The 54157-nt window shown below is 65.0% G+C and carries 58 protein-coding genes, 2 tRNA genes and 3 pseudogenes (1 of these 63 cut by a window edge); 19 read left to right on the top strand and 44 right to left on the bottom strand.

Annotated features, from left to right (window positions below; translation table 11 throughout):
• Nucleotides 1-233 precede the first annotated feature (233 nt).
• From IVA92_RS11620 to IVA92_RS11635, 4 genes are all read right to left on the bottom strand, one after another.
• Entirely contained in the window at nucleotides 234-500 is a 267-nt protein-coding gene (locus IVA92_RS11620) for a hypothetical protein (protein WP_211411683.1), read from the bottom strand.
• A 124-nt stretch (nucleotides 501-624) separates the two neighbouring features.
• Complete coding sequence (locus tag IVA92_RS11625) at nucleotides 625-2535, bottom strand: propionyl-CoA synthetase (protein WP_247281438.1); 1911 nt, start codon at nucleotides 2533-2535, stop codon at nucleotides 625-627.
• A gap of 375 nt (nucleotides 2536-2910) precedes the next feature.
• Nucleotides 2911-3330, bottom strand: coding sequence for a lysozyme inhibitor LprI family protein (locus IVA92_RS11630; protein ID WP_247281439.1), 420 nt, complete (start codon nucleotides 3328-3330; stop codon nucleotides 2911-2913).
• Between the two features lie 216 nt (nucleotides 3331-3546).
• On the bottom strand, nucleotides 3547-4308 hold the full coding sequence (locus tag IVA92_RS11635; RefSeq protein ID WP_247281440.1) for a tetratricopeptide repeat protein: 762 nt from the start codon (nucleotides 4306-4308) through the stop codon (nucleotides 3547-3549).
• A gap of 83 nt (nucleotides 4309-4391) precedes the next feature.
• Here IVA92_RS11635 and IVA92_RS11640 point away from each other — a divergent pair, with 83 nt between their 5' ends.
• Nucleotides 4392-5969, top strand: a complete 1578-nt coding sequence (locus tag IVA92_RS11640) for a sodium:proton antiporter (RefSeq protein WP_247281441.1) — start codon at nucleotides 4392-4394, stop codon at nucleotides 5967-5969.
• 123 nt (nucleotides 5970-6092) lie between these two features.
• The gene (locus IVA92_RS11645; protein WP_247281442.1) at nucleotides 6093-6863 is read left to right on the top strand and encodes a hypothetical protein; all 771 of its coding nucleotides are present in this window, start codon (nucleotides 6093-6095) and stop codon (nucleotides 6861-6863) included.
• A 63-nt stretch (nucleotides 6864-6926) separates the two neighbouring features.
• Here the strand turns inward: IVA92_RS11645 and IVA92_RS11650 are convergent, their stop codons facing one another.
• From IVA92_RS11650 to IVA92_RS11670, 5 genes are all read right to left on the bottom strand, one after another.
• A complete protein-coding gene (locus tag IVA92_RS11650; RefSeq protein WP_247281443.1) occupies nucleotides 6927-7733 on the bottom strand; it encodes a glucose 1-dehydrogenase in 807 nt (268 codons plus the stop codon).
• An 11-nt stretch (nucleotides 7734-7744) separates the two neighbouring features.
• Entirely contained in the window at nucleotides 7745-8164 is a 420-nt protein-coding gene (locus IVA92_RS11655) for a DUF1850 domain-containing protein (RefSeq protein ID WP_247281444.1), read from the bottom strand.
• On the bottom strand, nucleotides 8125-10236 hold the full coding sequence (locus tag IVA92_RS11660) for a TRAP transporter permease (RefSeq protein ID WP_247281445.1): 2112 nt from the start codon (nucleotides 10234-10236) through the stop codon (nucleotides 8125-8127). The genes IVA92_RS11655 and IVA92_RS11660 overlap by 40 nt, the downstream gene beginning before the upstream one ends.
• A gap of 112 nt (nucleotides 10237-10348) precedes the next feature.
• Nucleotides 10349-11296 carry a TAXI family TRAP transporter solute-binding subunit gene (locus IVA92_RS11665; protein ID WP_247281446.1) on the bottom strand — a complete coding sequence of 316 codons (948 nt, stop codon included), beginning with the start codon at nucleotides 11294-11296 and terminating at the stop codon, nucleotides 10349-10351.
• A gap of 261 nt (nucleotides 11297-11557) precedes the next feature.
• A complete protein-coding gene (locus IVA92_RS11670; protein WP_247281447.1) occupies nucleotides 11558-12037 on the bottom strand; it encodes a hypothetical protein in 480 nt (159 codons plus the stop codon).
• 193 nt (nucleotides 12038-12230) lie between these two features.
• On the opposite strand from IVA92_RS11670, the gene IVA92_RS11675 reads away from it, so the two are divergent.
• Entirely contained in the window at nucleotides 12231-12536 is a 306-nt protein-coding gene (locus tag IVA92_RS11675) for a hypothetical protein (RefSeq protein WP_247281448.1), read from the top strand.
• Between the two features lie 265 nt (nucleotides 12537-12801).
• On the opposite strand, the gene IVA92_RS11680 is transcribed toward IVA92_RS11675, so the two are convergent.
• Nucleotides 12802-14013, bottom strand: coding sequence for a hypothetical protein (locus IVA92_RS11680; protein ID WP_247281449.1), 1212 nt, complete (start codon nucleotides 14011-14013; stop codon nucleotides 12802-12804).
• A gap of 57 nt (nucleotides 14014-14070) precedes the next feature.
• Complete coding sequence (locus tag IVA92_RS11685) at nucleotides 14071-14697, bottom strand: CoA pyrophosphatase (protein WP_247281450.1); 627 nt, start codon at nucleotides 14695-14697, stop codon at nucleotides 14071-14073.
• Between the two features lie 71 nt (nucleotides 14698-14768).
• Here IVA92_RS11685 and IVA92_RS11690 point away from each other — a divergent pair, with 71 nt between their 5' ends.
• From IVA92_RS11690 to IVA92_RS11715, 6 genes are all read left to right on the top strand, one after another.
• Nucleotides 14769-15194, top strand: a complete 426-nt coding sequence (locus IVA92_RS11690; RefSeq protein WP_247281451.1) for a PaaI family thioesterase — start codon at nucleotides 14769-14771, stop codon at nucleotides 15192-15194.
• 269 nt (nucleotides 15195-15463) lie between these two features.
• Nucleotides 15464-16486 (top strand): aldo/keto reductase, encoded by a 1023-nt coding sequence (locus tag IVA92_RS11695; protein ID WP_247281452.1) that lies wholly within the window; start codon nucleotides 15464-15466, stop codon nucleotides 16484-16486.
• Nucleotides 16487-16501: 15 nt separating this feature from the next.
• Nucleotides 16502-17815 carry a tetratricopeptide repeat protein gene (locus IVA92_RS11700; protein ID WP_247281453.1) on the top strand — a complete coding sequence of 438 codons (1314 nt, stop codon included), beginning with the start codon at nucleotides 16502-16504 and terminating at the stop codon, nucleotides 17813-17815.
• A 196-nt stretch (nucleotides 17816-18011) separates the two neighbouring features.
• Nucleotides 18012-18590 (top strand): hypothetical protein, encoded by a 579-nt coding sequence (locus IVA92_RS11705; RefSeq protein WP_247281454.1) that lies wholly within the window; start codon nucleotides 18012-18014, stop codon nucleotides 18588-18590.
• Between the two features lie 53 nt (nucleotides 18591-18643).
• Nucleotides 18644-18991: a DUF3088 domain-containing protein gene (locus IVA92_RS11710; RefSeq protein ID WP_247281455.1), complete on the top strand. Its 348-nt coding sequence runs from the start codon at nucleotides 18644-18646 to the stop codon at nucleotides 18989-18991.
• A gap of 200 nt (nucleotides 18992-19191) precedes the next feature.
• Nucleotides 19192-19512 (top strand): hypothetical protein, encoded by a 321-nt coding sequence (locus IVA92_RS11715; protein WP_247281456.1) that lies wholly within the window; start codon nucleotides 19192-19194, stop codon nucleotides 19510-19512.
• A 34-nt stretch (nucleotides 19513-19546) separates the two neighbouring features.
• On the opposite strand, the gene IVA92_RS11720 is transcribed toward IVA92_RS11715, so the two are convergent.
• The 17 genes and pseudogenes from IVA92_RS11720 to IVA92_RS11800 all read right to left on the bottom strand — a co-directional run bounded on the left by IVA92_RS11720 (nucleotide 19547) and on the right by IVA92_RS11800 (nucleotide 32614).
• Nucleotides 19547-20818, bottom strand: a complete 1272-nt coding sequence (locus IVA92_RS11720) for an NAD(P)/FAD-dependent oxidoreductase (protein ID WP_247281457.1) — start codon at nucleotides 20816-20818, stop codon at nucleotides 19547-19549.
• Between the two features lie 8 nt (nucleotides 20819-20826).
• A complete protein-coding gene (locus IVA92_RS11725) occupies nucleotides 20827-21537 on the bottom strand; it encodes a dihydrofolate reductase family protein (protein WP_247281458.1) in 711 nt (236 codons plus the stop codon).
• Nucleotides 21538-21578: 41 nt separating this feature from the next.
• Nucleotides 21579-21731: pseudogene (locus IVA92_RS11730) on the bottom strand (FABP family protein); the annotation flags it as partial.
• A gap of 260 nt (nucleotides 21732-21991) precedes the next feature.
• Complete coding sequence (locus IVA92_RS11735; RefSeq protein WP_247281459.1) at nucleotides 21992-22771, bottom strand: DUF2182 domain-containing protein; 780 nt, start codon at nucleotides 22769-22771, stop codon at nucleotides 21992-21994.
• 63 nt (nucleotides 22772-22834) lie between these two features.
• Nucleotides 22835-23467: a DUF1326 domain-containing protein gene (locus tag IVA92_RS11740; protein ID WP_247281460.1), complete on the bottom strand. Its 633-nt coding sequence runs from the start codon at nucleotides 23465-23467 to the stop codon at nucleotides 22835-22837.
• A gap of 645 nt (nucleotides 23468-24112) precedes the next feature.
• Nucleotides 24113-24188 (bottom strand) — tRNA-Phe (locus IVA92_RS11745).
• A 184-nt stretch (nucleotides 24189-24372) separates the two neighbouring features.
• The gene (yacG, locus tag IVA92_RS11750) at nucleotides 24373-24555 is read right to left on the bottom strand and encodes a DNA gyrase inhibitor YacG (protein WP_247281461.1); all 183 of its coding nucleotides are present in this window, start codon (nucleotides 24553-24555) and stop codon (nucleotides 24373-24375) included.
• 154 nt (nucleotides 24556-24709) lie between these two features.
• The gene (locus IVA92_RS11755; protein ID WP_247281462.1) at nucleotides 24710-25339 is read right to left on the bottom strand and encodes a Maf-like protein; all 630 of its coding nucleotides are present in this window, start codon (nucleotides 25337-25339) and stop codon (nucleotides 24710-24712) included.
• 154 nt (nucleotides 25340-25493) lie between these two features.
• Nucleotides 25494-25961 carry a low molecular weight phosphatase family protein gene (locus tag IVA92_RS11760; RefSeq protein ID WP_247281463.1) on the bottom strand — a complete coding sequence of 156 codons (468 nt, stop codon included), beginning with the start codon at nucleotides 25959-25961 and terminating at the stop codon, nucleotides 25494-25496.
• Between the two features lie 5 nt (nucleotides 25962-25966).
• Nucleotides 25967-26464: a UPF0262 family protein gene (locus IVA92_RS11765; RefSeq protein WP_247281464.1), complete on the bottom strand. Its 498-nt coding sequence runs from the start codon at nucleotides 26462-26464 to the stop codon at nucleotides 25967-25969.
• On the bottom strand, nucleotides 26461-27756 hold the full coding sequence (gene hisD / locus IVA92_RS11770; RefSeq protein WP_247281465.1) for a histidinol dehydrogenase: 1296 nt from the start codon (nucleotides 27754-27756) through the stop codon (nucleotides 26461-26463). Before hisD ends, IVA92_RS11765 begins: the two co-directional genes overlap by 4 nt.
• 166 nt (nucleotides 27757-27922) lie before the next feature.
• Nucleotides 27923-28366, bottom strand: coding sequence for a DUF2948 family protein (locus IVA92_RS11775; protein WP_247281466.1), 444 nt, complete (start codon nucleotides 28364-28366; stop codon nucleotides 27923-27925).
• A gap of 218 nt (nucleotides 28367-28584) precedes the next feature.
• Nucleotides 28585-29409 (bottom strand): alpha/beta hydrolase, encoded by an 825-nt coding sequence (locus IVA92_RS11780; RefSeq protein ID WP_247281467.1) that lies wholly within the window; start codon nucleotides 29407-29409, stop codon nucleotides 28585-28587.
• Between the two features lie 19 nt (nucleotides 29410-29428).
• Nucleotides 29429-29938 (bottom strand): hypothetical protein, encoded by a 510-nt coding sequence (locus IVA92_RS11785; protein ID WP_247281468.1) that lies wholly within the window; start codon nucleotides 29936-29938, stop codon nucleotides 29429-29431.
• A 236-nt stretch (nucleotides 29939-30174) separates the two neighbouring features.
• Nucleotides 30175-30483 carry an EthD family reductase gene (locus tag IVA92_RS11790; protein WP_247281469.1) on the bottom strand — a complete coding sequence of 103 codons (309 nt, stop codon included), beginning with the start codon at nucleotides 30481-30483 and terminating at the stop codon, nucleotides 30175-30177.
• A gap of 202 nt (nucleotides 30484-30685) precedes the next feature.
• Nucleotides 30686-32392: a cyclic nucleotide-binding domain-containing thioredoxin-disulfide reductase gene (locus IVA92_RS11795; protein WP_247281527.1), complete on the bottom strand. Its 1707-nt coding sequence runs from the start codon at nucleotides 32390-32392 to the stop codon at nucleotides 30686-30688.
• A gap of 39 nt (nucleotides 32393-32431) precedes the next feature.
• Entirely contained in the window at nucleotides 32432-32614 is a 183-nt protein-coding gene (locus IVA92_RS11800; protein ID WP_247281470.1) for a hypothetical protein, read from the bottom strand.
• A 316-nt stretch (nucleotides 32615-32930) separates the two neighbouring features.
• Here IVA92_RS11800 and IVA92_RS11805 point away from each other — a divergent pair.
• Nucleotides 32931-33005: transfer RNA gene (locus IVA92_RS11805), tRNA-Thr, on the top strand.
• An 804-nt stretch (nucleotides 33006-33809) separates the two neighbouring features.
• Here the strand turns inward: IVA92_RS11805 and IVA92_RS11810 are convergent.
• The 3 genes and pseudogenes from IVA92_RS11810 to IVA92_RS11820 all read right to left on the bottom strand — a co-directional run bounded on the left by IVA92_RS11810 (nucleotide 33810) and on the right by IVA92_RS11820 (nucleotide 36161).
• Nucleotides 33810-34286 (bottom strand): cyclic nucleotide-binding domain-containing protein, encoded by a 477-nt coding sequence (locus IVA92_RS11810; RefSeq protein WP_247281528.1) that lies wholly within the window; start codon nucleotides 34284-34286, stop codon nucleotides 33810-33812.
• Nucleotides 34287-35011: 725 nt separating this feature from the next.
• Nucleotides 35012-35643: pseudogene (locus IVA92_RS11815) on the bottom strand (ferric reductase-like transmembrane domain-containing protein).
• Between the two features lie 14 nt (nucleotides 35644-35657).
• Nucleotides 35658-36161 (bottom strand): Twin-arginine translocation pathway signal, encoded by a 504-nt coding sequence (locus tag IVA92_RS11820; RefSeq protein ID WP_247281471.1) that lies wholly within the window; start codon nucleotides 36159-36161, stop codon nucleotides 35658-35660.
• Between the two features lie 245 nt (nucleotides 36162-36406).
• On the opposite strand from IVA92_RS11820, the gene IVA92_RS11825 reads away from it, so the two are divergent.
• From IVA92_RS11825 to IVA92_RS11845, 6 genes and pseudogenes are all read left to right on the top strand, one after another.
• Complete coding sequence (locus IVA92_RS11825) at nucleotides 36407-37414, top strand: LLM class flavin-dependent oxidoreductase (RefSeq protein WP_247281472.1); 1008 nt, start codon at nucleotides 36407-36409, stop codon at nucleotides 37412-37414.
• A gap of 60 nt (nucleotides 37415-37474) precedes the next feature.
• Nucleotides 37475-37558 (top strand): annotated as a pseudogene (locus tag IVA92_RS35985) (IclR family transcriptional regulator); the annotation flags it as partial.
• A 130-nt stretch (nucleotides 37559-37688) separates the two neighbouring features.
• The gene (locus tag IVA92_RS11830; RefSeq protein ID WP_247281473.1) at nucleotides 37689-38984 is read left to right on the top strand and encodes an O-acetylhomoserine aminocarboxypropyltransferase; all 1296 of its coding nucleotides are present in this window, start codon (nucleotides 37689-37691) and stop codon (nucleotides 38982-38984) included.
• Nucleotides 38985-38988: 4 nt separating this feature from the next.
• Nucleotides 38989-39771, top strand: coding sequence for an alpha/beta hydrolase (locus IVA92_RS11835; RefSeq protein ID WP_247281474.1), 783 nt, complete (start codon nucleotides 38989-38991; stop codon nucleotides 39769-39771).
• A gap of 68 nt (nucleotides 39772-39839) precedes the next feature.
• Nucleotides 39840-40343, top strand: a complete 504-nt coding sequence (locus IVA92_RS11840; RefSeq protein ID WP_247281475.1) for a DUF6496 domain-containing protein — start codon at nucleotides 39840-39842, stop codon at nucleotides 40341-40343.
• Between the two features lie 78 nt (nucleotides 40344-40421).
• Nucleotides 40422-41153 (top strand): 3-oxoacyl-ACP reductase family protein, encoded by a 732-nt coding sequence (locus IVA92_RS11845; protein WP_247281476.1) that lies wholly within the window; start codon nucleotides 40422-40424, stop codon nucleotides 41151-41153.
• 240 nt (nucleotides 41154-41393) lie between these two features.
• Here the strand turns inward: IVA92_RS11845 and IVA92_RS11850 are convergent, their stop codons facing one another.
• Genes IVA92_RS11850 through phnG form a run of 9 tightly spaced genes read right to left on the bottom strand, consistent with a single transcriptional unit; the run spans nucleotide 41394 to nucleotide 48328 of the window.
• On the bottom strand, nucleotides 41394-42005 hold the full coding sequence (locus IVA92_RS11850) for a pyridoxamine 5'-phosphate oxidase family protein (RefSeq protein WP_247281477.1): 612 nt from the start codon (nucleotides 42003-42005) through the stop codon (nucleotides 41394-41396).
• 28 nt (nucleotides 42006-42033) lie between these two features.
• Entirely contained in the window at nucleotides 42034-42630 is a 597-nt protein-coding gene (gene phnN, locus IVA92_RS11855; RefSeq protein WP_247281478.1) for a phosphonate metabolism protein/1,5-bisphosphokinase (PRPP-forming) PhnN, read from the bottom strand.
• Nucleotides 42627-43784 carry an alpha-D-ribose 1-methylphosphonate 5-triphosphate diphosphatase gene (locus IVA92_RS11860; RefSeq protein ID WP_247281479.1) on the bottom strand — a complete coding sequence of 386 codons (1158 nt, stop codon included), beginning with the start codon at nucleotides 43782-43784 and terminating at the stop codon, nucleotides 42627-42629. Before IVA92_RS11860 ends, phnN begins: the two co-directional genes overlap by 4 nt.
• A gap of 11 nt (nucleotides 43785-43795) precedes the next feature.
• Entirely contained in the window at nucleotides 43796-44494 is a 699-nt protein-coding gene (gene phnL, locus IVA92_RS11865; protein ID WP_247281480.1) for a phosphonate C-P lyase system protein PhnL, read from the bottom strand.
• Nucleotides 44495-44516: 22 nt separating this feature from the next.
• On the bottom strand, nucleotides 44517-45314 hold the full coding sequence (phnK, locus tag IVA92_RS11870) for a phosphonate C-P lyase system protein PhnK (RefSeq protein ID WP_247281481.1): 798 nt from the start codon (nucleotides 45312-45314) through the stop codon (nucleotides 44517-44519).
• Nucleotides 45307-46197, bottom strand: coding sequence for an alpha-D-ribose 1-methylphosphonate 5-phosphate C-P-lyase PhnJ (locus IVA92_RS11875; RefSeq protein WP_247281482.1), 891 nt, complete (start codon nucleotides 46195-46197; stop codon nucleotides 45307-45309). The genes phnK and IVA92_RS11875 overlap by 8 nt, the downstream gene beginning before the upstream one ends.
• Complete coding sequence (locus IVA92_RS11880) at nucleotides 46194-47297, bottom strand: carbon-phosphorus lyase complex subunit PhnI (protein WP_247281483.1); 1104 nt, start codon at nucleotides 47295-47297, stop codon at nucleotides 46194-46196. The genes IVA92_RS11875 and IVA92_RS11880 overlap by 4 nt, the downstream gene beginning before the upstream one ends.
• A 4-nt stretch (nucleotides 47298-47301) precedes the next feature.
• Entirely contained in the window at nucleotides 47302-47910 is a 609-nt protein-coding gene (phnH, locus tag IVA92_RS11885) for a phosphonate C-P lyase system protein PhnH (RefSeq protein WP_247281484.1), read from the bottom strand.
• Nucleotides 47911-47914: 4 nt separating this feature from the next.
• A complete protein-coding gene (gene phnG, locus IVA92_RS11890; RefSeq protein WP_247448914.1) occupies nucleotides 47915-48328 on the bottom strand; it encodes a phosphonate C-P lyase system protein PhnG in 414 nt (137 codons plus the stop codon).
• A 158-nt stretch (nucleotides 48329-48486) separates the two neighbouring features.
• Here phnG and phnF point away from each other — a divergent pair, with 158 nt between their 5' ends.
• Nucleotides 48487-49218 carry a phosphonate metabolism transcriptional regulator PhnF gene (gene phnF / locus IVA92_RS11895; protein WP_247281486.1) on the top strand — a complete coding sequence of 244 codons (732 nt, stop codon included), beginning with the start codon at nucleotides 48487-48489 and terminating at the stop codon, nucleotides 49216-49218.
• A gap of 177 nt (nucleotides 49219-49395) precedes the next feature.
• Here phnF and phnE (IVA92_RS11900) read toward each other — a convergent pair whose 3' ends face one another.
• The 4 genes from phnE (IVA92_RS11900) to phnC form a co-directional block, all read right to left on the bottom strand.
• Nucleotides 49396-50244, bottom strand: a complete 849-nt coding sequence (phnE, locus tag IVA92_RS11900; RefSeq protein ID WP_247281487.1) for a phosphonate ABC transporter, permease protein PhnE — start codon at nucleotides 50242-50244, stop codon at nucleotides 49396-49398.
• On the bottom strand, nucleotides 50241-51125 hold the full coding sequence (gene phnE / locus IVA92_RS11905) for a phosphonate ABC transporter, permease protein PhnE (protein WP_247281488.1): 885 nt from the start codon (nucleotides 51123-51125) through the stop codon (nucleotides 50241-50243). The genes phnE (IVA92_RS11900) and phnE (IVA92_RS11905) overlap by 4 nt, the downstream gene beginning before the upstream one ends.
• 76 nt (nucleotides 51126-51201) lie before the next feature.
• Nucleotides 51202-52137 (bottom strand): phosphonate ABC transporter substrate-binding protein, encoded by a 936-nt coding sequence (gene phnD, locus IVA92_RS11910; protein ID WP_247281489.1) that lies wholly within the window; start codon nucleotides 52135-52137, stop codon nucleotides 51202-51204.
• A 61-nt stretch (nucleotides 52138-52198) separates the two neighbouring features.
• Nucleotides 52199-53008, bottom strand: coding sequence for a phosphonate ABC transporter ATP-binding protein (gene phnC / locus IVA92_RS11915; RefSeq protein WP_247281490.1), 810 nt, complete (start codon nucleotides 53006-53008; stop codon nucleotides 52199-52201).
• Nucleotides 53009-53195: 187 nt separating this feature from the next.
• Between phnC and IVA92_RS11920 the strand changes: the two genes are divergently transcribed.
• Nucleotides 53196-53867, top strand: coding sequence for a chloramphenicol acetyltransferase (locus tag IVA92_RS11920; protein ID WP_247281491.1), 672 nt, complete (start codon nucleotides 53196-53198; stop codon nucleotides 53865-53867).
• A protein-coding gene (locus IVA92_RS11925) for an alpha-D-ribose 1-methylphosphonate 5-triphosphate diphosphatase (RefSeq protein WP_247281492.1) crosses the window boundary here: on the top strand, nucleotides 53864-54157 show its beginning. The gene runs 903 nt beyond the window's last position; only the first 294 of its 1197 coding nucleotides appear in the window; the start codon lies at nucleotides 53864-53866; the stop codon falls past the right edge of the window. Before IVA92_RS11920 ends, IVA92_RS11925 begins: the two co-directional genes overlap by 4 nt.

Genomic DNA, 54157 nt, shown 5'->3' on the forward strand with positions numbered 1-54157 from the left:
AAGGCTTGCCCATCCATGCTGGCCTCCCGCCCAGCCAGCATGGTGAATCAGAAACGAACTGATTTGGGAATCCCAAATCGATTCAACCAAACCCCATCCCGCTTTAGCGCGTTGTTGCGCGAGTCAGCGTCAGAGCAGAGAGCGGACAAGGATTTCGACTGCTGCGTTGCAGGCGGATCACGGGAGACGTGAATGCGAGCAAGCGCCGCGGCACCATAATTTCGGATCGGCACTCACGGCCGTTCGGGATGGTTCAGCATGTATTCGCCGAGATCACGCTGACGGCGATCGGCACGCGCGGTGGCTGCATTGCGCTGGACATCACGGTCCTTGCGGCAGGCCACGTATTCCGGCGAGCCCTGCGCATAACCGCGGCTCTGGCAAACCGCGTCGTCATCGTCGCCGCCGACCGCTACGGGCGTCTGGTAACGCGCGGAGCAGGCGGAGAGTGCGATGGCGAGCAGGGAGATGGCGCCATACTGCGCGAGCTTGGCTGACATTGATCGGTCCTGTCTCATTCGTCATGCCCGGGCTTGACCCGGCAATCCATCGAAATCAAGGCAATTGCCTGATCATTGATGGATGCCTGGGTCAAGCCCGGGCATGACGACCGGAGAGCACAATTCACATCCGCCCCTTCAGCGCCGCGCCGATCTCGTCGAGCACCTTGGGGTCCTCGATCGTCGCCGGCATGGTCCAGGCTTCGCCGTCGGCGATCTTCTTGATGGTGCCGCGCAGGATCTTTCCGGAGCGCGTCTTGGGCAGGCGGCCGACGGTGATCGCAAGCTTGAAGGCGGCGACCGGGCCGAGCTTGTCGCGCACCAGCGCGACGATCTCCTTCTCGATCTCGGCGGGCGCACGCGTCACGCCGGCTTTCAGCACTAGGAAGCCGCAGGGCACCTCGCCCTTGATCGCATCCTTGACGCCGAGCACGGCGCATTCGGCCACGTCCGGATGCGAGGCCAGGATCTCCTCCATGCCGCCGGTGGAGAGGCGGTGGCCGGCGACGTTGATGATGTCGTCGGTACGGCCCATGACGAAGACATAGCAGTCCTCGTCCTTGTAGCCGGCGTCCGAGGTTTTGTAATAGCCGGGGAATTCGCTGAGGTAGGCTTCCTTGAAGCGCGCGTCCTGATTCCACAGCGTCGGCAGGCACCCCGGCGGCATCGGCAGCTTGATGACGATCGAGCCCATGGTGTTGGGCCCGACCGGCTTTGCGGCTTCATCGACGATCTCGACCTGATACCCCGGCATCGGCACCGTCGGCGAGCCGTGCTTCACCGGCAGCATGCCGAGGCCGACCGGATTGCCGGCGATGCACCAGCCGGTCTCGGTCTGCCACCAATGATCGATCACCGGCACCTTCAACTGCTGCTCCGCCCATTCCACCGTCGGCGGATCGGCGCGCTCGCCGGCAAGGAACAGCGTGCGGAATTTCGAGAGATCATATTGCCGGATGAATTTGCCTTCCGGATCCTCCTTGCGGATGGCGCGGAAAGCGGTCGGCGCCGTGAAGAAGGCGACCGCCTTGTGCTCGCTGATGACGCGCCAGAACGCGCCGGCATCGGGCGTGCCGACCGGCTTGCCCTCATACATGATCGAGGTCGCGCCATGCAGCAGCGGGCCGTAGACGATATAGCTGTGACCAACCACCCAGCCGATGTCCGAGCCGCACCACCAGACCTCGCCCGGCTTGACGCCATAGAGGTTGAACATCGACCATTTCACCGCGACGAGGTGGCCGCCATTGTCGCGCACCACACCCTTGGGGATGCCCGTCGTGCCCGAGGTGTAGAGGATGTAGAGCGGATCGGTCGCGGCAACAGGCATGCAGGGCGCCTTCTTGCCGTCGTTCAGCGCCTTGCGCCGCAGGCTCGCCCAATCATAGTCGCGTCCCGGGGTCAGGTCGCAGGTGTGCGGCGGACGTTGCAGCACGATGCAGGCCTTCAGCTTCGCGCTCGCGAGCTTGATCGCCTCGTCGAGCAGCGGTTTGTACTGCACAATACGGCCAGGCTCGATACCGCAGCTCGCGGAGAGAATGAGCTTTGGCTGCGCATCGTCGATGCGCGTGGCGAGCTCCTTGGCAGCAAAGCCGCCGAACACCACGGAATGCACCGCGCCGATGCGCGCGCACGCGAGCATCGCGGTCACCGCCTCCGGCACCATCGGCATATAGAGGATGACGCGATCGCCTTTGGCGACACCAAAATCCTGCATGATTGCGGCGAGTGCCTGCACCTCGCTCAAGAGCTCGGCGTAGGTGAATTTGGTGATGCTGGCCGTCAGCGGCGAATCATGGATCAGCGCGACCTGGTCGGCGCGGCCGCGTTCGACATGGCGGTCGAGCGCATTGTAGCAGGTGTTGACCACGCCGCCGGTGAACCAGCGGCCGTAGGTTCCTTGCGTCGCATCGAAGATCCTTTTCGGCGGCTCGATCCAGTCGATCTCCTTGGCCGCCTCGGCCCAGAATCCTTCCGGATCGGCCAGCGAGCGCGCATGGACCTCGTGATAGAGACTCTTGCCCTGGACGTTCATTCCCGCGCTCCCGTTCCCTTTGGCCTGGTCTTGACCTGACGGCAGGAGAAGCGTCCCGCCAGGACCAGGATCAAGTGCCGGCCTTGCTTGACGGGTATTTTCCCGGGAACGGGCCGCGGTTCAAGCCGAAAAGGATGGGCCTTTTGGAGGAGAGGCGTAGAGCTTGCGCGCATCGGCGCTGCGCTCCCTCTTCCGCCTGCGAGGAGGCTGGGGTGCCTCCGCGTCGGGAGGCCTATGGAGGAAGTCTCCAAGAGGGGAAGGCCCTCACCCGCCGCGCTCTGGACGATGCTTCGCACCGCCGGGGACGCGTCGACCTCTTCCGCAAGCGGGAGAGCTAACCGAGCCAGCCGTGCGACTTCGGTTCTTCAGCGCTTCTCAGCTTGCCATCGCATCGAGCCGCTGCAGGCGGTCCTTCATGACCTTCTTCAGATCATAGCCGGGGCGGCCGAAGCTCGCGTTGCGCGTCGTGAGGAAATCGCGCTGGTTTTTGCGCAGGTCGGCCGCGAGACGCGCTGTCGCAGCCCGCAGCACACGCTCGTAGGTCTCAGCGATCTGGCGGTCCAGCACGCCGAGTTGCGGATCGGCACAGATCACCTTCTCGACCTCGCGCGTCGCCGTGGCGCAATCGAACGACGCAGCGTTGCCGGAAGCCGCATTCATCGCACGCAGCGGCTCGGATCCGAATTTCGCGATCTCGGCGATCATGGCGCGGCGGCCGCTCGCGGCATTCTCGTTACTCGGGTCGAGCCGCAGGGCCGTTTCGTAATCGGCCAGCGCCTTCTTGCGTTCACCCATCAACAAGGCTGATTGCCGCGCCGAGGAAGAAGGCGCGCAGCGAAATTTTGGCAAACCAGGGCATTTGCGCGGAAGAATGTGTGCCGCACATGACATAGGGCTCCGTGACGTCGGGTTCTCACCGTTGTCGCGGCTGGCAAAGGATGGGTTCAAATCGGGCGTGCGGAGAGCTGCCCGCACTCCTCGCCCCGCTTGCGGAGAGAGGCGGAGGTCCCGTCAATATCCATCCACACCGTTCAGCCGCTGCAGGCGCTCCTGCATCGCCTTCTTCAGGTCGTACCCTGGCCGGCCGAATCCGGCATTGCGACGCGCGACGTATTCATCCTGCGCGCGCTGGAGCGTCTTGGCTTCACCCGCATTGCGCGCCTCGCGGATCACGCGCTCATTGGCGGCAAAGATCTCCCGGTCGAGATCGGCGAGCTCGCGATTGCCGCAGATCGCCCTTTCCACGGCGCGTCGCGCACGGGCGCAATTGAAGCTTGGCTTGCCGGCGACCGCTATCTGCGCCCCGATCCGCTCGAGCTCGCGCGCCATTGCCTTGTGATTGGCCTTGGCCTTCTCGTGGTTGGGATCAATCTTCAATGCCGCGCCGAAATCCTGCACTGCCTTGGGCCTGTCCCCCTTCTTCAGCCAGAGCTCACCGCGCGCGTTGAAGATGTCGGCGAGACCGGGATCGAGCTGCAAAGCCCGGCTGTCGTCCGCGATCGCACGGTCGATCTGCTCGTGCCGCGCATAAAGCGCGCCCCGCGCGACCAGCGCCTTAATCAGGGCTTCCTTCGCGGTCTTCTCATGCTCGATCACGGCCGCGCAGGCCGTAACCGCCTTGTCCATATCGTCGGCCGCCGCCGCCGCAAGGCATGGCGCGACATCGACCTGCGCCACCGCGACCGGCTCGCCGCCCGTCGCCGCATGGGCCGCGGCGACCGAGAGCGCGCAGAGCAACCCGGCGCCCGACAGTTGAATGAGAAAGGAACGCATGTTCGTCACGATCGGAACGCCTTGCCTTCAATCTTGCCTGGTCGCCCCACTATCCATCATTACGGCCGGATTGGTGCTAGCTTGTGGCGCCGCTCAAATCGGTTTCGGGAATCACCGTGTCGACATTCGAATGGATCATCGTGCTTCTGCTCGGCGCCGTCGGCTTATCGGCGCTGGCGCGGCGGATCAAGGTCCCCTACCCGACCTTCCTCGCCATTGGTGGCGCGCTGATCGCTTTCGTGCCGTCGAGCCCGTCCTGGACGCTGGAGCCGGACCTGGCTTTGGCGCTTTTTGTCGCACCGGTCCTGCTCGATGCCGCGTTCGACACCTCGCTGCGCGATCTGCGCAGCAATTGGGTTCCGGTCTCGACCCTGGTCGTCGCCGCGGTCGGCTTGACCACGGCCGCCGTGGCCTATGTCGCGCACCGGCTGATGCCCGATATGCCCTGGGCTGCCGCGGTCGCGCTCGGCGCCATCGTGGCGCCGCCGGATGCCGCGGCTGCGGTCGCGATCCTCAGCCAGGTGAAGCTGCCCCACCGCATGGTGAAGGTCCTGGAGGGCGAGAGCCTGCTCAACGACGCGACTGCGCTCTTGATCTATCGCATCGCGGTGGGCGCGGTTGCCACCGAGCACCTGACGTGGAGCCAGGTCGCACCGACCATGGCGCTAGCGCTGGTTGGCAGCGTCATCGCTGGCCTGCTCGCGGGCCGCATTGTTCCGCTGTTCATTGAACGGGTGAAAGAGGCACCGAGCGCGATCATCTTGCAGTTCGCCACCACCTTCCTGGTCTGGATCGCCGCCGAGCATCTCGGCCTTTCCGGCATTCTCACCATCGTCGTCTATGCCATGACGATGGCACGCAGGGCGGGGCTGCGCATGCCGGCGCGGCTACGGGTGCCCTCCTATGCGGTGTGGGAGACGATGGTGTTCGTGCTCAACGTGCTCGCCTTCATGCTGATCGGCATGCAGATGCGACCGATCTGGACGCGGCTCGATGCCGACGTACGCTGGGAATATTGCGTCGCCGCCGCCTGGATCCTGCTCACAGTGGTGCTGGTCCGGCTGCTCTGGGTGACGTTCTACCGGACGACGCTCCGCGCGCTGATCGCGCAGCGGATCTATCGCCCGAAGGATCCGAAGCAGGTCGCCTCTGCCAAGGGCGGCCTCATCATCTCCTGGTGCGGCATGCGCGGCCTCGTCACGCTCGCCACCGCTTTTGCCCTGCCGGAACACTTTCCACATCGGGATTTCATCGTCTTCATCGCCTTTGCGGTGGTGCTGGGTTCGCTGGTGATCCAGGGCCTGACGCTGCGGCCGCTGATCCTGGCGTTCGGCCTCAAGGACGACGATCCTGTCGGCATCGAGGTCGCGCGCGGACGCGCGGTCGCCTATCGCGCCGCGCTCGACGCCATCGAGAGCGATCCGTCGGAGGAAGCGGAAATCCTGCGGCTCGAATATCGCGCGATCCTGATGCAGGCGGAAAACGATCCGAACGGCGGCATCGCCAATGGCGAGCTGCCCGCCGATCCCCTGCGCCGCCGCGCCATCGAAGCCGCGCGCAAATCGATCTTCGACCTGCGCGCGACCGAGGTGATCGGCGACGACGCGTTCCACAAGCTTGAGGAAGAGCTCGATCGCGCCGAATTGAGCGCGGGGGGATAGTTTCATCGTCCGGGACAAGCGCGCCCAGAGCGCGCGCGATCCGGGATCTCCGCGCGAGCGCTTGCGCTTGTGCGGGACGACAGTGGGATTGAACCAAACCCCGCCTTGCCAGACTCATTCCAGATGACGACCCTGATCGACGACCGTCGTGTCCGCGCGCGTGATGCGTCGCCAGCACGATATTTCTATCTCCACATGTCGCTCGCTTGCGCGGCCACCGCGTTTTTGGGCTTTGCACCGACCTATTGGGTGCCGCTTGCCAACCGGACATTCTCCGCAAGTCCCGTGATTCATTTTCACGGTCTCTTGTTCTTCACCTGGTCGCTCTATTTCGTGCTTCAGACCTGGCTCGCAGCCTCGGGCCGCGTGGTCAATCACCGCGCACTCGGCATGGCCGGCGTCTCGCTCGCGACCGCGATGACGATCTTCGGCTTCCTGGCCTCCGTGCATGTGATGCAGCATTCCGCCACGCTCGGGCAGGAGGAGGCCGGCATCGCGTTCTCGATCGTCCCGATGAGCGGGATCGCGTTTTTCGCGATGGCATTCGTGCTCGCGATTGTGAACGCTCGGAGGCCCGAGGTCCACAAGCGCCTGATGCTGCTCGCGGCGGTGTCAATTCTGGATGCCGCGATCGCGCGCTGGTTCCTCACCTTCCTCGCGCCTCCAGGACCACCGGGCCCGCCGCCGGTGCCCGTCACCATCGCGCCGGCCGCCGTCGCCTCGCTCCTGCTCGTCGTCGCCATGGTGCGCGACTGGCGCACCATGGCGCGCGTGCATCCCGTCTACATCTACGGCACGCTCGCACTGCTGGCGGTGAAGGTGCTGAACTGGCCGGTCAGCGAGACGGCGGCCTGGCACGCGTTTGCCGCCGGGATTCTGGCGCTGGCACAGTAGGTCGCTCTAACCTCCGCTGTCGTCCCGGATGAGCGAAGCGCAGATCCGGCACGACGGCGGCGCCTAGGCCCCCGCCTTGCAGGTGATCCCGCCGTCAACCACGAGCTCGATCCCCGTCACGTATTTCGACTCGTCTGACGCCAGGAACAGCGCTGCGTTGGCGACGTCGAAGGCATCGCCCATGTGGCCCATCGGCACCTGCGCATCGCGCGCGCGCCACATCGCCTCGACGTCGCCCTTGGCATAGCTCGCGGCAAGCCCGGCAGAGTGCTCGACCATCGGCGTCTTCATCAGGCCCGGCAGGATCGCATTGACCCGCACATGATGGCGCGCGAACTCGATCGCGGTGGTGCGCGTCATCTGGTTCATCGCCGCCTTCGAGGCGCCGTAGGTGACGTAGGAGATGCCCATGTGGCGGATCGAGGCGATCGAGGAGATGTTGATGATCGAGCCGCCACCCTGCTTCACCATCACGGGAATGACGTGCTTCATGGCGAAATAGGCGCTCTTGAGGTTGACGCTGAAGACACGATCCCAGCTCTCCTCGCTCACCTCGACCACGCTGCCCATCTCGGCGATGCCGACATTGTTGTCGAGCACGTCGATGCGGCCATGGGCCTTCAGACACGCCGCCACCATCGCCTCGATCTCGGCAGGCCGCGAGACGTCGGCCGTGAATGCCATCGCCTTGCCGCCTTCGTCATTGATGATCTTCGCGGTCTCCTCGGCCGCCGCACCGTTGCGATCGACGCAAAACACCTGCGCGCCCTCGCGCGCAAAGGTCACCGCGGTCGCCTTGCCGTTGCCCCAGCCGGGTCCAATCGAGCCGGCGCCCACCACCATGGCAACCTTGCCGTTGAGCCGATCCATTGTGATCTCCCTTATTTCTCTTGTTGTTCGCAGATGCTCATTTTGGTGACGTTAGCACCGATCGGATGGCCGACAATCTCCGACAATGTCCGGCACTTTCCAGCATGGCACAGCCGCCACTCCCCCGCCGTGCCCGAATTACCCAGCACGACCTCCGGCACCGGCGCGCGGTTCGGTTGCCACTGAAACCAGCCGTCGATCAGCCGCGCCTCGGGCGGCGGCTCCATACCGGGGCCAGTGCCCTTGACGCGGGCCTGCACCAATTCGAGGCCGGCGGGCGTGGCCCGCCAGTCTTCCTGCCATTCGACCTTCGCGATCGAATGCGTCCAGGCCAACGTGAAGGCGGACAGCGCCAGCGCCTTGACGCCGCCTGCCGTTGCCAAGCAGAGGCTCACACCGCCTCGACCGCCGCCGGCGGACGCCGGCGCCATTGCCACAGCACGAGCGCCGCGGAGAGCACGAAGCCGGCCGTGTCGCTGAACGGGAATTCACCGAGCAGGCAGAACGCGGCGCCGAGCGCGACCAGCCGCTCGACCAGCGTCAGCCGCGTGAACAGGAAGCCGATCGCGACCATGCCGAACAGCGCGATCGCCACCAGCGCCTTGAAGCTCGCGAGTGCCACCGCGCCGTAGAAGCCGAGCTTGGCCGCCATGGGATCGCCGGCCTGCAGCATCAGCGCAGGCGAATAGACGAAGATGAAGGGGATGACGTAACCGGCGAGCGCGATGCGCATCGCCTCCCAGCCGATCTTGTCCGGGTTCTCCTTCGCGATCGGCGCCGCCGCGAGTGCGGCGAGCGCCACCGGCGGCGAGAGGTCGGCCATGATGCCGTAATAGAACGCGAACATGTGGCTCGCGATCAGGGGAACGCCGAGCTTGGCGAGCGCCGGCGCGGCGAGCGCGGCGGTGATGATGTAGGTCGGGATGGTCGGGATGCCGGTGCCGAGCAGAATCGACAGCAGCATGGTCATGATCAACGCCAAGAACAGGCTCTTCTCGCCGAGGCCAATCACCCAGCCGCCGAAGATGGTGCCGACACCGGTCTGCGACATCATGCCGATGATGACGCCGACGATAGCGCAGGCCATGCCGACGGTGATGGCGGATTTGGCGCTCTCGGCCAAGGAATCGCGGCAGGCGCGCAACGCCGCAAAGCCGCCGCGCACGAACGCCGCGATCACGATGAGCCCGACCACGACGCAAGCAACCGGCACGATCTGGAGGCCGTCGCGCGACAGCGCGGCGACGACCAGCGCGAGGCCGATCCAGAAGATGTAGCGAATGACCGTCGCGGACACGCCGGCCGTGATGCTGGTCCCCAGGATCAGCGCCACCGTCAGCGCAAGGCCCATGCTGCCGGCATAGAGCGGCGTAAAGCCTTCGAACAGCATGTAGACGAGGGCGGCGAGCGGCAACACGAGATACCAGCGCGTCACCAGCGCCTTCCAGGCGCTCGGGATCTCCGAGCGCTTCATGCCGACGAGCCCGTGCTTGCCGGCTTCCAGATGCACCATCCAGAACGCTGAGGCGAAATAGAGGATCGCAGGGATTGCCGCCGCCTTCACGATCTCCGAATATTGCACGCCGAGCGTCTCGGCCATGATGAAGGCAACCGCACCCATCACTGGCGGCATGATCTGTCCGCCCATCGAGGCCGTCGCCTCGACGCCCGCCGCGAACGCGCGGCGGTAGCCGAACCTGATCATCAAGGGGATCGTGAACTGGCCAACCGTAACGACGTTGGCAACGCCGGAGCCGGAGATCGTGCCCATCATGCCCGAGGCGAACACAGCGACCTTGGCAGGTCCGCCGCGGGTGCGGCCGAACAGGCCGAGCGAGACGTCGGTGAAGAGCTGGATCATGCCGGCGCGCTCCAGGAAGGAGCCGAACAGGATGAACAGAAAGATGTAGGTCGCCGAGACGTAGATCGGCACGCCGTAAAAGCCTTCCGTGCCGAACGACAGATGCGTGACGATCTGGTCGAAATCATAGCCGCGATGGTTGAGCGGCGACGGCAGATATTGGCCGAAGAACCAGTAGACGAGACAGGCGCCGCACATCAGCGGCAGCGCCGCGCCCATCAGCCGCCGCGTGCCCTCGAAGATCAGCACGGCCAGCAGCGTGCCAACGACGAGATCAAGCCGCGTCGGATCGCTGTCACGGGCGATCAGGTCAGCATAGAAGATCCATTGATAGAGCCCGCAGAAGAAGCCGGCGCCGCCGATCACCCAACCGAGCGCACGGCCGAAATTGCTCTTCGCGGTGAAATTGCCGATCAGGCCGAAGGTAAGCAGCACGAGGAAGCCGACATGGACGCCGCGCACCACCTGGCTCGGCAGATAGTTGAAGGCGGCGACATAGAGCTGGAAGGTGGCAAACGCGATCCCGATCCAGTAGGCGAGATGGCCCCACCAGCCCGGACCAAAGCCTTCCGGAAAGCCGTGCTCGAAATTGTCGAACTCGACCTTGATGGGCGCAGCTTCGGTGCCCTCTGCCTGCAACATCGATATGTCCCCGCGCCCTGAAATCGTCATGCCCGGGCTTGCCCCGGGCATCCATCGAAAGATGAGTCCTGGTGGATGGATGGCCGGGTCAAGCCCGGCCATGACACCTGTATTACTTGATCAGCCCCTTTTCCTTGTAGTAGCGGATCGCGCCGGGATGCAGCGGAACCGGGCTGCCGCTGGCGGCCGTCTCGAGCTTGATCTCCTTGCCGGCTGCATGCGCGTTGGCGAGCTCGGGCAGCGACTCGTAGACCAGTTTGGTCATCTGATAGGCGAGATCGTCCGACACCGCCGAACTGGTCACGAGGTAGTTCACGACGGCAGCCGTCGGCACGTCCTTGTCCTGCCCGGTATAGGTGTTGGCCGGAATGATCGCGGAGATGAAGGGCGGGCCGATCTTGTCGACGGTCTCCTTCGGCACCGACACCACCGTGATCGGGCTTGAGGTCGACAGGTCCTTCAGCGAGGCGACGCCGAGGCCGGCCGATTGCAGCGTCGCAGCGAGCTGGCGGTTCTTCATGAGATCGACGGATTCGGCGAAGGGCAGATATTCGACCTTGCCGAGATCCTTGTAGCTCATGCCGGCGGCGGCGAGGATCGCGCGGGAATTGAGCTCGGTGCCGGACTTGGGCGCGCCGACCGAGAGGCTCTTGCCCTTGAGGTCGGCGAGTGTCTTGATGCCGGACTCAGTGGTCGCAACGATCTGGATGTAGTTCGGATAGATCGCGCCAATGGTCCTGAGCTTGTCGAGCTTAGTCTTGAAGCCCGCCTCCTCCTCGCCGTTCCAGGCGGCTTTGAGCGAGTCACCCAGCGTGAAGGCGAGCTCGCCGCGGCCCTGCTGCAGCAGGATGAGGTTCTCGACCGACGCTTTGGTGGCCTGCACCTGCGTCTTCACATTCGGAATCTTGTCGCCGTAGATCTTTCCGATCGCGACCCCGAGCGGATAGTAGACGCCGGAGGTGCCGCCGGTCAGCACATTGATGAAGGATTGCGCCTGAGCGCAAGGTGCCGACGCCGCCAGAGCAAGAGCCGCGGCCACGCCGAAGAACGTCCGTTTCATGGTTGTTGTACTCCCCAAACCGGCGGCGAAATTGGCCGGATGAAGGGGGCGGGTCAACCCATCCAAAAGGCAAAACAGGACTGCGGTAAACGGCCGTTCCGGCTCGATTTTTTGGGGGAACCCGGCGGGTGCGGCGAGGTGGCGCAGCGCTCACCTCTCCGCTCGCGGAGAAGTCGCGAGGCTCGCTCCTCTAGCGGGATTGCCCCCACCGCGAATGCCCCTCTCCCCAATACTCCCCCGCAAGCAGGAGGGAGCGCACCCTCACTGGAACGTCATGTCCAGGCACTTGGAGATATCGGAGCCGAGGCCGGAGGAGATGATGATGCAGCCGCGCACCTTTTGCGCGCTGGCATCGGCGGCCCAGACCGAATAGCCGCCGGGGCCGAAGAACGAGTTGGTGTTCGGCGGCTCGGTCTCGGTGGCGTCGAAATCGTATTTGCCGTCGGTCTCGAAGATGCGCGGCTTCCTGGTGCAGCCGCCGTCGGTCTGGACGTTGATGACTTCCTTGTTGTCGCGGGTCAGCGCCAGCGAGACCTGGCAGCGGAAATATTCCGAGGTCTTGGTGTTGAACAGATAGGTGTAAGACTTGCAGGTCGCGGTGTTCAGCTTGCCGGGGGCAAGGCCGCGGCTGCACGAAATGCGCTGGTTGTGGCTGAGCTGGTAATCATCGGCCCGGGCGGCCGGTGCCAGCGCCGTCAGTGACAATGCAGCAGCCCAGCAGAGTTTAATCACATGGCGCATCCGAATCATCCCCACCCATAATTTGTCGAGTTGCGTTCTAGACGGAAAGCGGAACATAGTCGCGAGGGGACGAAGGGAAAATCACAAACCGCTGGGCGAGACGTGATGCGCTGCGGCGCTTTCGCGAATTGACCCGGAAATACCGTTCGTGATTTGTTCAAACCCGGAATGTCCCGACGGTGGGAGGATGGGAATGACGGGATTTTCAACCAAGTCATTTGCAATCGCAGTCGCGCTCGGCGCCGTTGCCGCGCCCGCACTGGCGCAGACCGCGGCAACGCCGTGGGAGCTCAAGCCCGACACGGGCTACGCCTACGACAAGGAGGGCAAGACCTATTCCTACAAGATGGGCACCAGCAATGCCGGCGAGCTGCTGAAGGGCGCCAAGAAAGTGCCGAAGGGGACGCTGTTCTTCATCGGCCACAACGGCCAGCTCTACATGCGCACCGGCCCATATCTCGAAGGCGACGGCAAGTTCAAGTTCGGGCCGGATCAGTAGGGTTTGACCTCGCGGCGATAGCGGCGCCACACGCTCGGCGTCATCGTCCGCGAAGGCGGACGATCCAGTATTCCAGAGGCCGTTGTAATTGAATCGAGGGGGGCCGCGGCATTCTGGATGCCCCGGTCAAGCCGGGGCATGACAGCGGAGGATGTAGCTGCCGTAGGTGGGCAAAGGCGCCTTAGCGCCGTGCCCACCATTGGTCAGCGCATTCCGGTCGAGAATGGTGGGTACGCTTCGCTTGCCTAACCTACGACAGCGCTAACTAAAACGCCCCCGCCAGCTCCGTTGCGCCGGCTTTGCTGCTGTTCGAGTCCATGCGCTCATCCGTCACCGCCAGCAACTTCGCCACCGTGTTGTGGCGGATCGCGACCGGGTTGCGCTCGTAGCCGCCGCGCTGGAAGAAGTTCGAGGTCGGCACCTGTTCGCGCAGCGCCTGCGGCATCGTCACCATGTCGAGGCCGGTGCCGTCGCCGGTGAGGTTCATCATCTCGAGCTCGGCCGCGGTGAGCGGCCGGGTGTAGCCCTTGGCCCGCGCGAACAGCACCGAGGTCAGGAGCTTGTGGGTCTGGAGCATCGGGCCGACATCGACGTCGAGCACCATGGCATGCATGGCCCAGCCCTGGGCGGTGTTGCCGATCTTCTCGTGCTCGGACCAGGTGTCGGGCACCGACTTCGCATGCGCCACCATTTTCTTCAGTACCGCGAGCTTGTGCTCGAGCGCCTGGCGCGCCGGCCCCGAGCTGCGCGCCACCTTCTCCGAAAGCGCACGGATGAATTCATGGCCCTGCTCGGCCAAGAGCTCGACGCTGTTGGTGGTGAGCAATTGGTTGTAGCCCATCGCGGTCGAGATCGCGCGCTTGCCACCATGCTCGATTCCCGCCTGCACGTCGTAACTGCCGGTGCCGCCGGTCTCGAACGAATAGACCCGCACGGCCTGCTCCCGCGTCAGCCCCGAGGCGAGCGCGTAGCGCGCATAGGCTCGCTTGAACTCGACCTCGTTGGTCGGGCGCTGCGGCGTGAACTGGTAGAGCTCCTGCGCTGCGCGCAGGAAATCAGCGACCACCGGAATGGGCTTTCGTGGCGGGCGCTCCGGCGTTTCCTCCGGCTCCGGGTTCACCGGCCGCTTCGGCCCGTTGTAGAGCGGCGGATGCTCCAGCACGTAATCGTCGAGCGTGATCTGTTGTCCGCTGCGCCGCTTGGCGTTGCGGGTGCGGCGCTTCTCCGAAATCTGGCTCCAATAGGCGCCCGCTTGGGCGTCGAAGGCGGCCCGCGCCGCCTGATATTCCGCGAGCTTGCGGCGATATTCGAGCACAGCCGGCGAGGCCCCACCCTGCGCAAAAAACTGCGACAGGAGCTGAGCGTTGGCATTGCTGACGGCGGGCGGAAGCGCGTCGCCGCCGCGCGCGGCGGGCGCGAGCAGCACGAGCGCGAATGGAACCAGCGTCAGGGCGCGTCGAATCGGTGGGTGATGCATGCTGCCCCTCTTAGCAGGCATCCGGTAACCGTCACGTTAACGTGCCGTTTACCATCGTCATTTCCAGGCGAACACTGGCTGTTCCAGCTCAGTCACGCGTGTGTGCCGACCCGCCAGCACCTCGCGGAACTGGTAGATCAGCGCCGCCGTCGGTGCGTGGATCAGGCTCGCCTGATGATGGAAGCGAATCACGCGTCGCCCGCTTTCGGGGATCGCGACGAAGTCGAAAGCGTTCTCGCGCTCGATCGTGGCGAGCGCGACGCGATGGACGGACGCGACCTCGTCCGGGTTCGGCCTGATCACGGCGCTATCCGACGCCCAGACCACGACCGGCGTGATCAGATAGCCGGAGCGTGTCGGATAATCGTCGAGCGTGCCGAGCACGTCCGTGCTGTTGAGGCGGAGGCCAAGCTCCTCGTCGAGCTCGCGCAGCGCCGCCTCGACCGACGTTTCGCCGGGATCGCAACGTCCGCCCGGCAAGGCCCATTGGCCGCGATGGGCACGCAGATGCGATGCGCGCAGCGTCAGCAGCAACGCAGTGTCATCGCCCTCGCCTGCCGCAATCAGCGCAACTGCCACCGCGGCACGCTTCAATGCCGCCGGCGCTTCTTCCTCAGGCAGGCGCGCGAAGGCCGCGCAGGCGGCGGCGATATTCCGTCGTGTGGCATCGTCGAACGGTCTCATGATGCTTGACTACACCACGTCCGGCCTCGATGAAATGAGATCGCAAGGTCCGCACAGGAATGGACGACGACATGACCAACAAGGCCGCCGCAAGGCTGAAATCAGAGGGCTGGACCATTCTCGAGACCACCGGCTTCATGCACCTGATCGGCCCCTTGTGGGAGCGCAAGGTCGAGGGCCATTACGAGTTCGCACTCGCCACCGAAGACAAGCACCACAACCGCCGCGGCATGGTCCAGGGCGGCGTGATGATGACCTTCGCCGACCGCACCTGTGGTATGACCGCCCGCTACGTCTCCGGTAAGGAGTTCATGGCGACGGTGCAGCTCGACACCCATTTCGTCGAGGCCGGCCAGATCGGCGACATCCTGATCTCCCGCCCGCGCGTCGTGCGCGCGACGCGCAGCCTGATCTTCATGAGCACCGAGGTCTCGGTGGATGACCGCTGCATCGTGATGGCCAATGGCGTGTTCAAGTTCTTGACGGGACCGGGGTAAATTCCACACCCACAACTGTCATTCCCCGCGAAGGCGGGAATCCAGCACGCCGCGGCCTCTCAATCAATCACAACTGTCTCGGCGTACTGGATCGCCCGCCTTCGCGGGCGATGACACTGAATATAAGGCACAAGCGTACCCACCGTCATTGCGAGCGCAGCGAAGCAATCCAGAATCCCTCCGCAGACACATCTCTGGATTGCTTCGCTGCACTCGCAATGACCGGCGTTGCTGGCTATGCTGCCCTCCACCAATATCGAGGACAGCTCATGCAATACCGCCAGCTCGGCCGCAGCGGCCTGAAAGTGTCGCCGATTTGTCTGGGCACCATGATGTTCGGCGGGCCGACGGATGAAGCCGCGTCCAAGCAGATCATCGCGAAGGCATTCGATGCCGGGATCAATTTCATCGACACCGCAGATGCCTATGCGAAGGGCGCATCCGAACAGGTCGTCGGACGCGCGATTGCCCACAATCGTCACGCCTGGGTGCTCGCCACAAAACTCGCCAATCGCATGAACCATGATATGGGAGACGATCCCAATCGCGGCGGGCTGTCGCGGCGCTGGGTGTTGCAGGCAGCGGACGAGAGCTTGGCGCGGCTCGGCACCGACCACATCGACATCTACTATTTGCACAAGGAAGACCATGCGACGCCGCTGGAGGAGACGGTGCGCGCGATGGGCGACCTGATCCGCGCGGGCAAGGTGCGCTATTTCGGCGTGTCGAACTACCGCGCCTGGCGCGTCGCCGAGATCTGCAACATCTGCGACCGGCTCGGCATCGACCGGCCCGCGGTGAGTCAGCCCTATTACAACGCGATGAACCGCATGCCGGAGGTCGAGCATTTTCCGGCCTGCGCCTATTACGGTCTCGGCATCGTGCCCTACAGTCCCTTGGCGCGCGGCGTACTCACCGGCAAATACAAGCCCGATGCGCCCCCGGACAAGGAGACGCGCGCGGGCCGCAGCGACACCCGCATGATGCAGACCGAGTGGCGGCCGGAATCGCTCCAGCTCGCCCAAGAGATCAAGCATCACGCGGAGAACAAGGGCATCACCGCCGGCCAGTTCGCGGTCGCCTGGGTGCTGAACTCCGCTTTCGTGACCTCCATCATCGCCGGCCCCCGCACGGAAGAACAGTGGAACGACTACATCCGCGCGCTCGACTATCGCTTCACCGCAGAGGACGAGGCACTGATCGACCGGCTGGTCGTGCCGGGCCATCCCTCGACGCCAGGCTACAACGATCCCGCCTATCCGATCGAAGGACGCCGGGCGCGGACGGCTTGAACTGTGGAGACGACCATGGCTCACGAAGACCGCTACGGCCTGCCGCTCTCCACCACATCCGATGCGGCAGCCTCCGCCTATCGCGAGGGCGTCGACCTCATGCTCTCGGGGTGGACCGGCACGGCAGAGGCGCTGGACCGCGCGATTGCGACTGACCCGGATTTCGCGCTGGCCCATATCGCCCGCGCCCGCGTGCACGCGTTCTACCAGCAGGGCGATCTCGCGCGCGGCAAGGCGGCGATCGCGCGCGAGCTCGTCGCCAAACGCGGCACCGAACGCGAGCGCTCCCATGTCGAGACACTGGCGTTGGCGATCGCGGGACGGCTGCCCGAGGCGATCGCCGCGATGCGCAAGCACGTCGAGACATGGCCGCGCGATGCATTGGTGCTGTCGCTGCCGCTCGGCGCCTTCGGTCTGTTCGCCTTCTCCGGCATGGCCGATCATGACCGCGCCCGGCATGAGCTCTGCGAGCGCGTCGCGCAGCACTATGGCGAGGATTGGTGGTTTCTCACCATGTATGGCTGGGCGATGACGGAGAACGGCGACGTCCCCCGCGGCCGCGACGTTACCGAGCGCGGCTTCGAACTGCGCCGGGCGAACGCCCATGCCGCGCATGCCGTGCTGCATGCGATGTTCGAGGACGGCTCGATCGAGGCGGCCGATCGTCTCGTTGACGATTGGATCCCGTGTTACGACCGCGCCGGAATTTTGCACGGTCACATCCGCTGGCACCAGGCCCTCGGCGCGCTGGAGCACGGCGATGCAGCCCGGGCGCTGTCGATCTATGCCGACGTGCTTCAGCCGTCGGTCACGCAGGCGCCGCCGCTCAACGTCATCACGGACGCCGCATCGCTGTTGTGGCGCCTCTCGACCTACGGCCACACCGTACCGAAGGCGCTCTGGCTCGATGCCGATGCCACCGCGCAAGAGCTGTTTCCGAAGTCGAGCCTGCCTTTCGCCGACGTCCACATGGCACTGTTCGCCGCCGCAACGCAGAATCACGAGGCGCTTGCCGCGCGCCTTGCGGCGATCGAACAGCGGCTCGCGGACGGCAAGCTGCCGGCCGGCCCGGTGGTGCCCGCGATCTGCCGCGCGCTTCTGGCCTTTGCGGATGAGGATTACACGGCGTGCGCGCAAACGCTCGGGCCGGTGCTGGCTGACGTCGTGCGCATCGGCGGCAGCCACGCCCAGCGCGAATTGATCGAGGACACCTACCTCGTCGCGCTGATGCGCAGCGGTGAACTCTCCCGCGCCCGCGCCCTGCTCGACGCCCGCCTGCACCGCCGGCCATCCTTGCGCGACAGGCGTTGGCAGGCGGCGATGGGCTAGCTCTGCCACCAAAAAAACACTAGCCTGACGGCAAGTGCCGGCTGGGACAGGCTGGGCGATTTCGACGAATCGCCGTCGGGGTGACGCGGTGGTATTCCAGATGGGTCGGGCAAGGCACACGGGATCGCAGCCAATTTGCGGTTCGATGGTTATCGGACGGAGCTTTTCCCTGGTTCTCTGGCATATGAGCCTTCCGATGCGCCTCCGCCGGCCGGTCCTCGGTGCCGCCCTCATTGCCCTAGCAAGCCCTTGCTTTGCCGAGTCTTCTGCTCCCATTCCTGTCAAAAATCCGCTTGAGCAGCAGAACGCCTTCATTGACCTGCTGGCGCTGATGTCGGGCAAGTGCAAGACGCTCAAAGTCGCCGGGCGCACCTATGCCTGCAAGACGATCGCCTACGCCCATGGCGACAAGGGCCGGGTCAATTTCGCGGTCGCGGTCGACGATCCCACCGACGCAAATCACGTGGTGTCGTTCTCGGGCGAGAACGGCAAACGCGCCGACGACAATTCCTACGAGCTGCCGATCGACCGCATGCTGCTCAACTCCAAGGACCGTCCCAAGGTCGACGGCCTGCCGGTGCCGTCCGAGCAGACCTCCACCGGAATCTGCCGCCAGACCGGCAATTTCGCCGCCAGGAAGGTGAACGACGTCACCTGCTCCGCCACCGACAGCGAAGGCCGGCGCTACGAGCTCTTGTTCGTCTCCGACGGCACGCCGGTCAGCGTGCGCCGCATCCGGCAATCGGCGCCGTCGATCCAGGATCCGTTCAAGTAGCATCCTCTGTTGGCGTCAGCGTGTATGATCGCGGCCATGCTCCGGAGCGACCCATGATGCGCGATCGTCTGTTTCTGCTGCGCCCCGATTTCGAGGACCCGGCCTTTCCGGGCCGGCGCTTCTACTGTTGGCATTGCGCGCTGATCGAGGGCGTGCTGGCCTCCTTCCCGCTGGCGGCCGAACAGCTCGACGTCGCGCGCATTGCGTGGCCGCGCCCGCGACAGGCCGTGATCACGCTGGTCGGCGAAGAGAATCAATCGCTGCCGCTGCTTGTGCTCGCGATTGGGGCAACTTCGCCGCACCAGACCGGCAGCCATCATGGCCGCGCCTTCATCGCCGACAAGGACGCGATCCTCGCCGCGCTCTCCGAGCGCCACGGCTTTCCCGATCCGCATCCGTGAGGGACGTCCGAGCTGGTGGCCTCATTCGGGCGGCATGATGGCAGCGGCACAACAACGCCTACCTTGCGACAATAAATCCGACGACACGCGATCATTCGCGCGAACCGGACGTCACACGCTGCGTCGTTTCGACGCCCGCTCTGGCGGGAACGCGCTGCATGCTCATCTGTTGTCACACGACATTCAACCGGAGTGATGACATGAAGTATCTCTTTGTCGCGATCGCGATCGGTGCTGCGGCGCTTGCCGGCGGATCGGCGGCGAACGCGGCCGATAATTCGAGCGCGAAGCAGAACGCGCAGGACAGCCGATCGACCGACATCAGCGCGCAGCATAGGCACTATTATCACGGCCACCGGCACCATCATCACTGGCGTCATCACCACCATGGCCATTATCGCCCCCATTACCGGAGCTACGGCTATTACCCGCGGCACCACGGCTATTATGGCGGCGGCCCGTACGGATATTACGGCGGTGGTCCCGGCGTAACTTTTAGCTTCGGCGGCGGACGCTGGTGAGACAAATGGCCCGCAGAGATGCGGGCCTTCTTTCTTAGCTCCGCAAGATCACCCCTGCCGTCTCCAGGCCGCTCGTCAGTGCCGCTTCGACCGTGCCCATATCGCGGCCGCGATAGAGCGCTTCGCCGGACAACAGCACCAAGCCGTCGGCGCGGGCGAGTATCGCTTGCGCCTCGCGCGTCCGTGGCGTGGCCCAGGAATAGGCGCCGCGGGCAAAGGGATCGTGCGCCCAATTGCTCGCGGCCGCCGCCACGAGATCGCGCGCGATGTCCTCGCGTGACCGCTTGAAGATGGCGGCGAGCGAATCGAGCCCGGCCTCGATCAGTCCTTTCGAATCGAGATGCGACAGCGCCGCCGTCCGTGGACCGCCGAACCAGCCGGTGAGCAGGGGATGCTGGTCAGGATATCGCGTCCACCACACCGGAATCGCTTCGTCGGACAGCAGGAAGGTCATGTCGGCGAGGTCGTCTTGTCGGTCGCGCCACCATGGCCGCGCGAAGCGGAGCAGGATCTTGATGACGTTGCCGAAGGCGATGTCGTCGGCGGCAGCAAGCCTCGCGCTCACGCTCGCCGGCAGCGCGATCTCGCGCAGCAGCGGCAGCGGCACGGTGAGGATCGCCCGGTCGCAGGCAAGCCCATCACCGCCGGCGCAGCGAACCGCTACGGCGCCGCCCTCTTCCACGATCGCCAACACGGCGCAACCGAGCCGGATCGCAACGCCGCAGGCGCGGCACTCGGCCGCCAGAAAATCGATCAGCGCGCCATAGCCACCATTGATGCGCGCCTGCGGCGAGTGACCGCCATCCATCCACTCCTCGCGCAACGCCAGTGTCGAAGCACGCTCGGGGTCTGCCGCGTCATAGCCCTCGACCATCCGCTCGATCGAATGGCGCAGCCGCGTATAGTCCTCCCCGGCAAAATGGCGGCGCAGGAAATCGGCCACAGTCAGATCGTCCTTCAAGTCCCGCAGCGCGGCTTGCAGCTCCGCCTCATGCGGATCGTGGCGGTCCTCACGCGAGAGGCTTGCGCCGTCAAAGCTCCATTGCGTGCCTTCGATCTCCTGAAGGGACAGCCCGGCTTCGCGCAGCAAAGCCCGCGTGACCGGCGCCTCGCCATGGACGAACTCGGCTCCGCCGTCGGCGGGATAGCCGAATTGCAATGCCGGCAGCGGATTGATGCGCCCGCCGCAGCGCTCGCGCGCCTCCAGGATGGTCACGCGTCTGCCCGCACGCGCCAGCTCCCGCGCTGCCATCAGGCCGGCGGCGCCGGCGCCGACGATGACGATGTGCTCCGATGATTCCGACATGCCGGCGCTTACTTGGCCACGGCCTGCGGCTCGTTCTGGATCAGATAGCGCAGCAGCAGGACACCGCCGCCGAGCTCCCGCGTGCTCTCCAGCGTCATCGCCATGATGGGCGCGCGCTTGTCGCTGTCCGCAGCCGTCGAGTCGAACACGAAGGGCGCACCGCTCGCGCCATCCACTGCTGGGCTGAGGATCAGATTGAATTCGTCGATGAGACCCGCGCGCAGGAACGCGCCATTGGCGACACCGCCGCCCTCGACCAGCAGACGCTTCACGCCGAGCTCACGGCTGAGGATGTCCAGCGTCAGCGCCAGATCGATCTCGGACTTGCCGGCGAAGACGTAGGACACCCCCTCGCCGCGCAGCCCTGCGAGATGCGAATCCGGCACGCTTTCGGCTAGCACGACGACAATTGGATCCCCGCCGATGTCGGCGCGGCCCCAGCCGATCTTGCCCTGCGCATCGAGCACGACCCCAAAGCTTTTCGCATCGCGTCGTGCGAACCAGTTCTCGCGCGGAAATTTCTCGCTCGTCGCGGTCGGATACGGCTTGCCCTTGGCGAATTCCGAGCCAGTAACGCGGCCGATCACCCAGGCGTCGCCGCCGAGCTCGTCATGGATTTTCTCGAACCAGTCCGTGCCCGCACCCTTCGGACGCCAGCGGCTGGGATGCGTGCGGCCATCCAGGCTGGCGTGCATCAGGCAGATGACATAAGGCTTCATGTGATACTCCGGTCTCAGGCCGCCGATCCGCCAGCCAAGGCGCGCTGCTCCGGCCCCTCCGCCTTCGGATTGACGTCGATGCCCTTGTCCGCCTGCCAGCTGCCGGCGAGACGGCGGAGCGGACCGAGATTGGCAAGGCCGTCGGGCGAAACGTCCTCGGGCTCGGTGAAGATGTCGGCGGCAAGAGGGAGCACGGGGGCCTCGCGGGATTGCGAGGAGCAGCAATAGCACGGAGGCGGGAACGCGGCTCGTGCTCAAGTCTCACAATTGCGAATGGACATAGGCGCCACGCGCAGACGGTTGTTGGAAGGACCTTGCCAAGTGAGCGAAGTGGAGCTGAGCCTCCTCAGCCTTAAGCTTTGGTTGGGGCAAAGCTCAATTCTTCAGCTGACGACATCCGTGTGACCACGGAGGTCGGCTGGAAGCGATACCTTTGGTCATCTGTCCCGGCCTCTCACATCGCGCGTGCCAGAACGATCGTGCCGGACAGGATGAGGACCGCGCCCGCCGCATAACTCAATCGCCGGCCGAGCGGCAGCAGTTTCTCAGCGGCGACATAGAGCGCAATGCCGACGACCCAGGCTAGATTCATCGCGCCGCCGACGAACAGCAATGCCATCAGAAACCAGCAGCAGCCGACGCAATAGCTGCCGTGGCGAAGTCCCATCCGCAAAGCTCCGCGCGTGCCGGGCCGCCAATGCCGGCTGAGAAACAGCAGCGGGCTCTCGCAGTAGCGCAGGCACGCATGTTTGAGCGGCGTGAACTGGTAGAGGCCTGCGGCAAGCAGAATGCTGCCGCCGAAGATTGCGCTGGTGCTGGTCATCGCCATCGACAGCAATCCCAAGCGTTCCAACACCGATTGCGCCAGGACCGCAACGACACTGAACCCCGCCCATGTCACGAGATAACCGGCGAGAAAGATCCAGGCATCGATTGCGGCCCGGGATGCAGTCTCCTGCTTGCGCTTGACGGTCGCATACAAGAGAACGGTGGGCGCCGCGCTCGGCGCCATCATCGCGATCATCATCACCCACCACATCACGAACAGCAGCGCAGCGTAGAGTGGCGTCCACGGCATTGGCGCCATGTCCGGCATGGCGGTCATCATCTCGGTGTCCATGCCGGCGCCCCCCGCGAGATAGGCCCAGGCGAGCGCCGCCACTGTGGCGGTCCCGATTGCGACGATCAGCCGGTCGCGCTGAAGTAGGCGTTCCAGCATCAAGCGCCCCCGCATGGACTTTTCCAGGATCGCGATGAGGAGCCGACACCGAGGCCTCGTCTCGATGTCAGCGCCGCATCATGCCGCAATGCCCTCGGGCGTTTGCACGACATTGGCGAGCGAGCTGTGCGTGCCCTGGGTCTCGAACGGGATCGCACCGGTCGAGCGGATGTTGGCGGACGCGATCTCGGCAGCCCTGTGCTCGAATCCCTCGGGCATCACCACCTGGATGCGGTGCGGATCACCCGTCACCGGATTCCTGATCGGCTCGACGTCGGTCTCGAGCACGCCCGTGGCGACGAGTTTTGCGACGCGGCCGTCCTTGTCGAAGGAAAATTCGAAGGGGGCGAAAATCGGATCGTGGATCTTGGTGACGATGAGGCTGACAATCTGAAAAAGCGTACCCTCGGCCGAATGTTTGCCTGAAAAGATATTGAACAACGCCTGGCGCTGTTCCGGCGCGGCGCGTTCGTCGATGATGGGCTGGATTGTCCCGTTGCCTTCATGCAGCGGGCCGGGGAAATCGACCGTGATCGCGAAGCACAGACCGTCGAGCCTGGTTCCTTCGAAATGTCCTTTGGCGATCCGCATGCCGAACATTCCCTTGCAATAGCCCTTGGTCGGCGGCGCATTGAAATCGCAGGGGCAGCCAAACGCGCAGGTGCAATTCTTCATCCATTCGCCTTCGAGACGCCAGTCCGATGCAGCCATGGCACATCTCCCAATGTGAGCGAGGGACGCGGCAGCCGTAGACGAATTTTTTCAGCGTTATGTCGAAGCCTTGCGAGAAAGTGCGAGCGGGATCGAATCCGATCAGAAGGCCGGCATCGCGGGAAAGTCTGTGGCTAGCTGCCATTTACCGTCCTATGGCCAAGAGCATATCAGCTGCAGCCGGGCGCGTACAGCGAACGGATGCGGCAGAGCAGCCGGCTCTTGAGACGTCGAACTGCCACCTTTCAGGCCATCTGCAGCGATGCTGGCTCAGTGCCGCATTGAAGTGGCCCGGCGGAGGTGGCGCTCATTTGCGCAACGCTGGCTTGCTAGACGGTTCGGGCGTCGATGCCGATGCCGACGTTACCCGGCGCCGTGATGAGCGAGAAGGCGGCCTGGCCGCCCAGGACCGAAAAGGGAGAGGTGTAGGTGATGCCAAGAGCAAGGGCGTCCCATGCGCGTTGAGTCCGGTCACAACCGAGCCGCGCGCGCCATTGCTGGTGACGAAATTCTGCGCCGCTCCGGCGTTCGCCTGGAGATGCAGGTAGACCGTCGCATATGCCCAGCCAGGAACGCCCCGCGAGCGCGTAACGCGTGCCGATCTTGGCTTAGTCAGCTTCTTGCTTCAGCGCGGGAAAGCGTAGTTGGTGCCCAGGGGCGGAATCGAACCACCGACACTGCGATTTTCAGTCGCATGCTCTACCAACTGAGCTACCTGGGCGTGCTCCAAGAGAGGGGCCAAAGCCCATCGAGCGGGCGGTTTATAGTGGGCCGAGAGCGGCCTGTCCACCCGGCTTCGCGTGAAGGCTGCGCCGGGCGCGGCCCGGCTGTGTACAAGGTGGGGCAGTGTCGCTGCGGCTGGCGCCTGGCGCTTCCTGAACTTAACAAATCATTGATATTGCTTTCTATTCTACGTCATCCACCTCGTCGTCGCGGCCGGGGATGACGTAGGAGCCCTTCAACCAGCGGTTCAGGTCGACGTCGCGGCAGCGCGAGGAGCAGAACGGGCGGGTGGCCTGCGACTGCGGCTTGCCGCAGATCGGGCAGGTCTTGAGGGGTTTGGCGGGCGTTTTGAGGTGATCGTTCATGGTGTCGGCGCTTACACGAGGTGAAGGAGTTCAACAGCCTGTCAGGAAAACGGGTTCCTCGCGCGGCGGCGCAGGCGTTCGCGCGGCGGGCCGGTGGGGCCATTCTACTGCGCATGGGGTTGTTTCGCGATTTTTCTCGAGGGCGCTGTCGTGCTCACAGCGCGGTGGCGTTGAGCCAGCCGAAGCGGATCGGAAAGCCCTCGCCGCCGAGCAGGGTCGTCGTCTCGTACAGCGGCAGGCCGACTACGTTGGTGTACGAGCCGACCATCTTGACCACGAACGAGCCGGCGATGCCCTGCACCGCATAGCCGCCGGCTTTGCCGCGCCATTCGCCCGAGCCGATATAGGCCTGGATGTCGTCTTCCGACAGGCGCTTGAAGCGGACGCGGGTCTCGATCAGGCGCTGGCGAAAGGCCTCGCGCGGCGTGACGACGCAGATCGCGGTGTAGACACGGTGGTTGCGGCCCGAGAGCAGCCGCAGGCACTGCGCGGCTTCGTCGACCAGATTGGCCTTGGGCAGGATGCGGCGGCCGACCGCCACCACGGTGTCGGCAGAGAGGATGAAGGCGCCGCGCAGCTCATCATCCAGCTGCACCGATTTGAGCGCCGCATCGGCCTTGGCCCTCGCGAGGCGGTTGGCGCAGGCGCGCGGCAGCTCGCCCCGCTTCGGCGTCTCGTCGACGTCGGCCGGCCGGAGCGCGTCCGGCTCGATGCCGGCCTGATTGAGCAGCGCCAGGCGCCGCGGCGAACCGGAGGCAAGTACGAATTTGGGGCGGCCGAGCATCAGGTGATTTGGGGGATGAAGCGGGGTGAATTGCGCGCGGAACCTATCGGAAGGGGGCCGGTTTCACAACCCGGGAACCGGAGGTTTGGTGATTCGAGGTTGCCAACACGCGTGTGCCTGCGCTCTGTGACGCGGGTGTTACGCACGCCGCATGCTATCCGCTCGCCGCACCCACCTTCGCGAACCGCCTGCGGATGCGCATCAAGAGCTGATCGCAAACCTCGCGATAGGCGGCGAGCTTCTGGTCACGGCTGCCTTCGATGGTGGTGGGATCCTGCGTCGGCCAGTATTCGACCTCGGCAGCGAGCGTGCGGGTCAGCTCAAGCGCCTTGTGGTGGGCCTCCGGCGACAATGTGATGATGAGGTCGAAGTTCAGGCCCTCCCAATCCTCCAGCTCCTCGAAGGTCTGCGGCTTGTGGGCGGAGATGTCCTGGCCGAGTTCGGCCATCACCGACACCGCAAATGGATCGAGGTCGCCCTTCCTGGCACCGGCCGACTTCACGTAGAGGCCCTGCGGAAACATGTGCTGCAACAGGCTCTCGGCCATCGGCGAGCGCACGCTGTTCATCGCGCAGGCGAACAGCACCGATTGCGGATCGCGTGCGCGTGGCGGCGCCGCCATCGCGCTTAGCCTTTCCAGTGCAGGACAGTAATGAGCGTGAACAGCCGGCGCGAGGTCTCGAAATCGACCCGCACCTTGCCCTTCAGCCGCTCCTGGAGCGTGCGCGATCCCTCGTCATGGATGCCGCGGCGGCCCATGTCGATGGCCTCGATCTTGTCCGGCGTCGCGGTCCGGATCGCCTGATAATAGCTGTCGCAAATCATGAAATAGTCCTTCACGATCCGTCGGAACGGCGTCAGCGACAACAGATGCGCGACCACGGGCGTGCCGTCCTCGCGGCGAATGTCGAACATCAGGCGGTTGCCGGTGATGCCGATATGCAGCGTGAACGGGCCCTGCCCTTCGGCACCGTCGGGCGCGAACAAATTCTGCTCGATCAGGTCGTAGATCGCGATCGCGCGTTCATGCTCGATGTCCGGCCCGGAACGGCCGATCGAGTCCTCGTCCAGCGTGACGCCGACGATGCGATTGGTCGAGTCGTCCTGTTCGGGCGGCCTTGTCATGACTGATTGAGGCGCAATCCAATCGAGCGCGAATGCGCGTCCAGCCCTTCCGCCTGTCCAAGCGTCATCGCGGCCGGACCTAGCGCACGCAGCTGATCCGGACCGCATTTCAGGATCGAGGTGCGCTTGATGAAGTCGTGCACCGACAGGCCCGAGGAGAACCGCGCCGAGCGCGCTGTCGGCAGCACGTGGTTGGAGCCGCCGACATAATCGCCGATCGCCTCCGGCGTATGCGCACCGAGGAACACCGCACCTGCATTGCGGATCTTCGCGGCGAGCGCATCGGGATCGCTCGTCATGATCTCGAGATGCTCGGCGGCGATCGCGTCCGCGAGCGGGATGGCGCCAGCAATATCCTTCACCATGATGATGGCGCCGAAATCGGCCCACGAGGCGCCAGCGATCGCAGCCCGCGGCAGCGTCTTCAGCTGCGCCGCGACCGCCTTTTCGACCTCGGCGGCAAGCCGCGCGGAATCGGTGATCAGGATCGATTGCGCGCTGGCATCGTGCTCGGCCTGTGCCAACAGATCCGCGGCGATCCAGTCGGCATTGCCGGTGTCATCGGCGATCACCAGCACCTCGGAGGGACCCGCGATCATGTCGATGCCGACCTTGCCGAACACCAGCCGCTTTGCGGCGGCGACATAGGCGTTGCCGGGCCCGACGATCTTGGCAACCGGCGCGATCGTCGCGGTGCCGTGCGCGAGCGCGGCCACGGCCTGTGCGCCGCCAACCCGGTAGATCTCCGTGACGCCGCCGAGATGGGCTGCCGCCAGCACCAGCGGGTTGAGCTTGCCGTCGGGCGAGGGCACCACCATGACGAGGCGCGCAACGCCGGCGACCTTCGCGGGCACGGCGTTCATCAGCACCGAGGAGGGATAGGCCGCGGTGCCGCCGGGCACATAGAGGCCGGCGGATTCGATTGCGGTGTAGCGCCAGCCGAGCTCGACGCCGAGCGGGTCGGTGAAACGTTCGTCCGTCGGAAGCTGGCGGCGGTGATAGATCTCGATGCGGTCGCGCGCGAGCTTCAGCGCGTCCAGCGTCGCGGCATCACAGGCCTTTGTCGCGGCTTCGATCTCGGCGGCGGTGACGCGCAAGGAGGCGGCATCCAGCGAAAGCCGGTCGAATTTTTTCGTGGCCTCGAGCAGGGCCGCATCGCCCCGCTTAGCGACGTCGTCGACGATTGCGCGCGCGGCGGCCTCGACGTCCGCCGAGACCTCGCGCTTGGCGGCGAGGAAGGCCGCGAATCGCTGGTCAAAATCGGCGCTGCTGCGGTCGAGACGAACGGGCATTTGGCTGGGCTTCTGGCTGGTCTTTTGGGGCGGATTGGCTCACCCGACCCTGCTCAATGGCGCGGCGGGGAAGCGGCGTCAACCCTTGGGCCGGGTCGTTTCCCTCCGCTGCCGTCCTGGCTTTCGCCAGGACGACAGCGGAATGCGTTGGCTTGGCATGCCATTCTCACCCCTCGATCCCCGGGCCCGCCCCCAGCGCGTCCGCCCCGAGGTCGGTCAGCTCGCATTCCAGGCATTCGACGTCGAGGCGGATGGCGCCGCCCTGGGCGAACAGAAGCAGGGCACTGCCGCCGGGCTCCTCGTTGCGGCCACCCTGGGGGTGAAACTCGATGCCGACGAGGTCCAGCACCTTGTCCGGTGCGGCGAGGTCGATGTTGCGCGACTTGCAGGCAAGCACGCGGTCGAAGCGGAGCGCGGCGACCAGCCGGCGCGGCTCGGTCTCGCCTTCCAGCGTCTGCTCCCAGTCGAGCCGGCTCATGCCGACGACAAGCCGCTTCTCGCTCTGCCGCCAGATGATGTCGGAGGCCTGGACACGGGCGTCCTGGACATGGGTCGAGATGACAGCGAGATCGTCGGCGTCAAGTGCGATCAGTTTGAGCTGGGGAGACATCGCCGACGCTTCTCCTTCAAGGGCGGACGGGACTCAACGCGCGCGAGCGCCGAACTTTCCGCACCAAACTAACTGCGCGGCGGACTAGAGGCTATTGATATCCTCCGTTTTCAGCATCTTCGCGGATACCTCTGCCGCGCGACGCGGGTCATGGCGCGGTCGATCTGCTCGGCTCGAGGTGACGAGCGATGGTGAGATCCGGCGGAGCACGCGAAGCTTCACTCCCTGAAGAACGCCAGGAGGTCCGCGTTGATGGTCTCGGCGTGCGTGGTCGGCATGCCGTGGGGGAAGCCTTTGTAGGTCTTGAGGATGCCTTTTTTTAACAGCTTGGCCGACAGCGGCGCGGAATCGGCGTAAGGCACGATCTGGTCGTCGTCGCCGTGCATGACCAGCACCGGCACGTTGATCTTCTTCAGGTCCTCGGTGAAGTCGGTCTGCGAGAACGCGACGATGCCGTCGTAATGCGCTTTTGCGCCGCCCATCATGCCCTGGCGCCACCAGTTCTGGATCACCGCTTCCGACGGCTTTGCGCCGGGACGATTGTAGCCATAGAACGGGCCGGCGGGCAGGTCGCGATAGAATTGCGTGCGGCTGGCCGCGAGTTGCGCCTGGAGGTCGTCGAACACGCTCTTCGGCAGGCCGCCGGGATTGGCCGCGGTCTGCACCATCAGCGGCGGCACTGCGGCCAGGATCGCCGCTTTCGCGACGCGGCTCTCGCCGTGGCGCGCGATGTAGTGCACGACCTCGCCGCCACCGGTGGAGTGGCCGACATGGAAGGCGTTCTTGAGGTCGAGATGGGCGGTCAGCGCGGCAAGGTCGTCGGCGTAATGATCCATGTCGTGGCCGTCGGCGACCTGCGCCGAGCGGCCGTGGCCGCGGCGGTCATGCGCGATGACGCGGTAGCCATGCGAGACGAAGAACAACATCTGCGCGTCCCAGTCGTCGGCCGAGAGCGGCCAGCCATGACTGAACACGATCGGCTGGCCCGAGCCCCAATCCTTGTAGAAGATCGCGACGCCGTCTTTGGTGGTGATGGTGGGCATTGCTAGGCTCCTTGAACGATCAGGCAAACGCCATCGGCCTGAAGCGGCGCCAGGCGCCGATGGTGAGCAGCACGAAGAACACCAGCACGATGCCCTGCACCACCGCGAACACCGGACCCGACGGTGGCGCCGGCGGCACGGCGGGCGCGAGCGCGGCGAGCGCCGGCACCTTCAGGAACGACTGGATGACCAGCACGAAGACGTTGAAATAGAGCGAGACCATCGCGGTCACGATATAGACCGGGCGCCAGGCACCTGCGAGCTTCATGCCGTAGAGCGCGATGCAGGCGATCGCGAGCAGCAACAGCGAGATGATGCCGATGACGTGCGACGGCAGCAGCTTCTCGAACGGAAACAGGAAGCCGGTCGCGCTGGTCAGGATCGTGAACAGCAGGAAGATCGCGGTGAGGCCCGGCATCGACTTCGAGCCGAGCAGGCCGAACATCACGACGAGGCCCGCGACGATGGCAATCAGGCTGATGACGACATGGATCATCGTAAAGGCGGACAGGCTCAACCCAAGCACCATGACGTCTCTCCTACGTGTCCAGCATTGAGATCAGGCGATTGATATTACGGTCCTCATCGGATTGCCACATGCGATGGCGCCGCACATGCCCCCCGAGCCATGCGCCATCGTGCGAAGTGACAAACGCGTGCTCGGATTTTTTGCAGCGCTGTCACAAACGACAGCAGGTTTTCGACGAACTTGAATCATCTTCGGCAAGAGCGGCCCGCGATATGTGGGCCGCCCTTGCGCGTGGTTCACACTTCCTTGGTGTCGAAGATCAGCAGGTCGGCGCCGCCGCTGGCGAATTTCGGCACGTCGCCCGCTGCCGCCTTGCCTTCTGCGCTGCCGAATGCCGCCTGGATGGCGGCCACGCTGTCGAAAGTGAGAATTGCGACGAGGTGGACTCCGGAAGGACCAGCGGGAGAGCCGACCGGGCCGGTGCTGACCGCGTACTTCTTCAAGCCGGGCAGTTTCTTGGCAAGCGGAATGTGGGTCTCGGCATAATGCTTGTCGAAGGCCGCAGCATCCTTGGGCGTCTTGTAGAGGACGACGAGTTCAGCCATTTAGTCCTCCCTGTGAAACTTGTTGTGTTTAGATCCTCATGGTGAGGAGCGTGCGAAGCACGCGTCTCGAACCATGAAGGCCCGGCTGTGACAGCTGGGCCTCGATCCTTCGAGACGCCGCTGTCGCGGCTCCTCAGGATGAGGGGATAGTCCGCGGGATGTCGCACGATGACAACCCATATTCCGCTTGTCTTCTGCTTGCCTAAAGCGCCGGTTTTGCGGCGTCGCCGAGATAGCCGTGCAGGGAGGCCACGACCTGCGCGCCTTCGCCGATAGCGCCGCCGACGCGCTTGACCGAGCCGGAGCGGACGTCGCCGACGGCATAGACGCCGGGCACGGAGGTCTCGAGCGGCGCCACCAGCCGGCCCTGGTTCTGCTCGGACTGCGCGCCGGTCACGATGAAGCCGCCGCGGTCGAGCGTGACGCCGCAGCCGTCGAGCCAATTGGTGGCGGGATCGGCGCCGACGAACAGAAAGAGATTGCGGATCTCGGCAGAATCCTCGTCATCGGAAAGCCGGCTCTTCCAGCGGATGCGGCGCAGCAGCGAGGCCTCGTCGCCTTCGAGCGCGGTGATCTCGGTGTTGAACATCAATTCGATGTTCGGCGTCGCTTCGATGCGTTCGATCAGATAGCGCGACATGCTGGCGCCCAGGCCGCCGCCGCGGATGATCATCAAGACCTTCTTTGCATGCCCTGACAGGAACACGGCGGCCTGGCCGGCCGAATTGCCGGCACCGACCAGCGCCACCTCCTCGCCGGCGCAGAGCCGCGCCTCGACAGGAGATGCCCAGTACCAGACGCCGCGTCCCTCGAACTTGTCGAGGTTCTCGATCTCGGGCCGGCGATAACGTGCGCCGCTCGCGACCACCACCGCGCGTGACCGCAATGTGTCGCCGCAATCCAGCGCCAGCGCGAACGTACCGGCGCTGCGCGAGCAGTCCAGCGACTTCACCGACATTGGGATCATGATCTCGGCGCCGAATTTCTGCGCCTGGGTGAAGGCGCGACCCGCAAGCGCCTGGCCCGAGATGCCGGTTGGAAAGCCCAGATAATTCTCGATGCGCGCGCTGGCGCCGGCCTGGCCGCCGAAGGCGCGGGTGTCGAGCACGGCGACGGACAGCCCTTCGGACGCCGCGTAGACCGCCGTCGCAAGGCCTGCCGGTCCACAGCCGACGATCGCGACGTCGTAGATGCGGTCATCCTTCGCCCCGCCGATCATGCCGATGGCGCGGCCAAGCGCGGTTTCGCTGGGGTTGCGCAGCACGGTGCCGTCGGCGGTGACGACGAGCGGCCAATCCTCCGGCTCGGGCGAATAGCGCGCGATGATCTCGGCGGCGTCATGCTCGCTATTGGGGTCGAGCAGATGATGCGGCTGGCCGTTGCGGGTGAGAAAGCCTTGCAGGCGCACCACGCCGGCGGAGTTCGACGGACCGATCAACACGGGGCCGCCAATGCCGCCCTGGATCAGGCTGACCCGGCGCAGGATCAGCGCGCGCATGATGCGCTCGCCAAGCTCGGCTTCGGCCACCAGCAGCGCGCGCAGCCGGTCCGGGCGTACCAGCAGCACCTCGACTTCGCTCTCGGCGCGTCCGTCGACCAGCGCCGGCCGTCCCGAGAGCTGGCCGAGCTCGGCGAGGAATTGCCCCGGCCCCTGATCGATCACCGGCGTGACGTGGCCGAGCCCGTCGCGCTGGGTGATGGCAACGTGGCCAGACAGCACGACGAACATGCCGGGCCCGGGCTTGCCGGTCTCGAACAGGAACTCGCCGTCGGCATAGCTGCGGACCTCGCCGAAATGCCTGATACGCGCGATCTCGGCTGATGCCAGCGTCGGAAAGGTCTGCTCGGGACGGGTAAACCGCGAGATCAGCGCGTCGCGGTCGGTTCGTTGCTGTCCGTCCTGCCCCATTGCCACTTCCATGCACTCCAAAATGTTAGCCGTCGGCCTTCAACTGCCGGTCTTGCCGGCGGTCCCCTTACCCAGGGAATCATCATCGTTCTGCGACGGCTCGGTCCTTGCGGCGCGTTCGCGCGCCTGCACCTTCCGCCGCTTCAGGTTTTCGCGCAGCGCCGATTTCAGCCGGTCCTGCCGGGGATCAGCGGCCCGCGTCTTGTCAGTCTCGTCGCTCATCGTGGCCCATCACGTTGTCGGCGGCAGGATGCCACCGAATGACGACATCTCAAGAGGTACAAGAGGCCGGCGCAACGAAGCCAGCGAGATTTGGTCGAATTCGAGGGCGGGACCAACTGGCCAGATGGCGGGGGCTCGCCGGCAGAAAAATCACCCCAAAATCGGTCATTTCTGGGCAATAAGGCCGCCTCGGTCGGACAACCGCGCCGATTTTCTCGATTTGGCAGAGCCGGCAAGCTTGCACATGAGGGGCCCTTGTGGCATCCATCGCCCCGCTTGGCGGGCCCGGTGGCGGCCCGATTCTGTGCCAGCATCTGCTGCCGTAGCTCAGTGGTAGAGCACTCCCTTGGTAAGGGAGAGGTCGACAGTTCAATCCTGTCCGGCAGCACCAGTGTTCCACACATGACAAGGCATTCTCGCGGCTCGATGCGCCCGAGTTTTGCTCTATTCCGTGCCCCTCTTCGGTGAAGAGGGCGCAGGGAAGGCCGAGTGCCGGCTGGCACCCACGGTCCGCTGTGCGAAAGCACACGCAGAAAAACTGCACAGCGGCATACAGGTGAAGCCCAACACACGGCCTTCCCTGCGCAGTGGTTTGACGGCTTATGCCTGCTCTCCCCAAAGCCGAGTTCCTTCTGGCCTCCGTCACCTCGCGAATTGGCGATGCCTCGCGACCCGGTTGGGCTCAAGACATCTCCGCAAGGCTTGACCGTAGCAACGACGGTCAGGACCACACGGTTTTGCCGTACGCAGCAATCCGGCTTCGCCCAAAGGGCTTCGCCGGACAGGGCGCCGTCCGTCCGCACGCAGTCAAGGACCTCACGAGGTTCATCTCGCCCTGGTCTCGCCTAGGCGTGCCCGACGCTGCCGCGTCCACCGCACCCCGGCCCACGTTTCGTTACGACGTACGATCGTCCCTCTCCCCGGGCCGGGATAGGGGAAGAATGCCGCAATTCCGAATTTCGGTAAAGTGGAATATTTTTGCGGCGGGAGATTGACGAGGTTTTGCATGGGGCGGGTGTTTTGCCCGACGGGTAAAAGTTGCAGCGACCCGATATCAGCTTGGCTACGGCGGCTTTCCCTTGAACTTGTACGAGCGACCAACGAATAGACTAGCCAGCAGCACTGCAACGATGCCGCCGAAGCCAACCCACGCGCCCCATGGGTTTCGCAAGCGCTGTACCCATCCTACGCACGGTCAATTGTCGTCACGCATTTGCTGTCCCATGAAGCGATCGTCGGCACGGCGCAGCCGTCGGCACAGTTCGCGATTGATGTTCTGGAGGACGATCACGTAGGCGTGGATATCGGCCTTGTAGCAAGCGTAGAGCTTTTGGGCGGTCAGCTCGTACAGCACCGTCGGCCCTTCCGCCACCACCGTGGCGGAGCGATTCTGCATTTCAATCAGCGTCATTTCACCAAAGAAATCGCCAGGCTCCAGAGCGGAAATTGGGATGACGTTCCCCGAATTCGCCCGTTTGCGCACCGCCAGCCGACCGGATTTGACGATGAACATCGAGCGTCCCTGCTCGCCCTCCGCCACGACGGTTGCTCCGGCATCAAAGCGGCGCTCGACCAGCATCGAGATCAGGAGGTCGAGACTCGGTTCCGGGAGACCACCGAAGAACGGCGTGGCGAGCAGGAACGCCTTCAGATCGGGAGCGCTGACAGCCATCGCGCAAGGATACGCCCCGTCGCCATCTGCGGCAAGCAGAGCAGACATCGGCGCTGACGATGCCCGACGTGTTCGCAAGAAGAGGCCAACAAAATATGCGTAGGATGGCTAGCGCGACTTGTCCGCCGCAGCGCAGAGAGCGAAGGCGGTGGCGAAATCCATCAAGCTCGTTCAGTGGCGAAACGTGGCGGATTTCGCAAGTGCTCTACTCATCCTGCGCTCGCCGCCGCGCAACACGCCGCGCACCGTCCGCTTTTCCGGTGGCGTAACCCGGATGGAGTGCAAGCGTAGTCCGGGGCCATTAGCCGCGGACGCAATCCGTTTGACCCCCAAATTCATGGTGATAATGTCGTAATCTGCCGTCTGTCCGGGAGGACACAATGGGATGGTTTGACCGGCTGTTTGGAACGACGTCGGCGCCTACGACCCCACTCTTTGCGAGATTTAGGCGGAAATCACGGGCACCGACTGATCCCGATCTTCTGAAGATCGCCAAAGACCGAAAAGGGCATATTTCGCGGAGAGCCGTGAGAGATGAATATAATCGGCTGCTTCTGGAGAAGTACGCGCACGACAAATCGTGATTTCTAATCACGTCCAGCTCGTGGCGTGGGTAGGGCGACTAGTCCGCCGTAGCGCAAAGAGCCAAGGCGGCAGCGAAGCCCGTCGAGGCTTGCCGATGACGAAGCACAATGGATTTCGCAAGTGCTCTATCCATCCGACGCCTACTGCCGCGCAATGCCCTCTCCGCGCAACGTCCGCTTTCTCCAAACCAGATCAGCCATCACTTTGATGGCCGCCGCGAGAACGAGCGCACAAAGCACAATCTTGGAGGTCGTCTCCATCGTCCCCTCGATCAGCAGGCAATGGGCTACGCTGGCTGCGACGATGACGATCGCGAGGGGAATATGGACGATGCGCCAGGTTCGCAGCCGCAATCCCAGCCGCCGCCGCAAGAGAGCCAGAAGCGCGACAGCGAAGATGGCCCACATGGCGACCACGCCAAAGGGAGAGAACGGCGTCGGCGATGAGAAGGTAAGGGCGTCGATCATGTCGGGCGGACTGGTGATCCAGAGCCCGGCGACATGGATCACCACCGCAAAGGCCAGCGCGCCGCCGATCCAGTGATGGGCACGCCGTCCGCGATAAGCCGATAGCCCCGGCAAATATCCGCCGATCAGCAGGGGCTGAACGAGCACAAGACCGAGGGCGACGATCCCTGCGAAGCCGGCGAGGATGTAGACCGGACCGCGCCAAGCGAGCAGGTCGCTTCCTGCTGCGGCGGCGATCGGCACGCAAATGGCCAAGGCAAGGGCACCCAGATCAGGGTCGCCCGGGCCGATTCCCATCCCTTCATTTGCAATTCGCGGCTCAAGCCGGCTGCAGGACGAAGTGCGCCTCGAGGCTGGTTTCCTTTGCGCTCCGCATCACCGGACGCAGAAAGACGGTTTTGAACTCGCCGCTGTCATAGGCGAGGTGACCATGCGGCTGGCCGAAGATGGGAATGATCTGCGGCATCTCGAGCCGGAACTTGCCGTCCTTGTCGGTGAGCGTGGCGCCATGACTCTGCGGCTCGTGCTCCTGCCCCTCGACGGTGTGCGCCCAGATCTGGATGCGCTGCCCGGCGAGCGGAGCCCCGTCGCCGGCGCGGCGCACGGTACCGCTCATCCAGAAGCCGCCCTTTCCGATCCGCTCCACGATCGCCGCGCCCTTGCGGTAGTTGTTCGCCCCGCCCGACATCGACTCGGTCGGCGCGAGGCCTTCGGCACGGGCGGGCAACAGCAGCCCGGAAACTCCGCTCGCCAAAACCCCGGTTGCGAGCACCGAGCCGCCAGCGGCGAGGAGGTTGCGGCGGTTGAGTACGACCGTGGTCATGTCAGTTCCTCCTGGCAACCGAGCAGTGCTCCGGCAATCTATAACAACAGGCGCAGAACGCCCAGTTGCGACGAAGGGCGCCATAGGTCGCAATAACAGTGTTGTGAACGGGCAGCGCGGGCTGCAGCGTCAAGGATGCGCTGCTCCGTCAAGATCCAAGTCGCGACAGGTTCGAGCAGCATTCCTATCCCTGGTCCCCTATATGTGAGGTCCCCGCGCACACGCGCCCTTCACGGGTACCACACATGATCCCCTTCTCCGTGCTCGACCTCGCGCCCATCCGCCAAGGTGGCGACGCCGCGCAGGCGTTTCGCAATTCGCTCGATCTCGCCCGGCATGCGGAGGCTTGGGGCTACAAGCGGTTCTGGCTGGCCGAGCATCACAACATGACGGGGATCGCAAGCGCGGCGACGTCGGTGGTGATCGCCCATATCGCGGGGGGAACGAAAACCATCCGCGTCGGGTCCGGCGGGATCATGCTGCCGAACCATTCGCCGCTGGTCATCGCCGAGCAGTTCGGCACGCTGGAATCGCTCTTTCCCGGCCGGATCGATCTCGGCCTCGGGCGGGCGCCGGGCACCGACCAGTTCACAGCAAAGGCGCTGCGGCGCGACCTTGCGACGGCTGCGGAGAACTTTCCGCACGACGTGCTGGAATTGCAGGCGCTGCTCGGCGATGTGCAATCGAACCAGGCGATCCGCGCGGTGCCGGGCGTGGGCACGAAGGTGCCGCTGTGGATCCTGGGATCGAGCACTTTTGGCGCGCAGCTTGCGGCGATGCTGGGCTTGCCGTTCGCGTTCGCCTCGCATTTCGCGCCGCAGATGATGATGCCGGCGCTGCGCGAATATCGCGCGCGCTTCGAGCCCTCGGCGCAACTCGACAAGCCTTACGCGATGATCGGTGTCAACGTGTTTGCCGCCGACAGCGACGCCGAGGCGCAGCGCATGTTCTCATCGCTGCAGCAGCAGTTCATCAATCTGCGCCGGGGCACGCCGGGCCCGCTGCCGCCGCCGGTCGACCACATGGACGCGTTGTGGTCGCCGGCGGAGAAGGCCGACGTCGGCCAAGCGCTGTCCTGCTCGGCGGTCGGCTCGCCCAGAATCGTGGAGGAGAAGCTGAAGGCGCTGATGGCCGAGACCGGCGCGGACGAGCTGATGACGACGGGCCAGATCTACGACCACGCCGCCCGGCTGCGCTCGTTCGAGATTGCGGCCGAGGTGCGGGAACGGCTGGCAGGGCAGAAGGGAGCGTGAGCGCGTTGGGCCTTGATGTGCTGGAGGCTGACCGTGAGCTGGCCGAACGCGAACTGCCCCATCGCCATCCTCGCCGCGATGCCGGCGCAGGACGCGCGAAAGATCGTCGCGGCCAACGAGAAGAGATTCGAAGCCTACCAGACGCGGAGATCTTGCTGCGCGAGGCCGGGATCATCGAGCGATCCGGGGGTTAGAGGCGCTGTCAATGGGCTGACGCAGCGCTTCTTTTTGTGGCACAAGGGCGGCCTCCGCCGATCGACCAACGAGGCCACGCATGCCCGCGCCAAAGCCGCCTGCCTTCGAGACCCTGAGCCTGCATGCGGGCCAGCATCCGGATCCCGTAACCGGCGCCCGCGCCGTGCCGATCTACCAGACCACGTCCTACGTGTTCCAGGATTCCGATCACGCCGCCGCGCTGTTCAACCTGGAGCGCGCCGGCCACATCTATACGCGCATCTCCAATCCGACCACCGGTGTGCTGGAGGAGCGGCTCGCGGCGCTCGAAGGCGGTGTCGGTGCGATCTGCACCGCCAGCGGCATGGCCGCGCTGCATCTGGCGATCGCGACACTTTTGAACGCCGGCGACCACATCGTGGCATCGAGCTCACTCTATGGCGGCACCATCAACCTGCTGGCGCATACGCTGCCGCGCTTCGGCATCACCACCAGTTTCGTCAAGCCGCGCGATCTCGACGCGTTCCGCGCCGCGATCGGGCCGAACACGAAGCTCGTGATCGGCGAGACCATCGGCAATCCCGGGCTGGAAGTGCTCGACATTCCCAAGGTCGCGGCGATCGCGCATGAGGCAAAAATTCCGCTGCTGATCGACAACACCTTCGCCACACCCTATCTCAGCCGCCCCATCGAGCTCGGCGCAGACATCGTCATGCATTCGGCGACCAAATGGATCGGCGGACACGGCATTGCGATCGGCGGCGCCATCGTCGACGGCGGCCGCTTCGACTGGCGCGGCTCGGGCAAGTTCGGCGCGCTGACCGAGCCCTATGGCGGCTATCACGGCATCGTCTTCGACGAGCAGTTCGGCACCGCGGCCTTCATCATGCGCGCGCGCACCGAGGGCCTGCGCGATTTCGGCGCATGCCTGTCGCCGACCAACGCGTTCCAGCTGCTTCAGGGCGTCGAGACCCTGGGCGTGCGTATGGACCGGCACATGCAGAACACGCATCTCGTGCTGGACGCGCTGAAAGCCAACAAGGCCGTCGATTGGGTGCTGCATCCCTCGCTGGAGAACCACCCGGACTTTCAGCTCGCAAGGGCGCTGCTGCCGCGCGGTGCCGGCTCCATCGTCTCCTTCGGCATCAAGGGCGGCCGGCCCGCCGGGCGCACGTTCATCGAATCACTGCGCATGATCAGCCATCTCGCCAATGTCGGCGATGCCAAGACCTTGGTGATCCACCCCGCCTCGACCACGCATCAGCAGATGGACGCCGAGCAGCTCAAGGCCGCCGGAATCGGCGAGGAGCTGGTGCGGCTCTCGGTCGGCATCGAGACGGCAAGCGACATCATCGACGATCTCAACCAAGCGCTGCGCATCTCGCAAAAGGTCTGACGCCATGAAGCTTTCCGTCAACGGCACCGACGTGTTTGTCGCAACCGGCGGCCGCGACTTCGACAAGTCGCTGCCCGCGGTCGCCTTCATTCACGGCGCCGGCTTCGATCATTCGACCTGGGCGCTGCACACGCGCTGGTTCGCCCATCACGGCTTTTCCGTGCTGGCGCCAGACCTGCCTGGCCACGGTCGCTCGGCCGGGCCGTCGCTGTCGACCATCGCCGAGATGGCCGACTGGACCGCGGCGCTGCTGGATGCGGCCGGCGCCGCGAAGGCGCAACTGATCGGCCATTCCATGGGCTCGCTGATCTCGCTGGAGACGGCGGCGCGGCATCCGGACAAGGTTTCCGCGCTGAGCCTGATCGGCACCGCCGCGACCATGACCGTCGGCCCGGATCTGCTCAAAGCCGCCGAAGCCAATGACCAGGACGCCGTCGACATGGTCTCGATCTGGGGTCTCGGCTTCAAGGCCGAGCTCGGGGGCAGCCTCGCGCCGGGCCTTTGGATGCATGGCGGCGCGCAGGCCGTGTTGAAGCATTGCGACCCGGGCGTGCTGTTCGGGGATCTGTCGGCCTGCAACGGCTATGCGAATGCACTTGCCGCGGCTGCGAGCGTGAAGGTCCCGACCACGCTGATTCTCGGCGAGCGGGACATGATGACTCCCGCGAAAGCCGGCAAGGCGCTGGCGGCGGCGATCCCGCATGCGAAGACCGTCATCGTGCCGGGCGCAGGGCACATGATCATGGCCGAGCGTCCCGACGAACTGCTGGCGGCGCTGAGGAACTGAAAAGGATCAATCGTCCGGGTTATGCGTTGCGGTGAGACATCCCTGTCATCTCGAAGGGAACTCGACTCATGCCAAGACAGGAAATCATTCGCAAAGCGAAGCAGGACAAGCGCGCCGGCAAATCTGCGAGCACGCAGGCCGGCGAATTCGTCAAGGACGAGATCGACAAGATTCGTAAAGGCAAGCACGGCGCACGCTCGACAAAGCAAGCCATTGCCATCGGCCTTTCCGAGGCACGCCGCGCCGGCGTCGATCTGCCGCCGCCGCGCAAGGGGCGCACCAAGAAATCGACGCGCCGCAGCGCCAAATATGCCTATGAGGTCGGCCAGGGCAAGCGCACCCCGAAGCGCCGGCCGCGCGTGTCGCGCGCCGTGGAAAATGTCCTGAAGAAGGAGCCGCGCTCAACGGCGTCGCGCAGCGCGCTGTCAAAACAGGCCAAAAGCGCCGCGAGCCGGCGAACCGCGGCGTCACGTTCGGCCGCTGCGCGGAAAGCGAGCCGCACCAAGGGCGCCAAGACCCGCTCCGCCGCCGCCAAGAAGGCGGCGCGCACCAGGGCGCGGCGGCGGCGCTAAATTCATGTAGCGGCCTTTTGACTTGAATGGCAGTGGCCGACGTCCGGCGATCCCGCTGTGATCGGATCGGAGTTTCTCATGACAGACAGTCTGAAGGGGCGCACGGCGCTCGTCACCGGCGGCTCGCGCGGAATTGGCGCGGCCGTCTGTCGCGCCCTGGCCGAGGCCGGTGCCGCCGTAGCGATCAACTGCCGCGAGCAGATCGGTCGGGCCGAGCAGCTGGCAGGCGAGATCGGCAAGCAGGGCGGCCGCGCCATCGTCGTCGCAGCCGACGTCTCGCAGCGCGAGGCCGTGACCGGCATGGTCGAGCGCGTCACGGCCGGACTCGGACCGATCGACATCCTCGTCAACAATGCTGGCATCGCGATCACGCGCGGCCTCGATGATCTCAGCGAAGACGATTTCGACCGGACCATCCTGGTCAATCTGAAATCCGTGTTCCTGTGCACGCAGGCCGTGCTGCCGTCGATGCGCTCCCGGAAGTGGGGCCGCATCGTCAACATCTCCTCCGGGGCTGCGCGCGGTGCCGGCTCGATCGGCCCGCACTACAACGCGTCCAAGGCCGGCATGGAAGGCCTCACGCGAGGTTATGCCGCGCGGCTGGTGAAGGAGGGCATCACCGTCAACGCGGTGGCGCCGTCGCTGATCGAGACCGACATGATGAGCGGCCAGCAACAGCTCGTCAGCCGCATCCCGCTCGGCCGCTTCGGCACGGCGGCGGAGGTGGCGAAGGCAGTGATGCTGCTGGTCGACAATGCCTACATGACGGGTCAGACCATCGCGCTGAGCGGCGGCATGGCGTTCAATTGAGGTGAGCCGCCGCCGCGGACTCGTTCTTCCCTTCTCCCCTTGTGGGAGAAGGTGGCATAGGCGGCCTTCGGCCGCCGTTCTCAAGAACGTCGAAGCGAAGCTTCGGCTATGGCGCCGGATGAGGGGTATCTGTCCGCGAGATCAGCTGTGAGAGGGTCGCTCGCGGAGAGATACCCCTCACCCGTCTCGCCGCTATCGCGGCGAGCCACCCTCTCCCGCAAGGGGAGAGGGTAAGAAAAGTCACCACATCGTCGCTGCGGCTCGCGCGGGCCAGGCGCGGTCGTACTCCGCGCCGCCGACCTTGTTCTCGCTCATCTCGGCCAGGATCTGGCCGGGCGTCGGCAGGGTCTTTGGGTCGACGCGCCTGTCGGGATTCCAGAGGTCGGCGCGGACGATGGCGCGGGCGCATTGGAAGTAGATCTCGTCCACGCTCATGACCATGACGCTGCGCGGCGCCTTGCCTTCGACCTTGAACGAGGCCAGCAGTTCGGGATCAATCGAGAGATGGGCGCGGCCGTTGGCACGAACCGCATTGCCGGAGCCGGGAATCAGGAACATCAGCGACACCCGGGGATCGCGCACGATATTGCGCAGGGAATCGACCCGATTGTTGCCGCGGCGATCGGGCAGCATCAGTGTCTTCGGGTCATGAATGCGGACAAAGCCAGGGAGATCGCCGCGCGGCGAGCAGTCGATGCCCTCCGGCCCGACCGTGGCGAGCGCCGCGAACGGCGCCTTCTCGATGTAGATGCGGTAGAGTGGCGTGACATGGTCGGCGACTTTCACGGTCGAGGCATCGTTGGTGACGCCGTAGATGGCCTCCAGCTGTTCAACCGTTTCGATCACCGACATTCTTCCACTCTCCTGATCGTGCCCGCCATTACTCATGCCAGCCTTCATTCCTGATCACGCGCACGAGCTGTCGGCTGTGATACTCCGCGCTGCCGGCGTTGAGGATGGTGATGTCGGCAAGCGCCCGCGCGTCATCGACACTGCGCGACAGCCGCGCCGCGATATTGCCGTCGCTGTGCCGCGCCCGCGCGGCAAGCCGCTGCGCCAGCACGTCCGGCGGTGCGGTGATCGCGACCACCACAACATTTGCATAGGCTTGGCGCAGCGCGCCGATGACCGTGCGCGAGACGTTGACGACCACCGTGCGTCCGGCACGGATATCGTCGTTGATCTCGAGCGGCAGTGCGTAGGAATGCCCGTGCGCCTGCCAGTGCATGGCGAAATCGCCATGCTGCTGACCGCGGCGGAATTCGTCAGGGGCAAGCGTGAGATTGTCTTCGGCAGCGGAGGATTCCCGCGTCACAAGGCGGCGTGGAAAGACGATGTCGTGATCCTCACTGCACGCCGCCCGCGCCAGTCGCAAAAGCGTGTCCTTGCCGGCGCCGCTGGGACCGACCACAAGTACTAGCCGCCCGGGTCCGATCGCGCCCGCTGCCTCCTGCGCCATGGCCGCGGTCTCGCTCATGCGACACGACTCCCTTCGCGCCAGACGCTGCGCACGACGGGGACGCTGCCGGCAACATGCACGCGGATCAGGTCGGCGCGCTTGCCGACCGCGATCTCGCCGCGATCGGTGAGTCCGACCGCATCGGCAGGCGCTTTGGTCACGGTGCGGATCGCCGACGGCAGATCGATCGCCGGCACATGCTCGGGCAGCTGCAGCGCACCCATCAGCAGGCTCGACGGAATGTAATCCGACGACAGGATATCGAGCAGGCCTTCGCGGGCGAGATCGACCGCGGCGATATTGCCGGAATGCGAGCCGCCGCGCACGACGTTGGGAGCGCCCATCAGGATGTCGATGCCGGCGTGATGCAGACCGCGCGCGGCCTCGAGCGTGGTGGGGAATTCCGCCACCGCGACACCGTCGCGCACGGCATCGGCGACGTTCTCCTCGGTGGTGTCGTCATGGCTTGCGAGCGGGATCTTGTACGCATGCGCCAGCGTCACGATCTCGCGCATGTTGGTCGCGGCATAGGCCTTCTGATAGGCAAAGCGCTTCGCGAACAGTTCGTCGAGCTCGGCGTCGGTCTTGCCGCCGCCCTTGCCGCGATAATAGTCGCGCAGCTTGACCTCGTCGCGAAACTGGCGCTGGCCCGGCGTGTGATCCATCAGCGACATCAGCTTGACGTCGGGCCGGTCGATCAGCTCCTTGGCCTCCTCGACGACGCTCGGCATCGGGATTTCACAGCGCAGATGCAGGAAATGGTCGGCGCGCAAGAGGCCGGCATCGCGCGCGGTCGTGATCGCGGCGGCGAGCACGCCGGCGCGGCCATCGACTTCCTCCGCGCCGTCCTCGCGCCAGACCCGGAGCGAATCGAACACGGTGGTGATGCCCGAGGTCGCGAGCTGGCCGTCATAGGAGATGACAGCGGCGACCGGATTCCAGAACACCTTCGGTCGCGGCACGTAATGCGCTTCGAGATGGTCGGTGTGAAGCTCGATCAGGCCGGGCATGACGAGGTCGCCGCCAGCATCCTCGGCGTCGGCGGGCGCCCTGCCCTCGCCGATCTCGGCGATGCGTCCGTCGACCAGAGCAAGCCAACCCTGATCGATCACCCGGTCAGCCAGCACGATCCTGGCGTTGGCGATGACGGTGTCCTTCGGCTTGGCGTTCATGTCGATTTCCTTCAGGCCGCGGCGGCGAAGCTGGTGACATCGACGATGCGGTCGGCAATCAGATGCCGGATTTCATCGTCATGGACAATGGCGACCATGGCGACGCCCTGGCGTTTTTTCTCAGCGATCAGCTCGACCGCCACAGTGCGGTTGGCGGCATCGAGCGAAGCGGTCGGCTCGTCGAGCAGCAGGATCGGCAGATCCGAGATGAAGCCGCGCGCGATGTTGACGCGCTGCTGCTCGCCGCCGGAGAAGGTCGCGGGCGGAAGCTGCCACAGCCGCTCGGGAATATTGAGACGATGCAGGAGCGCGCCCGCGCGGGCTTGCGCTTCCGGGCGCGCCAGGCCGTTCACGATCAGAGGCTCGGCGACCACGTCGATGGTCGCAACGCGGGGCACCGCGCGGAGGAACTGGCTGACATAACCGATGGTCACGCGGCGGACATTGAGCACCTGCCGCGGCTCGGCGACGGCAAGATCGATCAGCGCGCCGCGGTGGCGGATGCCGATGCGGCCGGAATCGCAGCGATAATTGCCGAAGATCATCTTCAGGATCGACGACTTGCCGGCGCCTGATGGCCCCGAGAGCACGACGCATTCGCCGGGATCGACATGGAACGTCACGCCGCGCACGACCGGCAATTCGATGCCGCCTTGCAGGTGCATCGTAAAGGTCTTCCGGGCGTCGGTGATGTCGATCATGGCAGTCATTGCAAGGCTCATGCTGGCAGGCTCATGGCGGCAGAATCGAGGAGACGAGGAGTTGCGTATAGGGCTCGCGCGGATCATCGAGCACCTGATCGGTGAGGCCGGTCTCGATGACGCGGCCGCCCTTCATCACCATCACGCGGTGCGACAAAAGGCGTGCCACCGCGAGATCATGCGTGACGATGATGACGGCGAGGTGCAGCTCGGCGACCAGGCTGCGCAGGAGATCGAGCAGGCGCGCCTGCACGGACACGTCCAGGCCGCCGGTCGGCTCGTCCATGAACACCAGCCGCGGCTCGGTGACGAGATTGCGCGCGATCTGGAGCCGCTGGCGCATGCCGCCGGAATAGGTGCGCGGCGCATCGTCGATGCGCGCGACGTCGATCTCGACGCGCATCAGCCAGTCGGAGGCGGTGTCGCGGATACGGCCGTAATGATTCCATCCCACCGCCATCAGCCGCTCGCCGACATTGGCGCCGGCCGAGACCGCCATGCGCAGACCTTGCGCAGGATCCTGATGGACATAGCCCCAGTCGGTGCGGAACAGAAAGCGCCGCTCGGCCTCGCCGAGCGTCGTAAGATCGCGGGCGACGCCGTCGCGCATCCGGTAAGAGACCCGGCCGGCGCTCGGCGTGAGTTGACCCGACAGCATTTGCAGCAGCGTCGACTTGCCCGAGCCGGATTCGCCGACGATCGCCAGCACCTCGCCGGGATAGAGCGCAAAGGACACCTCTCGGCACGCGGCAATGCGGCCGAAGGACTTGCTGAGCGACTCCGCCACCAGTAGCGGCTGGTCGCTTTCGAGCGTATCGAGTTCAGCCATGTGAGCCCGCCTTCTCCTTGTACGGTGCGGCGCTCAGGCTGCCGTGATGGCCGGCGGCCTGCCGGCCCTCGCAATAATCGGTGTCCGAGCAGACGAACATCCGACCGCCCTTGTCGTCGGTGACGATCTCGTCGAGATAGGAGTTCTCCGCGCCGCACAGCGCGCACGGCGCGTTGAAACGGTACGGCTCAAACGGATGATCCTCGAAATCCAGCGACACGACTTTCGTGTAGGGCGGGATCGCGTAGATGCGCTTCTCACGGCCGGCGCCGAACAATTGCAGCGCGGCACAATTGTCCATCTTGGGGTTGTCGAATTTCGGCGTCGGCGACGGGTCCATCACGTAGCGCGCGTTCACCTTGACCGGATAGGCATAGGCAGTCGCGATATGGCCGAAGCGGGCGATGTCCTCATAGAGTTTGACATGCATCAGGCCATATTCGGCGAGCGCATGCATGCGCCGCGTCTCGGTCTCGCGCGGCTCGAGGAAACGTAGGGGTTCAGGGATCGGCACCTGGTAGACCAGCACCTGATTTTCATGCAGCGCGGTCTCAGGAATGCGGTGGCGCGTCTGAATCACGGTTGCCTCGTCCGTCGCCGTCGTGGTGGCGACGCCCGCCGTCTTGGCGAAGAACTTTCGGATCGAGATCGCGTTGGTGGTGTCGTCGGAGCCCTGGTCAATCACCTTCAGCACGTCCTCAGGTCCCAGGATCGCCGCCGTCACCTGCACGCCACCGGTACCCCAGCCATAGGGCATCGGCATTTCGCGGCTGGCGAACGGCACCTGATAGCCGGGGATCGCGATCGCCTTGAGGATCGCACGGCGGATCATCCGCTTGGTCTGTTCGTCGAGATAGGCGAAATTATAGGCGGGCGCGTTCATTCCGCGGCCTCCTTCATGGCATCGGGCGCATTGGCCTCGGCAAACTCCTGGCGCAGCTTGCGGAGCAGGCCGAGCTCGGACTGGAAGTCGACATAATGCGGCAGCTTGAGATGCTCGACGAAGCCGGTCGCCTGCACGTTGTCCGAATGCGACATCACGAACTCCTCGTCCTGCGCGGGGGCACGCACCTCCTCGCCGAGCTCGCGAGCGCGCAGCGCCCGATCCACCAGCGCCATCGACATGGTCTTGCGCTCACTCTGGCCGAAGGCGAGGCCATAGCCGCGGGTGAAGCACGGCGCTTCCGTCGCCGAGCCCTTGAACTGGTTGACCATCTGGCACTCGGTGAGCTCGATCGAGCCGAGCGGCACGGCGAAGCCGACGTCCTCGGCGAAAAATTCGACATCGACCTCGCCAAAGCGGATCTCGCCGGCAAAGGGATGGTTCCGGCCGTAACCGCGCTGGGTGGAATAGCCCATCGCCAGCAGAAAGCCTTCGTCACCACGCGCCAGATTTTGCAGGCGCAGGTCGCGGTCCGCCGGAAAATTCAGCGGCTCGCGGGTGAGATCGCCGACGCTGGCGCCGTCCTCGGCCTGCGGCGAGGACTCGATCAGTCCGTCGCGGCCAAGAATATCCGTCACGCGCGGCGTGGGTGCCGTTGATGCTTCCGCCGTCACTGGCGCTTCCGGCACAACGCCTTTTGCGAGCGAAGGATCGAGCAGGCGGTGGGTATAGTCGAAGGTCGGCCCGAGGATCTGGCCACCTGGAATATCCTTGAAGGTCGACGACACTCGCCGCTGCACGCGCATCGCGCCGGTGTCGACCGGCTCGCTCGCGCCAAAGCGCGGCAGCGTGGCGCGGAAGGCACGGACCAGGAAGATCGCCTCGATCAGATCGCCCCGCGCCTGCTTGATCGCGAGCGCGGCGAGCTCGCGGTCATAGAGCGAGCCCTCGCTCATGACGCGGTCCACGGCGAGGCCGAGCTGCTCCGAGATCTGATCGAGCGTGACTTCCGGAACGCTTGGGTCACCGCGCCGCGCGTTTGCAAGCAGGAGATGGGCGTTCTCGATGGCGCGTTCGCCGCCTTTGACTGCGACATACATGCGGTCAGCTTTCCTTGTTCGCGACGCGGGTGGTGCGCGGGATCGCAACCACCGCATCATCGGCAACCAGCACCACATCGAGGCCGCGCGGAAACAGCGCCTCGTTGAACCGCAGGCGCTCGAACAGATCGAACGGCTTGATCGACGCCTGGAGCGTCGTGGAGCCATCGATGCCGGGGCCGCGCAGCTCGACGCTGCGTCCCGAGCCCAGACTATCGACCTGAAGGATCAATGTGGTCGAGCGATCCGGATATTCGTTGGTGCCGAGCGCGAAGCATTCGAGCGGCGGCAGCGCCGCACCGTCGCTGATCAGCGCAAAGCTGGCGATCGAAGTGTCCTGCACCACCGGCGCGCCAGTGTGGAACTTGAGCCATTTCATCACGTCGGAATTTTCTGCCATGCGCGCATCGAGCCAGAGTGGCGTGTCGTGATCGAACAGCGTCAGCGCGATCGCGGCGGTGCCGCGCATCATCGTATGAAGCGCTCCGGCTGTCGGGACGATGCGCTGGACCGAACCCGGCCGCGCCATCGCATCCATGACCGAACGAAAGGTCGATTGCGCCGACAGAACCCTGTCGGCGAAACCCGGCGGCAGTTCTGCAATCGTGGTCATGATCTCACCCCTCACCGCGCACCATGGTGTAGAAATCAACCTTCGTCGCGGCAGTCTTCGCCGCTGCCTGCTGGCGCCTCGTCATAAGCTGCTCGCGCAACGGCGCGATAATTTCGCGCTCGACGGCTGCGCCAAAATCGCTGGACTGCACCAGCGCGTCGCACAGCGCGATCAGCCGCGCCTTCTCGCTATCGCGACCGAGCGTGTAGCCGAAGCCGACCTCGCCACTGGCAAGCCGGACCGCCGCACGCGACACCGTGGCTTCGCCGAGGTTGAACGGTGCGCCGTCGCCGCCGACCCGGCCGCGCAGCATGACGAGACCGTTTTCGCCTTCGCGCAGATTTTGATGGGCCGGCAGGGCGAGTGCGCGGAGGCGGGCGGCGATCTCGCCCGCCTCCGCGTGCGCCAGCACGGCCATCGCGGCCTTGCGCTGGGCTTGCTGGTTATTCTGCTGGGTCACCAAATCCACCGAACTTGCCGATTCTAAGTTGTCTATGATAATAGACAACTTCATAAAGGAGCGCCATGACTGTTTCGTGACAAAGGCGTGATTTCTGAGCTAGGCTGACCAGCGATATGAGCATGCAAGACACTGCATCGTCGGGCGTCGCGCTGTGGCGCCTCGTCGCCGACGGCATCGAGCGCGGTATCGCCGACGGCCGCTTTGCCGCCGGCGACAAATTACCGGGCGAGATGGAGATCGCGGAAACCTACCGCGTGAACCGCCACACCGTGCGGCGCGCGCTGGCCGCGCTGGCCGAGCGCGGCCTGGTCCGGGCCGAGCGCGGCAGCGGAACCTATGTCGAGGCGCAGAGGCTGGCCTATCCGCTGCGCTCGCGCACCCGGTTCTCCGAGATCGTCGGCGCCGGCGGCCGCGAGCCGCGCGGCCAGTTGATCGAGACCTCCAATGACGTCGCGACCCGGGAGCTGGCGCGCGAGCTCGGCTTGAAGGCCGGCGCGGCGCTGCTGCGGATCGAGGCGATCCGCCTCGCCGATCGCACGCCGATCTGCGTCTCCACCACCTGGCTGTCGGCTGAGTTGTTTCCGGGCGCAGGCGCCGTGTTCGCCGCGACGCGCTCGATGACGAAGTTGCTGGAGCACTACGGCATTCGCGACTACCGCCGCGGCGCGACCCGGATAACGGCCGGCATCATCGACGCGACTGACGCCGCCCGGCTCGATCTTGCACTGGGACGACCGATCCTGGTGGTCGATGCCACCGACCACGCTCTCGACGGCAAGCCGCTGGTGACCAAGCACTCGCGGTTTGCAGCAGAGCGGGTGGAGTTTTTGGTGGACAACGGGTGAGCTGCCGCCCTCTTCCCCTCTCCCCTTGTGGGAGAGGGTGGCTTGCCGCGCAGCGGCGAGACGGGTGCGGGTTCTCTCCGCGAGTGCGGCTCTCATTTGAATGCGCGGAGACGGCCATTATCCGGCGCTTCGCGCCCCCTTCTCCCACAAGGGGAGAAGGGAAGAAGACTGCGGCCGTTAAGCGATAGCCCTTCGTCCGATAATCGCAAAGCGCAGCTTGCCGGAAATGAAATCGATCGCGGCAACCGCGACCAAGATCATCAGGATCAGGAACGACACCTTCTGCCATTCCAAGACGCGGATCTGCTCGGCGAGCTGGAGGCCAATGCCGCCGGCGCCGACGATGCCGATGATGGTGGCCGAGCGGGTGTTGGATTCGACGAAATAGAGCACCTGGCCGGCGATGACAGGCAGGACCTGCGGCAGCAGCCCGAAGCGGATCTCGTGCAGCGCGCTGCCGCCGGAGGCGCGGATGCCCTCGACCTGCTTCTGGTCGGCGCCCTCGATCGCCTCCGAGAACAGCTTTCCGAAGGCGCCGAAATCCGACACGGCGATGGCGAGCACGCCGGCGAACGGGCCGAGCCCGACCACATTGATCCACACCAGCGCCCAGATCAGCGTGTCGACGCCGCGGATCGAATCCAGCAAGCGACGAACGGGAAAGCGCAGGATCTTCGACGGCACCACGTTGCGCGCGGCCAGCAGGCTCACCGGCAGCGCGAACAGCGCCGCCAGCGTCGTGCCGAGTAGCGCGATCGACAGCGTCTCGCCCAGCGCCTTCAGATAGACCGGCAACGAGGAGCCGGGATCGGGCGGGATCATCATCAGGCTGATCCAGCCGAGCTGGCTGAGGCCTGCGAGGAACCGTGACGGCGAGAAATCGAGATCGACCAGACCATAGATCAGGATCGCGAACGCCGCGACGATCATCGCCGGCGTTGCAAGCCGCGCCGAGGCCGGCCGGTTGAACACATCGGGGTAGCGGGCGCGGATCTCTCGCGTCTCGACTTGCTGCGGCCCGGTCACGTCCGCGCCTCCTTGCCGAACAGCCGGCCGCGCAGCCATCCGGTGGTGATGTCGATGATGAAGACGGTCACGATGATGGTGACCAGGATCGCGCTGACGTCGGAGTAATAGAACTTGCGGATGGCAACGACGAGCTCCTGGCCGATGCCGCCGGCGCCGACGAAGCCCATCACCGAGGCTTCGCGCACGTTGATCTCGAAGCGCAGCAGCGCGTAGCTGGCATAACTCGCGGTGACCTGCGGCACGATTGCAAAGCGCATGCAAGACAGCCAGCTCGCCCCGGTCGAGCGGATGCCTTCGACCGGCTTCATGTCGGCGTTCTCGACGATCTCCGAGAACAGCTTGCCGAGCGCGCCGGTGGAGTGGATCGCGATCGCGAGCACGCCCGCCATCGGACCTAACCCAAAGGCGATCACGAAGATCAGCGCGAACACGATGCCGGGAACGGTGCGGGCGAATTCGAGCAGGCGCCGCACCGCAAAGCGCAGCCAGGGCGCAGGCGAAGTGTTCTCCGCCGCGAAGAAGTTCAGGGCAAAGGCGAAGGTGGCGCCGATCAGCGTGCCGACATAGGAGATCAGCAGCGTCTCGCCCAGCATCTTCAACCATTTGCGCCAGCCCCAGAGCCACTCGCCGAGATCAGTCCAGACCCGCTGGCCGCTGTCGAGCGTGAAGATGCGATCGAAATAGCTGATGAAGTTGCCGAAATAGGTGAACAGCGTGCGCAGATTCACTTCGGCGCCGATCGCTGCGAGAATAAGCGCAGCGGCAAAGATACCGGCTCCCAACAGGAGGCGCCATCGCCTGCGCGCGACCGCCTGGCGATAGGCGGCGTTGAGCACGGCAAGCTGCTGCTCGGGGAGGATCGAAACCGCGACGGTCATCTGGTCAGAACAAGTGGTCGATCAAAGAGAAAGAGCCGGGTCCATCGACCCGGCTCCAGTGCATAGTCCCAAAAACTCAGGACGCCTTCTTCTTACGCAGCGCATCGACGAACTTGATCAGCTCGATCGTGCCATCCCAGTCCTTGGTGGTGGCGGGATGAAAGCCCTTCTTCTGGCCATCGGAGAGACGGTCGAACGCGGCCTTGTCCTTGGCCGGCGCATCGAAGAATGCCTTGGCGATGGCGGCCTTGGCATCCTCCGGCAGGTCGGAATTGTAGGCATAAGGGCCGTTGATGATCGGCGCCGACTTGTGGATGATGCGGAAATCGTCCTTCTTCATCGCCGAGCCGTCGGTGTTCTTCAGCATGCCCTTGGTCAGCATCTGCGCCAGCGTGGAATCGTCATCGCTGGTCCACTGGTTGGCGGCAACGTCGACCGTGCCCTGCGCCAGCGCCAGCATCGCATTCTCGTGGCTGCCGGTGAAGACGACCTTGCCGAAATAGGTGTCGGTATCTGGGATGCCCATCTTGTCGAGTTCGAAGCGCGGCACGTTGTTGCCGGAGGTCGAGTTCGGGTCGACGAGGCCGAGATTCTTGCCCTTGAGGTCATCGACCTTCTTGTAGGGGCTGCTCGCCTTGACGAAGAACACCGAATAATAGCCGGTCGAGCCGTCCGCGTTGATGTCGTTGGCGAAGGCGTCGGTCTTGACACCGGTCAGACGGGCGCGGGCGAACGAGGCCGAGCCGTAGCTCGCGATCTGGATGTTGCCGGCACGCTGGCCTTCAATGACGGCTGCATAGTCGTTGGCGATGCGCAGCGTGACCTTCACGCCCAGTTCCTTGGAGAGATAGCTCACGAACGGCGCCCAGCGCTCGGTGACGCCGGAGGCGTTCTCCGCCGGCACGACCGCGAAGGTCAGCTCGGGATATTTGGCTTTCCAGTCGTCCGCCGAGGCGGAGGTGGCAAAGGCGAGCGCGGCGACGCCGGCAAGGATTAATCTGCGAGTGATCATGGTACCCTCTTCATCGGTTGGGGATCGCTTGACGCAAAGACTTGAGTAAAAGAGGCGAGGCTCAGGCCGCCGCGGCCGTCCCGAGCGCCGGAACGCCCTCGGGCGCCGGGATGGGCATGCCGCCCATGACGTCGGCGGCTTCGAGATCGTAGAGCTCGCGCGCCACGTGATCGGTCAGCGCGGCCGGCGCGCCATCGAACACCACGCGGCCCTGCGCCATGCCGATCAGGCGGTCGCAATAGCTGCGCGCCAGATCGAGCGAATGCAGATTGCAGAGCACGGTGATGCCGAAATGCTTGTTGATGCGCAGCAGCGCATCCATCACGATTTTGGTGTTGCGCGGATCGAGCGAGGCAATCGGTTCGTCGGCGAGGATGATGTCGGGCTGCTGGACCAGGGCGCGGGCAATCGCCACGCGCTGCTGCTGTCCGCCGGAGAGCTGGTCGGCGCGCTGGGCGGCGAGCGCGGCGATGTCGAACTGCTCCAGCGCGGACATCGCCAGCGCCTTATCCTGCTCGGGCCAGAGCTGCGACAGCGAGCGCCAGGCGGGCATCGTTGCGAGGCGCCCCATCAGGACGTTGGTGAGGACATCGAGCCGGCCGACCAGGTTGAACTGCTGGAAGATCATTGCCGAGCGCGCCCGCCACTGCCGCAGCTCCTTGCCGCGCAGCGCGGTGACATCGATGCCGTCGAACAGGATGCGGCCCTCGGTCGGCGTCGCCAGGCGGTTGATGGTCCGCAGCAGGGTCGACTTGCCGGCGCCGGACCGTCCGATCACACCGACGAAGCCGCCCGGGGCAACTTGAAACGAAGCGTCGTCCACCGCGGCCTTTGCGCCGAAGCGACACGTCAGACCTTCCACGACCAGCATGCAGGGCTCCAGATTAATCGGACCCACCGCTAACGCCGGCGCTTAACACTTGTGTGACATCCGCGTTGCGGTGCGGCGATCCAACACACGTCATCCCCTGTCATCGCCACGTCATGACGTTGTCATCAAAGCATTGTCATCAAGCCGCTCCAAGAAAAATGCCCCACCCTCGCGCTTCGGATGCAACATGGCCGCCAAAGCTCTTTCGATTCAGCCGACCATTGATCCCTCGGCCAAGCTGCACGAGGCCAGGCTCGGCGCCTACACCGAGGTCGGCGCGCGCACCGTACTGCATGAAGTGGCGATGGGCGATTACTCCTATGTCGTCAACGATGCCCAGATCACCTACACCACCATCGGAAAGTTCTGCTCGATCGCGGCAATGACGCGGATCAATCCCGGCAATCATCCGATGCATCGTGCGACCCAGGCGCATTTCACCTACCGTTCAAGCGCCTATTTCGAAGGTGAAAGCGACGACACCGAGTTCTTCGACTGGCGCCGCCAGCATCACGTCCATGTCGGTCACGATGTCTGGATCGGCCACGGCGCGATCGTGCTGCCCGGCCGCAATATCGGCACCGGCGCGGTGATCGCGGCGGGCGCTATCGTCACCAAGGACGTGCCGGCCTACACCATCGTCGCCGGCAATCCGGCGCGCATCGTGCGGCGGCGGTTCTCGGAGCAGATCGCCGGCCGGCTCGCCAAGCTCGCCTGGTGGGACTGGGATCACGACAAATTGCGTGAAGTGCTGCCCGATTTCCGCAAGCTCGGGATTGAAGATTTCCTCGCGACATACGAAGCACGGGCGAGCTCTTTCACCGGTTCTCCTGCCAGCAAACCAAGCGCGGTCGCGTGACAGACATTTTCCTTGAAGGCGGCCGGGTCCTGATCGGCGCCGGGCTCGTCGAAACCTCACTTCTCGTGTCCGGAACGGACATTGCGTTGGTCGATGTCCCTCGCGGCCGCGCGCGGCTCGCTATCGATGCCCGCGACCTGCTGGTGCTGCCAGGCATCGTCGATCTGCATGGCGATGCCTTCGAGCGCCAGATGATGCCGCGCGCCGGCGTCGATTTCCCGATCGACGTCGCGCTCGCCGACAGTGATCGTCAGGCGATCAGCAACGGCATCACCACGGTGTTCCACGCC

This window comes from Bradyrhizobium sp. 154 (assembly GCF_023073875.1).
Taxonomy (GTDB): domain Bacteria; phylum Pseudomonadota; class Alphaproteobacteria; order Rhizobiales; family Xanthobacteraceae; genus Bradyrhizobium.

Excerpts from the sequence above, each read along its gene's own strand:
- IVA92_RS11620 (WP_211411683.1), bottom strand. The coding sequence starts at position 500 with ATGTCAGCCAAGCTCGCGCAGTATGGCGCCATCTCCCTGCTCGCCATC.
- IVA92_RS11625 (WP_247281438.1), bottom strand. The coding sequence starts at position 2,535 with ATGAACGTCCAGGGCAAGAGTCTCTATCACGAGGTCCATGCGCGCTCG.
- IVA92_RS11630 (WP_247281439.1), bottom strand. The coding sequence starts at position 3,330 with ATGGGTGAACGCAAGAAGGCGCTGGCCGATTACGAAACGGCCCTGCGG.
- IVA92_RS11635 (WP_247281440.1), bottom strand. The coding sequence starts at position 4,308 with ATGCGTTCCTTTCTCATTCAACTGTCGGGCGCCGGGTTGCTCTGCGCG.
- IVA92_RS11645 (WP_247281442.1), top strand. The coding sequence starts at position 6,093 with ATGACGACCCTGATCGACGACCGTCGTGTCCGCGCGCGTGATGCGTCG.
- IVA92_RS11650 (WP_247281443.1), bottom strand. The coding sequence starts at position 7,733 with ATGGATCGGCTCAACGGCAAGGTTGCCATGGTGGTGGGCGCCGGCTCG.
- IVA92_RS11655 (WP_247281444.1), bottom strand. The coding sequence starts at position 8,164 with ATGGCGCCGGCGTCCGCCGGCGGCGGTCGAGGCGGTGTGAGCCTCTGC.
- IVA92_RS11660 (WP_247281445.1), bottom strand. The coding sequence starts at position 10,236 with ATGTTGCAGGCAGAGGGCACCGAAGCTGCGCCCATCAAGGTCGAGTTC.
- IVA92_RS11665 (WP_247281446.1), bottom strand. The coding sequence starts at position 11,296 with ATGAAACGGACGTTCTTCGGCGTGGCCGCGGCTCTTGCTCTGGCGGCG.
- IVA92_RS11670 (WP_247281447.1), bottom strand. The coding sequence starts at position 12,037 with ATGCGCCATGTGATTAAACTCTGCTGGGCTGCTGCATTGTCACTGACG.
- IVA92_RS11675 (WP_247281448.1), top strand. The coding sequence starts at position 12,231 with ATGACGGGATTTTCAACCAAGTCATTTGCAATCGCAGTCGCGCTCGGC.
- IVA92_RS11680 (WP_247281449.1), bottom strand. The coding sequence starts at position 14,013 with ATGCATCACCCACCGATTCGACGCGCCCTGACGCTGGTTCCATTCGCG.
- IVA92_RS11685 (WP_247281450.1), bottom strand. The coding sequence starts at position 14,697 with ATGAGACCGTTCGACGATGCCACACGACGGAATATCGCCGCCGCCTGC.
- IVA92_RS11690 (WP_247281451.1), top strand. The coding sequence starts at position 14,769 with ATGACCAACAAGGCCGCCGCAAGGCTGAAATCAGAGGGCTGGACCATT.
- IVA92_RS11695 (WP_247281452.1), top strand. The coding sequence starts at position 15,464 with ATGCAATACCGCCAGCTCGGCCGCAGCGGCCTGAAAGTGTCGCCGATT.
- IVA92_RS11700 (WP_247281453.1), top strand. The coding sequence starts at position 16,502 with ATGGCTCACGAAGACCGCTACGGCCTGCCGCTCTCCACCACATCCGAT.
- IVA92_RS11705 (WP_247281454.1), top strand. The coding sequence starts at position 18,012 with ATGCGCCTCCGCCGGCCGGTCCTCGGTGCCGCCCTCATTGCCCTAGCA.
- IVA92_RS11710 (WP_247281455.1), top strand. The coding sequence starts at position 18,644 with ATGATGCGCGATCGTCTGTTTCTGCTGCGCCCCGATTTCGAGGACCCG.
- IVA92_RS11715 (WP_247281456.1), top strand. The coding sequence starts at position 19,192 with ATGAAGTATCTCTTTGTCGCGATCGCGATCGGTGCTGCGGCGCTTGCC.
- IVA92_RS11720 (WP_247281457.1), bottom strand. The coding sequence starts at position 20,818 with ATGTCGGAATCATCGGAGCACATCGTCATCGTCGGCGCCGGCGCCGCC.
- IVA92_RS11725 (WP_247281458.1), bottom strand. The coding sequence starts at position 21,537 with ATGAAGCCTTATGTCATCTGCCTGATGCACGCCAGCCTGGATGGCCGC.
- IVA92_RS11735 (WP_247281459.1), bottom strand. The coding sequence starts at position 22,771 with ATGCGGGGGCGCTTGATGCTGGAACGCCTACTTCAGCGCGACCGGCTG.
- IVA92_RS11740 (WP_247281460.1), bottom strand. The coding sequence starts at position 23,467 with ATGGCTGCATCGGACTGGCGTCTCGAAGGCGAATGGATGAAGAATTGC.
- yacG (WP_247281461.1), bottom strand. The coding sequence starts at position 24,555 with ATGAACGATCACCTCAAAACGCCCGCCAAACCCCTCAAGACCTGCCCG.
- IVA92_RS11755 (WP_247281462.1), bottom strand. The coding sequence starts at position 25,339 with ATGCTCGGCCGCCCCAAATTCGTACTTGCCTCCGGTTCGCCGCGGCGC.
- IVA92_RS11760 (WP_247281463.1), bottom strand. The coding sequence starts at position 25,961 with ATGGCGGCGCCGCCACGCGCACGCGATCCGCAATCGGTGCTGTTCGCC.
- IVA92_RS11765 (WP_247281464.1), bottom strand. The coding sequence starts at position 26,464 with ATGACAAGGCCGCCCGAACAGGACGACTCGACCAATCGCATCGTCGGC.
- hisD (WP_247281465.1), bottom strand. The coding sequence starts at position 27,756 with ATGCCCGTTCGTCTCGACCGCAGCAGCGCCGATTTTGACCAGCGATTC.
- IVA92_RS11775 (WP_247281466.1), bottom strand. The coding sequence starts at position 28,366 with ATGTCTCCCCAGCTCAAACTGATCGCACTTGACGCCGACGATCTCGCT.
- IVA92_RS11780 (WP_247281467.1), bottom strand. The coding sequence starts at position 29,409 with ATGCCCACCATCACCACCAAAGACGGCGTCGCGATCTTCTACAAGGAT.
- IVA92_RS11785 (WP_247281468.1), bottom strand. The coding sequence starts at position 29,938 with ATGGTGCTTGGGTTGAGCCTGTCCGCCTTTACGATGATCCATGTCGTC.
- IVA92_RS11790 (WP_247281469.1), bottom strand. The coding sequence starts at position 30,483 with ATGGCTGAACTCGTCGTCCTCTACAAGACGCCCAAGGATGCTGCGGCC.
- IVA92_RS11795 (WP_247281527.1), bottom strand. The coding sequence starts at position 32,392 with ATGGGGCAGGACGGACAGCAACGAACCGACCGCGACGCGCTGATCTCG.
- IVA92_RS11800 (WP_247281470.1), bottom strand. The coding sequence starts at position 32,614 with ATGAGCGACGAGACTGACAAGACGCGGGCCGCTGATCCCCGGCAGGAC.
- IVA92_RS11810 (WP_247281528.1), bottom strand. The coding sequence starts at position 34,286 with ATGGCTGTCAGCGCTCCCGATCTGAAGGCGTTCCTGCTCGCCACGCCG.
- IVA92_RS11820 (WP_247281471.1), bottom strand. The coding sequence starts at position 36,161 with ATGACCACGGTCGTACTCAACCGCCGCAACCTCCTCGCCGCTGGCGGC.
- IVA92_RS11825 (WP_247281472.1), top strand. The coding sequence starts at position 36,407 with ATGATCCCCTTCTCCGTGCTCGACCTCGCGCCCATCCGCCAAGGTGGC.
- IVA92_RS11830 (WP_247281473.1), top strand. The coding sequence starts at position 37,689 with ATGCCCGCGCCAAAGCCGCCTGCCTTCGAGACCCTGAGCCTGCATGCG.
- IVA92_RS11835 (WP_247281474.1), top strand. The coding sequence starts at position 38,989 with ATGAAGCTTTCCGTCAACGGCACCGACGTGTTTGTCGCAACCGGCGGC.
- IVA92_RS11840 (WP_247281475.1), top strand. The coding sequence starts at position 39,840 with ATGCCAAGACAGGAAATCATTCGCAAAGCGAAGCAGGACAAGCGCGCC.
- IVA92_RS11845 (WP_247281476.1), top strand. The coding sequence starts at position 40,422 with ATGACAGACAGTCTGAAGGGGCGCACGGCGCTCGTCACCGGCGGCTCG.
- IVA92_RS11850 (WP_247281477.1), bottom strand. The coding sequence starts at position 42,005 with ATGTCGGTGATCGAAACGGTTGAACAGCTGGAGGCCATCTACGGCGTC.
- phnN (WP_247281478.1), bottom strand. The coding sequence starts at position 42,630 with ATGAGCGAGACCGCGGCCATGGCGCAGGAGGCAGCGGGCGCGATCGGA.
- IVA92_RS11860 (WP_247281479.1), bottom strand. The coding sequence starts at position 43,784 with ATGAACGCCAAGCCGAAGGACACCGTCATCGCCAACGCCAGGATCGTG.
- phnL (WP_247281480.1), bottom strand. The coding sequence starts at position 44,494 with ATGACTGCCATGATCGACATCACCGACGCCCGGAAGACCTTTACGATG.
- phnK (WP_247281481.1), bottom strand. The coding sequence starts at position 45,314 with ATGGCTGAACTCGATACGCTCGAAAGCGACCAGCCGCTACTGGTGGCG.
- IVA92_RS11875 (WP_247281482.1), bottom strand. The coding sequence starts at position 46,197 with ATGAACGCGCCCGCCTATAATTTCGCCTATCTCGACGAACAGACCAAG.
- IVA92_RS11880 (WP_247281483.1), bottom strand. The coding sequence starts at position 47,297 with ATGTATGTCGCAGTCAAAGGCGGCGAACGCGCCATCGAGAACGCCCAT.
- phnH (WP_247281484.1), bottom strand. The coding sequence starts at position 47,910 with ATGACCACGATTGCAGAACTGCCGCCGGGTTTCGCCGACAGGGTTCTG.
- phnG (WP_247448914.1), bottom strand. The coding sequence starts at position 48,328 with ATGGCCGTGCTGGCGCACGCGGAGGCGGGCGAGATCGCCGCCCGCCTC.
- phnF (WP_247281486.1), top strand. The coding sequence starts at position 48,487 with ATGAGCATGCAAGACACTGCATCGTCGGGCGTCGCGCTGTGGCGCCTC.
- phnE (WP_247281488.1), bottom strand. The coding sequence starts at position 51,125 with ATGACCGTCGCGGTTTCGATCCTCCCCGAGCAGCAGCTTGCCGTGCTC.
- phnD (WP_247281489.1), bottom strand. The coding sequence starts at position 52,137 with ATGATCACTCGCAGATTAATCCTTGCCGGCGTCGCCGCGCTCGCCTTT.
- phnC (WP_247281490.1), bottom strand. The coding sequence starts at position 53,008 with ATGCTGGTCGTGGAAGGTCTGACGTGTCGCTTCGGCGCAAAGGCCGCG.
- IVA92_RS11920 (WP_247281491.1), top strand. The coding sequence starts at position 53,196 with ATGGCCGCCAAAGCTCTTTCGATTCAGCCGACCATTGATCCCTCGGCC.